We start from the raw sequence: 41,085 nt of genomic DNA, 5'->3' as shown, positions 1-41,085 counted from the left end.
GACCAGGACACCCGCGAGTGCAAACGTTTCCTGGTCGGCCCGCACGGGTGCGAGATCACCGGCATTGCGTACACGCCGGACCTGACCACGTTCTTTATCAACATCCAGCATCCCACCGACAAATGGCCGGACGCCGGCAAGCCTGCCAGGTCTTCGACCATCGTGGTCCGTCACAAGGACGGCAAGCCGATCGGCGCGTAGGCACGGCCGCGCAGATCCGTGCCGGCCTTGCCGGCACGCCGGGCCGCAGCCTCAAGGCTGCGGCTCTTTCGCTTCGCGATGCGAACTCGTCTTGCGATCTCAATTCCGTTCAATCACCACCTCAAGATACTCGCTGGGCAGCACCAGCGTCCCATCCCCCGAACGGTTCCGGCTGCCTATCAACGCCAGCAGATCCTGCTCAAAGGCAGCCTGTTTTTCAGCGTCGAGCGCGCCGAAGGCCTTGTTCATCGGCCCGTAGTAGGTACGGAAGATCTCAAGAAAGTGCGCTGGCGAGTGGTAGCGGAAGGTGAACGTGCGGGTAGCCGTGTGGATCGCGCGCGCGGTGTCGCCGAAGAGGGTATCGAGCGCTGCAGTCGTGCCCCACAACGCGGGCGATTTGACGCCCGGCGCGGGCGGAATGTACTTGCCGATCGTCTTGAACACCTGCCCGATGAAGCTCTCTGGCGTCCAGTTGGCCAGTCCGATCTTGCCGCGGGGTTTGCAGACGCGAGCAAGCTCGCTCGCGGCCTGTTCCTGGTTGGGGGTGAACATCACGCCAAAGGTGGACATCACCACGTCGAACGATGCGTCGGGAAACGGGAGATTTTCGGCGTCCGCTTCCTGGAATTTGATCGTATGGCCCTCGGCCTGTGCGCGCACGCGGCCGGCTTCCAGCAGCGCGGGCACATAGTCGGTGGAGGTGACTTCGCACCAGCGGCGCGCGGCCGCCAGCGTGGCATTGCCGTTGCCGGCGGCGACGTCGAGCACACGCGCGCCGGAGCGCAGGTCGAGCGCCTCGCACAGGTTCTCGCCGACGATCTGCAGCGTGGTGCCCACGACCGCGTAGTTGCCAGCGGACCAGGCGGCTTGCTGGCGGGTCTTGACCGCGGCGAGATCGATGACGGGGGCGGGATTGGAAAGGACTGCGGACATGGCAGTTCTCCTTAYGGTCTTGCGATTGGGATTCAGGGAGCCGGGGCTTGCCGTGCCGGGCGCGTTACTCCGCCATGCCGACGCCGGAGCCGCCCATTTCCTTGGGGGTGTCCTTCATTTTCGGCAAGCCGTCCTGGATGCGCAGGTGCGTTTCCTGATAGTGCACATGAATGCCGGGACGGAAGGGAAAGCCGGGAATGACGGCTGTGTGCACGTCGGTGAGTCTCATGCCGGGATGCCATAGCGTGAACGCATTGACGGGGCCTGCGGACCAGCGCCGGCAGGACTCGCAATGGCAATCGCCCATGCCGGCGGGCTCGCCGCCGACCGGAACCGCACCGCACCGCAAAAGCAGGCGCCCTCATGGGTTTTCTCGTCGCTCATATCGCGTCTCCTGGATGGATTGCACTCGTCCTGCCGGTGCGGGGTTGCCCGGCGGTATCCATGCGAATGCCCTCCAGACAGGTGTTGTCGCGGATGGGCGTGGGTGTAGTATCTCCACGTTGCCTGTCTCGATGAATGCTCTGGCGTCCAGCGTTCTTGCGCGGGACGCCGGAATTGACGGACCCAATTGACGGACCCTGTTCATGGATGCCGTTTCCGACGTACTTCGCGTTGTCCGCCTGAGCGGTGCGGTCTATCTCAACGGAGAATTCACCGCGCCGTGGTGCGTGCTTGGCGAAGCGGATGCGGCGCTGTGCGAAGCCTTCCTGCCGCGCACCGAGCGTGTCGTGTCGTTCCACCTGGTCACTGAAGGGAGCTGCTGGGCACGCCTCGCGGACGATCCCATGTCGGCCATTCATCTCACTGCCGGCGAACTGCTGGTGGTGCCGCAAGGCGAGTCGCACATCATGGCCAGCGTGCTCGACCTGTCCCCGGTGCAGGTGGGGCCTTTGCTGGCCATGCAACTGGAGACGGCGCCGCGCCAGGTGATGAGGCTGTCATACGGCGGCGGCGGAACCGGCACGCGTCTCGTGTGCGGATTCCTGGCTTGCAACGACCTCTTGAGCAATCCGCTGATTTCCGCGCTGCCACGCATCTTCAAGGTCGATATGCGCAACGATCCACGCTCCGCCTGGCTGGACTCTTCGCTGCAGTTCGCGACGGCCGAGGCGGCGGACTGGCGGGCCGGCAGCGAGATCGTCCTTGCCAGGTTGTCGGAACTGCTCTTTGTCGAAGCGGTGCGCCGCTGTATCGACGGATTGCCGGCGGACAAGAAGGGATGGCTTGCCGGCGTGCGCGACCGTTTCGTCGGACGGGCGTTATCGATGATGCACGCGCAGCCCGCCCATGACTGGACCGTGGATGAGCTCGCGCGCAGCGCGGGGCTGTCACGCTCGGCGCTGGCGCAGCGTTTCACCGACCTGCTGGGACAACCGCCGATGCAGTATCTGGCGCACTGGCGCCTGCAGATCGCGGCGCAGGAACTCCTCACCGGAGGCAAGTCGGTTGCCGCGGTGGCGGAGCACGTCGGCTATGAGTCGGAAGCGGCTTTCAATAGGGCGTTCAAGCGCGAATTCGGCCAGCCGCCAGCGGGCTGGCGACGGTGCCGCGGAAAGGGCGCGGCGCCAGTCCCCGCGGCCGAGCGCTCGGGACTGGCATAGCCGCAACGGCCCGGCGGTACCCTCAGCCGCCYATTTCCTTCGGAAAATACGCTTCCTGGAACTGCTCCAGCACGCTGGTCATCTCCTGTACCGCCGCCTCCGCATCGCCCCGTTCGAAATGCGCCATGAAGCGGCGGCGCGAAGGAAAGATGTAGCTGGTGTCGTGCGGCCCGATCCGGATCACGAATTCCACCAGGACCTCGATCAAGCCGTTGATGAAGGCAATCATGATCGGGTTGTCGGTCATGCGCGCCAGGATGCGATGGAACTCGTGGTTAAGCGCGACCTTGGTCTCGAACTCCCCTGACTCGGCCGCAGCGACCGCGGCGTCGATGTTGGCATTCAGGGCCGCGATGTCACTGGCCGTGGCGCGCTGGCAGGCTTCCCGGATCACAATGGCTTCCACCCAGATGCGCGCCTGCGTGAGGTGCCGCGGCGCGATGCCGCCCAGGCGGTAGAGGTCGAGCAGGCCGCTCACGATGGCGACCGACGCGCCATTGTTGCCTGTGATGAAGATGCCGCCGTGAGCCCCCTTCTTGAGTTGCACCAGGCCGGCCTGTTCCAGCGAGCGCACCGCTTCGCGCAAGGTGTTGCGCGAAACGCCCAGCTCCGCCGCCAGGGCGCGCTCCGCAGGCAGTTTCGCCCCGGGCAGCAGGCGGCCGGAAGTGATCTCCTGGCGGATCTGGCGCGCAATGTCGTCGGCCGCGCGCAGTACCTGGACAGGCTTGAACTGCGGGCCCGGTGCTTCGGCCAGGGTCGCGGGGCTTTGCGCGTCAATCTCGTTGGTCATATTCGATGGCGTCGGGAGGAAGTCCGCATTGTAGAAGGCCGGCGGTGCGAAACCCTTGCCGATCCCRCTCCGGGTTTTCCAGTATGTTCAATGCTATGGCGATTTGTAGAATGGTTCAACCAATAAATCAGAGCGAAGCAGCGTCAAGCTGACGCGTGAGACGAAGGAGGAGACATGCGTATTGCCAAAGCACTGGCCACCCTGTGCGCCGCCGTGCTGCCGTGGTCCGGTACGGCCCACGCCGATGCCAAGGCAGCGGCTTATCCCGAACGGCCGATCAAACTTGTCGTGGTCTATCAATCGGGCGGTGCCAACGACATCGTGGCCCGGATCCTGGCCGAGCGCATGAGCGGGACCCTGGGCCAGCCGGTCATGGTGGTCAACAAACCGGGCGCAAATGGCGCCATCGGCGCGCAATCCGTGGCGAGCAGCCCGGCCGACGGCTACACGGTGCTGATGGGCGGGATGCCCCTGGTGGTGGCCCGGGCCATGTACAAGAACCCGGCCGTGGATTTCGAGCGGGACCTGGCGCCGGTCGGCAAGGCGGTGAACCTGAACCTGGTGCTGGTGGCGCGCAAGGGGTTCGCCGCGGACAAGTTCGAGCAGGTCGTGGCGATGGAGAGCAAGAAGCCTGGCAGCACATCCATGGCGGTGACGGCTTCCACTTATGAGTTCTACTACGCACGGATCAACAAGCTGGCGCGGATCGACACCTTGAAGGTGCCTTATGCCGGCGTGCCGGCCGCGATGAATGACCTGAACGGCAACCGTGTCGACATGCTGATGGACACCCTGGCGGCGCAAAAGCCCTTCCTTGATAGTGGTACCACCAAGCCGCTGGCGGTATTCGGGCGCAAGCGGCTTGCCGCGCTGCCCGAGGTGCCCACGCTCACCGAACTGGGTTTGAAGGGCTTCGAGGACCAGCCCTATGTCGGCATGCTGGTACCCAGGGGTACGCCGAATGCGGTCATCGCCAGATTGAACGGCGCGCTGAGGCAGGCCGTGGAGAATCCGGAGATAAAGGCCAAACTCGAAGCCATGGGGTTCAGTGTGGAGACCGGCACGCCCGAGGCATTCCTCCAGGAGATGAAGTCCGATTCCGGGAAGATGGTGGCCATCGGCGCGCAGGCCGGGATAGAAAAGCAATGACGAGGGGTGAGGGGATGCAGGATATGCAGCAGGGCAGGGAGCCGCTCTACGCGGGATCGACGGTGGCGGAGCTCTACCGCTCGGCGTTCAAATCCTTCGCGCAGCGCGAAGCGATCGTGGGGGACGGGGTACGCCTGAGCTATCAGGCGCTGGAAGCGCAGTGCCATCGCATGGTCCGGTACTTCGAGTCGATCGGGCTGCGCCGCCAGGATGGCATCAGCCTGCTGTCGGGCAACCGGGCGGACGCCGTGGTGGCGATCATCGCGGCGCAATTGATGGGCTTGCGCTACACCGCGCTGCATCCGCTCGCCGCRCAGGACGACCACGTGTTTGCCTTGCGCGACGCGGGCATCAAGGCCCTGATCGTGGACGTGCCGCGCTTCGCCGAGCGCGGCGCCGCGCTGGCGGCGCTGGGCGTGGTCGAGCATGTGCTGACGCTGGGGCCGGCTTCGTTCGGCGCCGATGTCAACGCTGCGCTGCCTGCGTTCGATGGAGCCGATATCCCCTTGCGCGTCCAGCCCGAGGATATTTCCAAGATCTCCTATACGGGCGGCACCACGGGCAAGTCCAAGGGCGTGATCCACCGGCAGCGCACTACTGTGACCATGACACTGCAGCAGCTGGCTTGCTGGGAGTGGCCGGCGGAAACGCGCTTCYTGGCGGCGACGCCGATCTCTCATGCTTCGGGCGCCATCATGCTGCCGGTGTTGCTGCGCGGGGGCACCTTGTTCTTCATGAGCAAGTTCAGCCCGGAGGATTTCCTGCAAACCGTGGTGGCGGAGCGCATCAGTTCGACCTTCCTGGTGCCCACCCAGATCTACGGTCTGCTCGATTGCGTGACCCTGGACCAATACGATCTCTCGCCACTGCAGATGGTGCTCTACGGCGCGGCGCCCATCGCCGAGGCACGGCTCGCGCAGGCAGTGCAGCGCCTGGGTCCGGTGTTCTGCCAGATCTACGGGCAAGCCGAGGCGCCGATGACGATCAGCTATCTGCGGCGGCATGAGCACGACCCGCGGCGGCCCCAGCTGTTGCGCTCCTGCGGAAGGCCGCTGCCCGGCAACCAGGTCAAGCTGCTCGATGCCAACCTTCGGGAAGTCGGCCCTGGCGAGGTTGGCGAGCTATGCGTGCGCGGGCCGCTGATCATGCATGAATACCTGAACCGGCCGGAGGAAACCGAAAAAGCCCTTGCCGGCGACTGGCTGCATACCGGCGACATGGCGAGGCAAGATGCCGACGGCTACCTGTATATCGTCGATCGCGCCAAGGACATGATTATCTCGGGCGGTTTCAACGTCTATTCCAGCGAGGTCGAGAACTGCCTGGCGCAGCACCCCGCGGTATCGCTGTCGGCAGTGATCGGCCTGCCCCATCCCAAGTGGGGCGAAGCCGTCACGGCGGTGGTGGTGCTGAAACCGGGATGCAGCGCCAACGCGCAGGAGCTGATTGCCTTTGTGGCGGAGCGCAAGGGCGTGGTCAATGCGCCGAAGACCGTGGTGTTCGAAGCCAATCTGCCGCTGACCGCCGTCAGCAAGCTCGACAAGAAGGCCATCCGGGCGATGTACGCGCACGGCAATGCCAATACCACGGATGGCACGGACAGCACGGACAACATGGTCAGTTCGCCGCAGCACATCGTCTGAACGCCTGTTTGCGCAGCCGGCCGGTGCTGCTGCGCGAACAGCCGGACCTCGGTAGAATCGCTCACGACGTCGAATGCGAGAAGCACGGCCCTTATTTGCCCCATGCAGGTGCAACAACGCTCGGCACGCCCCGCATGTCCGCACGGAACCAAGGAATCAGACCCCATGAGCGATGCGAGTTTAACCCCCTCGGCCGAGAGCAAGCCTGTGCTCGAATACCCATGCGGAGACGCGCCGGCGCCGGGCAGCGTGCGGGAAATCGTACCGGGCGTGCTGTGGATCCGCATGCCGATGCCATTCGCGCTGAGCCATATCAACCTCTGGGCGGTGCGCGACGGCGCGGGCTGGGCGGGGGTGGACGCGGGATTGCAAACCAGCGAGACCGCCGCTGCCTGGCGCGATCTCTTCGCGCAGGGCGGGGCGCTGGCGGACGGGCTGACCCGGCTGTTCGTCACGCACATGCATCCGGACCATATCGGCATGGCCGGCTGGCTGACCCGCAAGCACGGTTGCCGCCTGTGGATGACCCGGCTGGAATACCTGAACTGCCGCGTTCTCGCCGCGGACACGGGGCGCGAGGCGCCGGAGGACGGCGTGCGCTTCTATCGCCGCGCGGGCTGGGACGACAACGCCATCGAGGCATACCGTGTGCGCTTCGGCGGCTTCGGCAAGTACGTCCATGCCTTGCCCGACAGCTACCGGCGCCTGCGCGACGGTGAGAGCCTGGCGATTGGCGATCACCAGTGGCGGGTTGTCGTCGGCAACGGCCACTCGCCCGAACACGCCTGCCTCTATAGCGAGACGCTGAAGATCCTGATCAGCGGCGACCAGATCCTGCCGCGCATCTCCTCCAACGTGTCGGTATTCCCCACCGAGCCCGACGCGGACCCGATGGGCGACTGGCTTGCCTCACTTGCCAGGCTGCGCCGGGAAGTCCCGGACGATGTGCTGGTGCTGCCGGCGCACAACGAGCCTTTCCGCGGCCTGCATGCGCGCATCGATTACCTGGAGCGCAGCCAGCGCCAGGCGCTCGACCGGCTGCGCCAGGCGCTGTCCGAGCCAAAGCGCGCGGTGGATGTCTTCGCCGAACTGTTCTCCCGCCCCATTGGCGGGGAGCCCGGATTGCTGGGCATGGCGACTGGCGAGAGCATTGCCCACCTGAACTACCTCGTGCATCGGGGGGAGGCCGTGATGGAAGTGGGCCCGGACGGCATCGCGCGGTATCGCAAGGCCTGAGTCCGGCGGCGGTCAGATCCAGGCGTCGTTGACCGCCGTCCGCTCACCGCCCTCGCCGCCGGTATTCACCACGCCCCGGGGTTCGATCAGCAGCAGCTTCACCTCCGTTTCGGCAAAGGGCTTGTGCTCGACGCCCCTGGGCACCACGAACATCTCGCCTGCCGATAGCCGTACCTGTCCATCGCGGAAATCGATGCGCAGTTGCCCTTCCAGCACGATGAACGTCTCATCGGTATCGGCATGGCTGTGCCAGATGAARTCGCCCTCGATCCTGACCAGCTTGAACTGGTAGTCGTTCATCTCGGCGATCACCTTCGGCGTCCACTGCTCGTGGATCAGGCCGAGTTTCTGCGCGAAATTCAGGCTTTGGTACTTACCGGTGGCGGTTGCCAGATCGTTGTCCATGGCGTTGCTCTCCTTGCCTTGTCATGGGGGCTCACCTTAGCAAGGCGTACGGGGGGAATCTTGTACGATCGTGCAAGCCTCAGCGAGCCGCGGGCGCGGCCACGCCCTGCATGTTCATCCAGCGCGCAGGCGACAGGCCGTAGGCCTTGCGGAAGTGGCGCGTCATATGGCTCTGGTCCGTGAATCCCGCGGCCAGGGCGGCATCGGCCAGCGACTGGCCCCGTACCAGCAGCGACCGGACCTGGTCGAGCCGGCGCATGGTCAGGTAGCGGTACGGGCTGGTGCCGTACAGCAAGCGGAAATCGCGCGACAGGCTCCAGCGGTCTCGTCCGCTGTGCGCTTCCAGTTCGCCCAGCGTGACCGTGCGGTGCAGCGCGCCGTGGATATACTCGCGCGCCCGCTCGGCGGCCTGGTAGTCGTAGCCCTGGCGGCGGGCAGGCGCACCGGATACCGCTTCCAGCGCATGCGCAAGATCGAACAAGGCGTCGTCTTCCTCCAGCGGATCGATTGGGCTGTCCATGCCCTGGAGCAGGATACCGGTTGCCGCGCGCAGCCGCGGGTCCCTGGATATGCCATCCTTGATGAACGGGAGCGGCTTGCCGCCTAGCACCTGCTGGATCAGCGCCGGTTCGATATACATGATCCGGTACTTGAAGCCAGCGTCCGAACCGGCCTCGCCGTCATGGGGCTCATCGGGATGCAGCACGACGGTCCCGCCGGGCAGGCTGTTGCGCTGCCCGCCCCGATACTGGAAGCGCTGCACGCCGGAGAGCGTGCGCCCGATGGCGTAGGTATCGTGGCGATGCATATCGTAGCCGTGCCCCGAGAAGAACGCTTCGATGCGCTCCAGCCGGCCTTGCTGCGGCGCGCGAAGTACCCAGTCCCTGGGTGTGTCTTTCATGCGCATGTCGGTTCATCCCTCGCGGTTGCCCTGGCGCTGGCATCCCGGCGGGATCACCAGACCGGCACCTTGGGCAGATGCCAATCTTGCCACACAGCCAGCAGCCGCAGGGCGAAGCTGCCGGCACCGCCCGCCAGCGCCGCCAAGGTCGGCGGGAGGCCGATAACCCGGGCCGCTCTGCGGCGTTCGCGGTCTTGTGCAGGCCGGTGATGCGCGTTTGCCGCTCAGGTACCCAGGTTCAAGCCGAAGTTCACCTTGAACAGGATCAGGATCCCGAACACGGCGAACAGCGCCGCGGCGACGAAGCGCATCTTGCTCAGCGGGATAATGCGGGTCAGGCGATCGCCCAGCAGGACCGCGGGCACATTGGCCGCCATCATGCCCAGCGTGGTGCCGACCACGACCATGCCCAGGTTCGCGTACTGCGCACCCAGCGCAATGGTGGCGAACTGGGTCTTGTCGCCCATTTCGGCGAGGAAGAAGGCCACCACGGTGGTGGCGAAGGCGCCGGCCTGCTTGCCGTTTTTCCCTTCGTCGTCGAGCTTGTCGGGGATCAGGGCCCAGGCGGCGAATCCGAGGAAAGCGATGCCCAGCACCCAGCGCGTCACATCCGGGCTGACGTGCGAGGCAGCCCAGTCGCCCAGCGCGGCGGCAAAGAGGTGGTTGAAGATGGTTGCGACGAAAATGCCCGCAATGATGCTCCACTGCTTGCCGGGAAACCGGGACGCCAGGAGAAAGGACAGGAGCTGAGTCTTGTCGCCCATTTCCGCCAGGGCGACCATGCCGAATGAAGCAATGAGTGCTTCCATGAGATATCCAAAGGGGCTGGCAACACACGAACCAATGACTTCGCTGCCCAGTGCCAGCCCCAGCTGGTGGACAGAAAAGTCAAAGGTCTCGCAGAGCCAATCAGGCTGCCGGCGCCATGGTTTTTTGTACCAAGTATGTTGACGTCGGCTCCTCCAGGGGGACTGGAGGCTAGCTACTCCCCTAAGACGGCGCAGATGATAGCACAAGCCTGTGCTGGCGGGGATCCGGTGCGCCGGGCGATCAAAGGTTTGTCACGGCTGGCATCGGCGCCTGGTGCCCTGCCTGGTGCCCTTTGACGCACAGCCTTGCCGCGAACAATACTATAGGGCTTTGGGGTCACCCAGGCTCCAGCCATGCCAGACCATACCGACGCTACCGACGCTACCGATTCGCGATGACCCAGCCCGATATCCACGACCACGCCTCCCTGATCAGTGCCTTCCGGCGCGGCCACCGCCCCGCCTACCTGTTTTTCTGGGGCCACAGCGCCAGGCCGGGGGCCGCGGTGGGCAAGGAGTGCCTGTCGCAGTGGTGGCCCGCCCGGTTCAGCGTGGATGGCCAGGTGTTCGCCAGCGCGGAGCATTTCATGATGGCTGGCAAGGCGCGCCTGTTCGGCGACGAGCCTGCCCTGGCGCGGATACTGGCGGCGCCTTCGCCCGCCGCGGCCAAGCGGCTTGGCCGCGAGGTGCGCGGCTTTGACGAAGGGCGCTGGAATGCCGCGTGCCAGGCGCTGGTGACGCAGGGCAATATCGAGAAATTCCGCCAGAATCCGGACCTCGCCGGCTACCTRCTCGGCACCGGGCGGCGCGTGCTGGTGGAGGCCAGCCCGGTCGATCGCATCTGGGGCATCGGCCTGGCTGCCGACGATCCGCGCGCGGCCAATCCCGATCAGTGGCGCGGGCCCAACCTGCTCGGATTCGCGCTGATGGCTGCGCGCGAGGCGCTAGGAGATGGCGCGGCGCGTTAGAGCGGGACGAAGGGTCAGAGCCATCCGCCCGTTTGCTCCGGTCCGGGTCAGTCCTCGGCGACGAAGCCGGTAGCCTCCACGATCGGCTTCCAGGCAGCACGCTCCAGCTGGATGCGGTGCCGCGCTTCTTGTCCCGGCCCGGCGGCCACTTCCAGCCCCAGGGCCTCCAGCTTGGCCGCGGTCGCGGCATTGGCCGAGGCGGCAATGAACATCTTCTCCACCCTGGCGACCACATCCGCTTGCGTGCCGGCCGGCAGGAAGGCGCCGTACCAGCTGGTCGCGTATTCGAACTGGCTGAAGCCCTGTTCCTTCAGCGTGGGCACTTCCGGCAAGGCCTTGGCGCGCCGCGTGCCGCTCACCCCCAGGAATTGCAGCTTGCCGCCCTTGTACAACGGCATCATGCTGGCGACGGCATCCCAGCCGATCGACACCGTACCGCTGATCACGTCCACCAGCATCGGAGACGCGCCACGGTAGGCAGCGGGCGTAACGGAAATGCCGAGCTTCTTGCCCAGTGCCACCGTGCCGAGGTGGCCGGCGCTGCCGATGGTCGCCAGGCCCAGGCTGGCGCTGCCGGGATTGCGCCTGGCCCACTCGACGTATTCCTTCATGTTCTTGTACGGCTGCTGGACACCGGCGGCAATCACGGTGGGCACGTCGGTCAGCACGGCGGCCGGTACCAGGTCTTTGTCCGCGTCATATCCCAGCTTCTTGTAGGTCAGCGGGAAGATGGTGAACAGCGGCGAGGGGCCGATGAAGATGGTCTTGCCATCGGGCCTGGAGCGCTTGACGTAGTCGAGCGCCAGGCGCGCCGACGCGCCGGGTTTGTTCTCGACGATGATGGTGCCGTGCCCATCCTGGCGCAGTTGTTCGGCGTAGATCCGGGCCAGGCTGTCGGCCGCGCCGCCGGGCGCGTAGCCGACGATGATATGCATCGGGGCCGCCGCATCCTCTGCCGCGAAGGCCGGCCGGGGCAGGGCGAGGACAGCAACGGCACATGCCGGAAGCGCCAGGGCGTTGATCACAAAATTGCGGCGGAAAGCGTGGGTCATGGCGGGTGCGGTTTGAATCGATGAATAAACGGGGTGCGGCGCGTTATAGCTGCGGCCACTGGCCCAGCAGCCCGTGCGCGGCTTCGAACAGCGCGGACACGCGGAGCAGCTCGGCGTCGCCGCGGAACTGTCCCACCAGCTGGAAGCCGATCGGCAGCCCGTCGCTGCCGAAGCCGCAGGGCAGGCTGATGGCGGGATGGCCGGTCATGTTGAACGGCATCGTCCACGGGAACCAGTGCGCGCGGACGTTTTCGAATGCCTGGCCGTCGATGTCGATGGTGCCGAACAGGTCTTGTTCGATGGGTAGCGCCGTGCGTGTGAGCGTCGGCATGGCGAGGAAGTCGCCGCGCTGCAGCAGCGCCTGCACGCGCAGGAACAGTTTCGAGCGATCGAACATCGCCTGCTGGTACTCCACGCCGCTGACCTGCGCGGCGGAGGCCACCTGCTTCAGGAACGTGGCGCTGAGCTGGTCGCCGTGCTCCGCCGCGATGGCGGCAAAGCGCGCGCGCCAGACCGTATGGTTGATCGCGCGCCAGATGGGTTCCACGTCAAAGCCATCACCGGAGAAGGCTTCCAGTTCCGCGCCTAGCCCGGCCAGCTTCGACAGGCTCGCCTCGAATGCCCGCGCAACCTCCGCCGATACCGGACGCCCCGGCGGCGCCAGGCAGTAAAGAATCCGGCGGCCGCGCAAATCCCCTTGCGGGCGGGCGGCGCCGGCGTAGTCCGGCTTCGGCACGCCGATCGACCACGGATCGCAGGCATCTTCGCCGGCCATGACCTGCATCATCAGCCCGGTGTCCGCGACCGTGCGCGTGGTGGGCGTGACATAGGTCTGGTTGCCGAAGAGGTCCTGCGCCTGGCTGTGCGGGATCACGCCGTTGCTCTGCTTGATGCCGACCACGCCGTTGCACGCCGCCGGAATCCGCGTGGAGCCGCCGCCGTCGGTGGCGACCGCAAGCGGCGCGATGCCGCTGGCCACGGCAACCGCCGCGCCGCCGCTGGATCCGCCGCTGGTGCGCTCGCCGCTCCATGCATTGCGCGTGCGGCCGAACAGGGGCGAATCGGTCAGGCATTTGGAGCCGAACTCGGGCGTGGTGGTCTTGCCAATCAGGATGGCGCCCTGCTCGCGCAGGCGCGCGATGGCTACCGCATCCTGGTCGGGCACGTTGTCCCGGTATGGCGCCACGCCAAACGTGGTGCGCACGCCCTTGGTGTTGACGAGGTCCTTCGCGGTGAACGGGATGCCGTGCAGCAGCCCCAGTGGCTTGCCCGCGATGACCGCCTGCTCCGCCTCGCGGGCCGCGGTCATGGCTTCATCGGCGCATAGCGTGATGAAGCAGTTCAGTTCGGGCTGCAGCCGGGCAGCGCGGTCGAGCACGGCCTGCGTGAGTTCGACCGGCGATATTTCCTTGCGGGCGATGCGGCCCTGGAGTTCGGTGGCGGACAAAAAGCAAAGCGCATCGCTCATCGGCGGGGGTCTCCAGAAACGTCTCGGGTGGCCTGGACGCCACGCCATGCTATGCAGGGCTTTGGTTTTTGGATCCAGAATCCAGTGTTTGAGGCTATAGTAGACCCGTGGGCAGCCCTTGTAAACTGCGCCAACCTGTCTGGATCACCCGGTGCGGAGATGCGCCGGAATATGCGGAAATGCGCTGCGCCAAGAGGGGGCAAATGTCGGAAATGTCGGAAACATTCGAGTGGCAAGGCCGGGTGCGGCTGGTCGAGGAAGTCGCGCAGGTGCTGCGCCAGCGCATCTACCGGGGCGTCTACCCGCCGGGCAAGCCGCTGCGGCAGGTCGAGATTTCGGAGGACCTGAAGATCAGCCGCACGCCGCTGCGGGAAGCCCTGCGCATTCTCGAACGGGAAGGCCTGGTCAGCGCCGAGACTGCGCGCGGCGTCACCGTGGTCAGCGCGGATTTCCGTCAGTTGATGGATGCCTATGAACTGCGCGAGGTAATCGACGGCCTCGCCGCTCGCCTGGCGGCGTCACGCGCGAGCGAACTGGCCGGAGCGCCTTTGCGCGCCATCATCGAAACCCAGCAGGGGAGCCTCGAGCCCTGGCTGCCTGAGGTTTATACAGCGGCCAATGTCGAGTTCCATACTGCCATCATCGGCCTGGCAGCGAACGAGTACCTGGCGAGGCAGGTACCCATCGTGCATATGACGTCGCAGGTGTTCGCGCCACGGATCCTGTTTGCGCGGGACCGCGCGCAGGCCGCCATCGGGGAGCACGAGCAGATCGTCGCGGCGATCGAGCGCGGGGATGCCGGCCAGGCGGAAGACCTGGCCCGCTTGCATATCCGGAATTCCATGGCGCGGCTAAGGGCCCTCGCGCAGATGGCTGCGGATGATGCGCCGGCCATCGCCGAACCCTGAAATGCGCAGCGGTGCGGCAACCGGCCCGGATTATTGCTGCGGGCTCTTGGCGGTTTGCGGCGTGTCCTGCCGCAGCGCGGGATGATGCCGGCTCACGCTTCTTGCACCGAACAACAGCGCCCCGATAAAAACCACGATATACGCCCCGAAAGTGAGTGCTCCTTCCATGGCTGACCCCTCTGCTTTTGTGTGGTTATTCTTCTTGGTTAGGCAATCAGTATGCGCAAGATAAAGACCAGTCCGCTACCACTCGGCGGAGGGGGGGTGAGGAGGAAATCGGGGGGAAATCTACCTCGTTTGGGGTACAACCGCGGGGCATTGCGGCAATAGACAAGGCATAAGACAAAAGGGGGGCGATCGCTCCCCCGCGCTATCGCCCGGCATCCTGGTTGCCCTATGCCGCCGCAGCCTTCACGGCACCGCTGGCGAAGAAGCTCCGCAGGTTGTCGAAGACCAGGTCCGCCATCGCATTGCGCGTTTCGTGCGTGGCACTCGCGATATGCGGCAGCAGCACGACGTTGTCCAGCGCGAACAGGGCTTCAGGGACGTGCGGCTCGTTCTCGAACACATCCAGGCCGGCGCCGGCGATGCGCCGGTGCACCAGCGCATCCACCAGCGCCACCTCGTCAACCACGGTGCCGCGCGCGATATTGATCAGGAAGCCTTCGGGGCCGAGCGCTTCGAGCACGGCGGCGGAAACCAGGTGCCGGGTCTCCGGCCCGCCCGCGGTGGCAATGACCAGGAAATCCGCCCACCTGGCCATCTCGATCAGCGAGGGCTCGTGACGGTAGGGCGCATCCGCCGCGGGGCGCCGGCTGTTGTAGCGTACCTCCATGTCGAAGCCGGAGCCGCGCCGGGCGATCACGCGGCCGATGCGGCCCATGCCGATGATGCCCAGGCGCTTGCCGCTGACGCGCGTGCTGAGCGGGAACTGCGCCTTGGGCCATTCGCCGCGCCTGACAAAGCGATCTGCCGCGCTGAAGCCGCGCGCCACGTCCATCAGCAGGCCAAAGGCCGTGTCGGCCACGCAATCGTTGAGCACGTCGGGGGTATAGCCAACTGCGATGCCGCGCGCGCGCGCGGCTTCGAGGTCGATCTTGTCGAGGCCCACGCCAAAGCTGGAGATGACCTTCAGCGCCGGCATGGCCGCGATTATGGCCGCGTCGACGCCGATCGCGGCGCGTGTGGTCAGCGCGGCAAACTCGGCGCCGTGGCTGGCGAGGAAGGCGGCGGGATCGGTTTCGGCCCACAGGGGGTGGACGTCATAGTGTTCGGCCAGGCTGGCTTCGAGTGCGGCCGGCAAGCGTCCATGCTGGAGCAGGCGTTGTTTCATGAGAAGAGATCCGGTTGGTGAGCGCGATGATTGCGCGAGGCTGGCGATGTCAGTCCGCGCTGAGTTTGTTGTCCAGGATGATCCTGGCGTAGCGCTTGCGATCGGTGGCGATCAGGTCCGCGAACTGGGCCGGCGTGCCGCCGACGGGAATGGCGCCCTGTGCAATCAGCTGTTCGCGCACGGCGGGCATCGCCACCACTTCCTTGACGCCGGCGGCGATCTTGTCGACGATTTCCCTGGGCGTGCCCGCCGGAGCCAGCAGGCCGACCCACGATCCCGATTCGGCGCCGGCAATACCGGCTTCCGCCAGGGTCGGCACGTCCGGCAGCGCGGGGGAGCGGACCTTGCTGGTCACGGCCAGCGCGCGCAGCTTGCCCGATTTCACATGGCCGGCGGTTTCCAGGATGGAGGCGAACAGCATGTCGACATTGCCCGCCATCAGGTCGCTCATGGCGGCGCCGCCGCCCTTGTAGGGCACGTGCAGCAGATCGATGCCGGTGGCAGCCTTGAAGATCTCCGCCGACAAATGCGGCGAGCCGCCGCTGCCCGAGCTGGCGTAGGTCAGCTTGCCGGGCTGCGCCTTGGCCAGCGCCACCAGTTCTTTCGGCGTCCTGGCCGGCAGCTTGGGCGTGACGACCAGCGCGAACGGCAGCTCCGCCATCAGGCTCACCGGCACGAAGGCGGCCGGGTTGTAGCTGAGCTTCTTGTAGAGCGTGGGATTGATGGATTGCGTGCCGACATTGCCCGCGACCAGCGTGTAGCCATCCGGCCTGGCGCGGGACACGATGTCCAGCCCGACGTTGCCGGCCGCGCCGGGCCGGTTGTCCACCAGCACCGGCTGGCCCCACAGTTGCGACAGCCGCAGCGCTACCAGGCGGGTGCCCACATCGGTGCCGCCGCCAGGGGCGAACGGCAGGATGATGGTCACGGGCTTGGCCGGCCAGGCCACGCCGGGCTGGGCGTGCGCGGCGGGCAGCCACGCGCCGATAGCCAGGGCGATGAGTGCCGCGCGACGGCGCGGTTTCAGGGGGGTGAGCAAGCGCATGTTCTGTCTCCAGGAGTACTGCTTGAGTGCCGGGTGCGATGGCCCGGCGGCATGTGTGGGGTAGCGGCTGCCGGCGCGCCGCTCATTCGGGCTGGATGCCGGCGTCCTTGGCAACCTTGGCCCACTTGCCCATTTCCACCTCAAGGAAACTGGCGAATTGCGCGGGGGTGCCGCCCGCGGGTTCGATGCCGGCGTTCTGCAGGCGCTCGCGCACATCGGGCGATGCGAGCGCTTTGTTGATCTCCGCGTTGAGCTTGTCCACCACCGCCCTGGGCGTACCGGCCGGCGCGAGCACGCCGCCCCAGGTGCTGGTTTCATAGCCGGGCAGGCCGGCTTCCGCCATGGTCGGGACCTGCGGCGCGGTCGACGAGCGCCTGGCCGTGGTCACGGCGAGCGGGCGCACCTTGCCCCCCTTGACCTGCGGGCCGATCGCGGCAACCGTGTCGAACATCAGCGACACGCGGCCGCTGGTCAGGTCCGGATGCGCCAGCGTGCTGCCCTTGTAGGGAATGTGGACCATGTCGATGCCGGCCATGCTCTTGAACAGCTCGCCCGAGAAGTGCGGCGCGCCGCCCGAGCCGCTGGACGCGAACGACAGCTTGCCCGGGTTGGCCTTGCCATAGGCGATCAGTTCCTTGACGGATTTCACCGGCAGGGAAGGGGACACCACCAGCATCAGCGGCACCACGTGGGTCAGCACCACCGGCTCGAAACTCTTGATGGTGTCGAAGGGCAGCTTCTTCACCATGCTCGGATTGATCGCGTGGCTGCTGGCCACCAGCGCCAGCATGTAGCCATCCGGCGGGCTCTTGGCGACCAGGTCGGTGCCGATGATGCCGGTGGCGCCGGGGCGGTTGTCCACCACCACCGGCTGGCCCCAGGCCTCGGTCATCTTCTGGCCCACCAGCCTTGCCACAAGGTCGATGGCGCCGCCGGGTGAGGCGGGCACGACGATGGTGATGCTCTTGGCGGGGTAGGCTGCGTCGGCGGCGTGGGCGCCAGGCGTGGCGAGGGCCAGGGCGGCGGCGATGCCGGCCAGCGCCTGGACGATGGGTTTGGTGTTGATGTGCATGTCGTCTCCTGCGCGATTCAGTTCGCGCTTATTGGTTTTGTTCAGTGAGTAGTTCCCGGCGCTAACGTGATCAACTACGCAATCGATTACGCAATCGATTACGCGATCAATTCGCCGTTGCGCCCGACTTCTTCACCAGCTCCGCCCAGCGCGGAATCTCCTTGCCCATGAAGGCCGCCAGTTCGGCAGGGCTGCTGCCCACCACTTCCATGCCAAGCTGCTGCGTCATCCGTTGCTGCACGGCGGGCTGCTTCAGCGCGCGCACCACTTCGGCGTTCAGCCGCTGCACCACGTCCTTCGGCGTGCCGCGCGGCGCGTAGAGAGCCTGCCACGACACCATTTCAAAGCCCGGCACGCCGGCCTCCGCCATGGTCGGCACATCGGGGGCCAGCGCCGAGCGCTTGGGCGAGGTCACGGCCAGCGCGCGCAGCTTGCCGGCCTTGATCATCGCGTCGCCCGCCGTCAGCTGATCGAAGAGAAAGGGGACGAGGCCGGCAGCCACGTCCTGTATCGCCTGCGGGCTGCCTTTGTAGGGCACGTGGGTCATCGGCACCTTGATCATGTCGGCGAACAGCTCGCCGGCCAGGTGGGTCGAGGTACCCGCGCCGGAAGATGCGAAGCTCAGGCCCGGATGCTGCTTCGCATAGGCGATCAGTTCCTTCACGTTATGGATCGGCAGCTTGGCATCGACCATCAGCACATTTGGCACGTAGGCGATCAGGCAGACCGGCTCGAAATCCTTCACCGGGTCGTAGGTGAGGTTCTTGTACAGGCTGGCATTGATGGCATGCGTGCTGATGGTGCCGCCGAACAGCGTGTAGCCATCCGCCTTCGCGCGCGCAACGTAGCCCGCGCCCACCGCGCCGGCCGCGCCGGGGCGGTTCTCGACCACGACCGGCTGGCCCAGCGACTTCGAGATTTCCTGCCCGATGGTGCGGGCGACGATGTCGGTCGAGCCTCCCGCCGCGAACGGCACTACCCAGGTGACCGGGCGCGACGGCCATTTGTCCTGGGCGTGGGCGCCCGCGCCGAAGAGCCCGATGGCGCCGGCGGTAGCCAGCATGCCGAGGGCGGCAACGTGGCGCAGCGCGCCTCGCTTACTGTGATTCATCTTGTCTCCATCCGTGGCGGCCTCGCCCCGCGGTTCGGGGCCGGCTGTCTCATGTGCTGGTTTGCGCTGCGCGCAAGGTGAGTGCTCAGCGGCCCGTGGCCTGCCGCCATGCGGCGAAGTCCAGCCGGCTTTGCTCCTGGGTCGGCGGATACAAGCCGATGATCGAGCGGCCCTTCATCACTTCCTCCGTGACGAAGTCCTCGAAGGCGGTCATCTCCACGGCTTCCGCCGCGATGTCTTCGGCCAGGTGCCGCGGGATGACGATCACGCCTTCCGCATCGCCAACCACCACGTCGCCGGGGAACACCGCGACGTCGCCGCAGCCGATCGGCCCGTTGATCTCGATCGCCTGGTGCAGCGTCAGGTTGGTGGGGGCGGAAGGGCGGTGGTGATAGGCCGGCATGGCGAGCCGGGCAATCTCCGGCGAATCGCGAAAGCCGCCGTCGGTGACGATGCCGGCCGCGCCGCGCTGCATCAGGCGGGTGATCAGGATCGAGCCGGCGGAGGCGGCGCGCGCGTCCTTGCGGCTGTCGATCACCAGCACCGCGCCCGGCGGGCATTGTTCTACCGCTTGCCGCTGCGGGTGGTTCGGGTCCTGGAACACCGTGATCGGGTTCAGGTCTTCCCGCGCCGGGATATAGCGCAGCGTAAAGGCCTCGCCGACCATATTGCCGCGCTCGGGATTGAGCGGATGCACGTCCTGGATGAACTGGTTGCGCAGGCCGCGCTTGAACAGCGCGGTGCACAGGGTGGCCGTGCTGACGGTCTTGAGCTGGTCGATGATTGGCTGGCTGAGCTTGCTGGCTTGGGTCATGGCGGGTCCGGAGTCGGTGAGCGGATTCGGTGATCAGTAGATGCTGGGCTCGCCCGTGGGCGCGCCGAAGTCGGTTTGCAGGAAGTCGAAGTCGCAGCCGTCGTTGGCCTGCCGGATGTGCTGGGAGAACATCCAGCCATAGCCACGCCCGAAGCGCGGTGGCGGCGGCGTCCATGCGGCCTTGCGGCGAGCCAGTTCCTCGTCGGACACTTCCAGGTGGATGCTGCGGCGGTCGATGTCGACCGAGATCATGTCGCCGGTGCGCACCAGCGCGAACGGGCCGCCGATATAGGACTCGGGCGAGACATGCAGGATGCAGGCGCCGTAGCTGGTGCCGCTCATGCGCGCATCCGACATGCGCAGCATGTCCCGCACGCCTTGTTTCACCAGTTTCTTGGGGATGGGCAGCATGCCCCATTCCGGCATGCCGGGGCCGCCTTGCGGGCCGGCGTTGCGCAGGATCAGGATGTGGTCGGCGGTGACGTCGAGGTCGTCGCGCTCCACCGCTTCCTTCATCGACGGATAGTCGTCGAACACCAGCGCAGGGCCAGTGTGTTTGAAGAAGCGTTTCTCGCAGGCGCTGGGCTTGATCACGCAGCCGTCCGGCGCGATATTGCCCTTGAGCACGGCCAGCGCGCCTTCCTGGTAGAGCGCGTTTTCCGGGGTGCGGATCACGTCGTCGTTGTAGACCTCCGCGCCCGCGATGTTCTCGCCCAGGGTGCGGCCGGTGACGGTCATGGCATCCAGGTGGAGTTTGTCGCCGATGCGGTTCATCAGCGCCGGCAGGCCGCCCGCGTAGAAGAAATCCTCCATCAGATACTTGTCGCCGCTGGGCCGGATATTGGCGATCACCGGCACGCGCCGGCTGGCCGCGTCGAARTCTCCCAGCCCGATGTCGTGCCCGGCGCGGCGCGCCATCGCGATCACGTGGATGATGGCGTTGGTGGAGCAGCCCATCGCCATGGCCACCGCAATCGCGTTCTCAAAAGAGGCGCGTGTCTGGATCCGTTGCGGGGTGAGGTCCTCCCACACCATGTCCACGATGCGCCGTCCGGCTTCGGAGCACATGCGGATGTGATTGGCGTCGGCGGCCGGGATGGACGAGGCGCCCGGCAGCGTCATGCCAATGGCCTCGGCAATCGCCGTCATGGTGCTGGCGGTGCCCATCGTCATGCAAGTGCCGTGGCTGCGGGCGATGCCGCCCTCGATGCCGATCCACTCGGTCTTGCTGATATTGCCGGCGCGGCGCTCGTCCCAGAATTTCCAGGCGTCCGAACCGGAGCCCAGCACGTTGCCCTTCCAGTTGCCGCGCAGCATCGGGCCGGCCGGCACATAGATGGCCGGCACGCCCGCGCTCGACGCCCCCATCAGCAAGCCGGGCGTGGTCTTGTCGCAGCCGCCCATCAGGACCGCGCCGTCGATGGGATGGGAGCGGATCAGCTCCTCCGCCTCCATCGCCAGCATGTTCCGGTACAGCATGGTGGTCGGCTTGACCGCGCTCTCCGACAGGGAGATGGCGGGCAACTCGATGGGGAAGCCGCCGGCCTGCAGGATGCCGCGCTTGACGTCGTCGACGCGCTGCTTGAAATGGGAGTGGCAGGGGTTGATGTCGGACCACGTGTTGATGATCGCGATGATCGGGCGGTCCAGCCATTCGTCGGGCGAGTAGCCCATCTGCATGATGCGCGAGCGGTGCCCGGAGGAGCGCAGGTCGTCGGGAGCAAACCAGCGCGCGCTGCGCAGCGTTTCGGGCGTCTTCTTTCGGGACGTCATTGTCTCTTCCATGGGTGTTGTCATCGGGATCGCCCTCCCTTGGAGGTACGACAACTGATCTCATGTGAGCCATTAAAGCACTAATATATTAGTGTGTCAAACGGGAAAACTTTCTATTAGAATGCCTGCAGGGGACGCGAAGCAGCGTCCTTATGCGCGATAAGGCGCATCAATGTCCTGAAACCAGACCACCAGATGGAAGCCACCCTGTCCCCTCCCCAGATGCATTTCCAGTTCGACCGCACCCGGCACGCCGCGCCGCAGGTGTTCGAGCATATGCGGGACATGATCATCTCGATGACGCTGACCCCCGGCACGGTGCTGTCGCGTACCGAGCTGGCCGCGCAATACGGCATCAGCCAGACGCCGGTGCGCGATGCACTGATGCGGCTGAGCGAGGAAGGGCTGGTCGATATCTTCCCGCAGCACGCCACCGTGGTCAGCCCCATCAGTGTTGCCCTGGCGCAGCAAGCGCATTTCCTGCGGCGTTCGGTGGAAGTGGAAATCGTGCGCACCCTGGCGCAAGAACCCGACCCGGCGCTGGTCGAGCGGCTGCGCCTGAGCGTGGCACGGCAGCAGGCGATGCTCGCGGCGCAGGATTTCGCCGAGTTCTCCCTGTTCGACCAGGCTTTCCACCGCCAGATGTACGAAGCCGCGCGGGTGCCGGACCTGTGGATGCTGGTGCGCCGCCAGAGCGGCCACCTGGATCGGCTGCGCCGCTTGCACCTGCCGATCGCCGGCAAGGCGAACGCCGTGGTGGCGGATCACACCGCCATTGTCGATGCGATCGCCAGGGGCGACGCCGACGAGGCACAGGCCAGCCTGCGCCGGCACCTGTCCGGCACGCTCGCCAATCTTGACGAGATCCGTGCACGCTTCGGCAGCTATCTCGAGTAGATCGGTTTGCCGGATCGCCATGCCGGAACGCATGGCTCGCGCATCCGCATAACCCGCCGGAGGCCACGCTATGCGCCTAGCTGGCCAAAGCCCGACGTGCGGGCCAGCACGATCGCCTGCGCGCGATTTTCCACTTCAAGCTTGGAGAACACACTGGTGATGTGGTTGCGCACCGTCTTCTCGCTCAGGCCAAGATGCGCCGCGATCTGCGCATTGTCGCGGCCTTGCGCGATCAGCTCCACGATGTCCCGCTCGCGCCGGGTCAGCACGGTGAAGACAAGGTCCGCGCTGGGCGGGGTAGCGGGCAGGAACGCATGCACCTCGTCGAGCCAGCGTTGCCATGCCGGCTCGGTTTCCAGCAGCAGGTGGTTATCGCTTTCGAGCGGGACGAAGTGCGCGCCGGGAATCAGGCTGGCAATCAGCCGGCCCTCGTCGAAGGGCACGCGCGCATCGCGCACGGCGTGCAGCACCAGGGTGGGGCAGGATACCTGGCTTAGTTGGGACACCACATCGATTTCATTGAAGATGCGCATAAAGCGCGCCGCGTTGGCGGGCGAGGTCGACACGCGCTCCAGTTCGTTGAACCAGCGATGCTGCTCGGCGCTGCCGCCGGGGATGAACTGCGTCGTGAAGAACTGGCGGAAGGCGGGGTTCTCCTGGCCCCAGCCGATCTCGGCGAGCCGGTTCATCAGCTCGGCCTCTTCCCGCAGGCGAAGGTCGAGCGCCCGCTTGAGCCTGCCGCGCGCATAGCCGCCATGCAGGATCAGGTGGCTGACCCGCCCGGGATGCGCCACCGCGTAGGCGACCGCGATCGATGCGCCTTGCGAGATGCCCAGCAGCGGGAAGTGATCGACGCCGGTGGCTTCGACAATGGTCTCCAGGTCCTGCAGCCAAGCGTCGAAAGACAACTCGACATCGCGGTCGGACAAGCCGCAGCCGCGCTCGTCATAGCGCACCAGCGTGTGGCAATGCGATAGTTCGTTGAGAAGGTGGCTCCACACAGGGCTCTCGACATCGAACTCCAGGTGGCTCATCCAGTTCGCCGCCTTGACCAGCGGCGGTCCCTGGCCGCTGATGGCGTAAGCGAGGCGCACGCCATCCGGGCTGGTGCAAAGGCGAATCTGTTGCTTGCGCGTGGGCATGGGCGTTCACGCGGGCGGGAGTAGCCGGCGCGACAGGCCAAAGCACGGCTGCCGCGTACGGTGCACCGCGTGCTTCACCTAGCTTAGCAAAGGAAATCCTGCGTGAAGGTACCGTGGGTACCGTGTTTGCCGGCAGGTGCCGGGCACGCCTTTTCCACCGGTGGTGTCATGCGCAGCTTGATGCCTTGGGGCTTTGGGGGCCACGCATGACGTCCACTCCTTGTTGCGAGCCGGCCTTGTCGCCAGCGCTTATCTCGGGCTATGGCGATGGTGCGCCGTCATGCCGTGCCCATGGGTTGCAGGGCGGACAGGCATTCCGTGCCGCTAGCATACGGATCGGCCTGGCCGGTGCGCGCACCGTCGCTGAATGCGTCGCGCGGACCGCTGCGCCCGCCATCGGAGTAGGGGTCGCGAGGCCCGCTGCGCATGCCGTCCTGGTAGGGATCGAAGGGGCGGGACGCGCACRCTGAAAATCCCTGGCGGCCGAGCGTTGCCAGGGGAGTGCCCCCGGCTTGTCCGGAGCGTGCCCCGTCGGTGAAGGCGTCTCGCTGGCCCATGCGCGCCCCGTCGGTGAAGGCGTCTCGCTGGCCCATGCGTGCCCCGTCGGTGAAGGCGTCTCGCTGGCCCATGCGCGCCCCGTCGGTAAAGGCGTCTCGCTGGCTGGTGTGCGCGGGTGCGGTGCCCGGAGCCAGGTCACGCACGCCCGCGTTGGCCTGGGCTGTGGTGAGAAGGCCGGCAGCCAACGCGGCACCGGTGAGCAGGGTCTTGGCAAGATACATATGCATATCGGTCTCCATCAGGCGTGCCGGTCCTGGCGTTGCCATATCCGGCAAGTCCTTCCTATGGGCAATCTCCTCGGTGGCACCTGGCTGCACGTGACCGCCCTGACCGTGCAACGGCGATATGCGCGAGGTGAACCGGCAGCCATCCCATCCCTGGCTCGGCGCGCTGCGCATGACAGATTCCCATGTTCCTTTCCGCTTTCCTTTTGCCTCCTCGCTTGTCCCGGGCAGCCTCAGTGCAGRCAGGCCAGGAGCAGGACAAGCCGCTGCGCGTACCCCGTGCCGATGCCGGGCAACGCATCCGCGCGTGCCTTGACGTCGTGCCACAGGGCCTGCGCGGCCAGGGGCCACGGCGCCGGCTCCACCGCTGCCTGCCCGCGCAGGGAACGCGCCAGCGACAGCGCCCGGCCCAGGTCCCGAACCGGCATGTCATGGTCGCGGACCACCCGGCTCGCCGCCGCGAGCAGCGTGTCCCACGTGCCGGCCTCGCAGTACAGCGCATAGAACACCAGGACAGTTCCGCCAAGCACGAGCGATGCGGCGGCCGCGCCATCTGCCGTCAGGCCGCCCGGCAGGCGCACAGACAGCCGGGCGTGCGCCGTGCAGTGGGTGTATGGCCGGTGGGCGTCCCGAAACCGCAAGTGATCCATGACTCCGACTCCTCCTTCAACGGCATCGCACGGTGCGGCGGTGCAAGCGTAAGGCGAGCAGGTATTGTCGGCCGCGGATCGTGCGCAAACCATGAGGCGAGAGTCCCGGTCAGGGTCCAAAGGGGCCGGGCGCGGTCCCGGAGGCCGGGGCAGGAGTCCCGGGCGCGCGCGCGAGGGAGAGCGGAAGCGAAAAAGAAGGGAAGAAAAGCGGAAAAAAGGAAGCGTGAATGTTCTACCGTCGAACACCGCAAGGGTGGGTGCCGGCGTCGCAGCCACGAATATGCCACAAATTCTTCAAGTTGCTGAAACATTAGGCAGTCCGAACGGATTGGCGGCAGCATGCCGGTTAGCGGGAAGCGAACCCCCTGTTATCCACAGTATTTGTGGATAACACGACCCAAAAAAAGGCGGGTTCCAGCACAGGGCTGATTGTGTTGTCAAGCATCTAGAGGCTTTCCTCGGTTGGCTGCCCTGGGTGCCTTTGCGTCAATGATCGGGCGGCATTGCATGGCATCCATCGGGCCGCCGTTGCGGTCGCCGTCATGGTCGGCGCACCCACTTCGTCCTTGTCCGGTCCATTGTCTTACCCTATAGTTCTATTAATAGAACTAATACGGCAGCTTGGAGGAGACGATGGCAATGACGGCAGGCGCCCTGTCCGGGGTCAAGGTGGTGGACATCACGGCGGTTTTCATGGGCCCCTCGGCCACCCAGATGCTGGGCGACCTGGGCGCCGATGTGATCAAGGTGGAGCCGCCCGAGGGCGATGTCACGCGCGGCATCGGGCCTTGCGGCGACGAGAAGATGGGGCCGCTCTACCTGGGCCTGAACCGCAACAAGCGCGGCATCGTGCTGGACCTGAAATCGGCGGACGGGCGTGAAGCCTTGCTGCGGTTGGTGAAGGACGCCGATGTGCTGGCCTATAACGTCCGGCCGCAGGCCATGCAGCGGCTGGGGCTGGACTATGAAACCCTGTCGGCGCTGAATCCGCGCCTGGTCTATGTCGGCATGTTCGGCTTTTCGCAACGCGGGCGCTACGCGCCGCAGGCCGCCTTCGACGACCTGATCCAGGCCGCCAGCGGCTTGCCGCAGGCGGTGGCGATGGGCAGCGGCGACATCCCGCGCTATCTCCCGATCACCATCGCCGACCGCTCGGTGGGCCTCTACGCCTTCGGGGTGATCTGCGCCGCGCTCTATGCGCAGGCTCGCACGGGCAAGGGCCAGCGCGTGGATGTACCGATGTTCGAGACCATGGTGCCCTATGTGCTGGGCGACCACCTGTACGGCGAGACTTTCGTGCCGGCCAGGGGCGGCTTCGGCTATCCGCGCCTGTTGTCGCCGGAGCGGCGGCCGTACCGGACGCGCGACGGCCATGTGTGCTGCCTGATCTACCACGACCATCACTGGCGCACCTTCCTCAAGGCGATCGGCAAGGCGGAGTTGTTCGAAGCCGATCCCCGTTTCGCCAGTATCACCACGCGCACGGCGCACATCACCGAGCTCTACGCGATGGTCAGCGACGAGATGGTGAAACGGACTACGGAGGAGTGGCGCGCGTTGCTAAAGGAAGCCGATATCCCGGTGTTCCCCATGCACACGTTCGAGACGCTGCTCGACGATCCGCATCTGCGCGATATCGGCTTCTTCCGCGAGACGGACCACCCCGGCGTCGGCCGCATCCGGGAGATGGCGGTGCCGAGCGAGTGGTCGGGCACGCCGCCTGTCAACCAGCGCCACGCGCCGGGGCTGGGGGAGCATAGCCGCGAGGTGTTGCGCGAGGCCGGCTATGACGATGCGGAGATCGACAGGATGATGGCTGCGGGTGCGACGCGCGGACCGGTGAAGGCATAGGTGGAGACAGAGAGCATGCGTGCAAACGTGAACGTAAAAGACGACAGCAGCGCCAGGACGGTCCGCATCGGCGGCGCCTCCGGCTTCTGGGGCGACAGCAGCGTGGGCGCACCGCAACTGGTGCGCCAGGGCGGGATCGATTACCTGGTGTTCGACTATCTCGCCGAACTCACCATGTCGGTTCTCGCGGCAGCGCGCCTGCGCAAGCCGGAACTCGGCTACGCCACCGATTTCGTGACGGTGACGATGAAAAGCCTGCTCGGGGAAATCGTCGACCGCAATATCCGCGTGGTCAGCAACGCCGGCGGCATCAACCCGCAAGGCTGCGCGCAGGCGCTGGCCGCCATCGCCGCCGAGCAAGGCATCGCCGTGCGCATAGCGGTGGTGGAGGGGGACGATGTCATGCCGCTGCTGCCAGCTTTGCGCGAAGCCGGCGTGCAGGACATGGATGCGCAAAATGGCAGGCCCCTGCCGGAGAAACTGCTGAGCGCCAACGCCTATCTCGGCGCGCTGCCGATCCGGCAGGCGCTGGACCAGGGCGCGCAGATCGTCATTACCGGCCGCTGCGTCGACAGCGCGGTCACGCTCGGCGTGTTGATGCACGAGTTCGGCTGGCGGGCGGACGACTACGGCCATCTCGCGCAGGGCAGCCTGGCCGGCCATATCATCGAGTGCGGCTGCCAGGCCACCGGCGGGCTGCATACCGATTGGGAGAGCGTGCCGGACTGGCCCAACATCGGCTATCCGGTCGTGGAATGCCGCGCCGACGGCAGCTTCCTCGTTGGCAAGCCGCCCGGCACCGGCGGGCTGGTCAGCACCGCCACGGTCGGTGAGCAGATCCTCTATGAAATCGGCGACCCCGCCGCTTACCTGTTGCCCGACGTGACCTGCGATTTCACGCAGGTCACGCTGGCGCAGGCCGGTCCCGGCCTGGTGGAAGTGCGCGGCGCGCGTGGCCGCGCCCCCACCGGTACCTACAAAGTGTCGGCAACCTATGCCGACGGGTTTCGCTGCAATGCGCAGCTCACCATCGTCGGGTTCGACGCGGTGGCCAAGGCCGAGCGTACCGCGCAGGCCATCCTCGCGCGCACGCGCCGGCTGTTTGCCGAACACGGCTGGGCCGACTACACCCGCACGCATATCGACGTGCTGGGCGCGGAGTCCTGTTTCGGCCCGCACGCGCAGACGCGCCACACCCGCGAGGCGATCATGCGGCTGGCGGTCATGCATCCCGAGAAGGCCGCCCTGGAACTGTTCGCCCGCGAGATATCGGCTGCGGGAACGAGCTGGTCTCCGGGCACCACCGGGTCCGGCAGTGGCCGGCCCAGCCCGTCGCCGTCGATCCGGCAGTACGCCTTCCTGCTCGACAAGGACGCGCTGGCGCCCACGGTGCTGATGGACGGGGAGCGCACGCCAGTGGCGATGCCGCCGGCGCGAGCGCGCGCGGCAGGGGACGCCGCGCTGCCACCGCGCTCCACGGCGTCCGAATCCGCGCCCGGCCATCCCGGCGGCGACCTCGTCGAAGTCCCGCTGATCCGCCTTGCCTATGGCCGCAGCGGCGACAAGGGCGATATCTCCAACATCGGCCTGATCGCCCGCCGGCCGGAGTACCTGCCGCTGCTGCGCGCCGAGGTGACCACGGCGCGCGTGGCGCAGTGGCTCGGCCACCTGGTGAAGGGCCCGGTCACGCGCTACGACCTGCCGGGCATCGACGCGATCAACCTGGTCTGCGAAGCGGCGCTCGACGGCGGTGGCATGGCTTCGCTGCGCAACGACCCGCTGGGCAAGGGTATGGCGCAGATCCTGCTGGCAATGCCCGTGCGGGTGCCAAGAGGCCTGCTGCCATGAGCGAGGCGAAGCGTACCGCTGCCACCTCACTCACGGATGCCGGGCCGCAAGCGCTGCCCGAAGACGGCACCGGCGGGGTGGCGCGCTATCGGCAACTGGCCAGCGTGCTGCGCCACCGGATCGCGTCCGGCGAATGGCCGGTCGGGCACCAGTTGCCAACGGTCGAGCGGCTGGCGCAGACCTACGGCATCGCCCGCGTCACGGTCAGGCAAGCCTTTGCAGTGCTGGCCGAGGAAGGCCTGGTCAGCAGCCAGCGGGGGCGCGGCACGCATGTGACCGCCTTGCCGCCGGGCCCGAGCGAAGGCATGCGGTCGGTGATCAACGACGAACTCGTCGGCGGCAGCGAACTGGAAATCCGCATCCTGGACAAGCGCAAGGATGTCAGCCTGCCGCCCGGATTGCCCACGCGCGGCGAACCGCTGGACCGCTATGTTCGCCTGCGCAAGCTTCACCTGCACGATGGCGAGCCGTTCTGCCTGATCGAGCTATACGTGGCGGCATCCGTCTTCAGCCAGTTCCCGCGCGGCAGCGAGAAGCATCGCAAGATCGCCAGCCTGCTGCGCGAGGCGGTGGGAGAGCGGCTGGGCATGATGCACCAGACCATGACGGTGGAGCCCGCCGACTACGCGCTGGCGCGCGACCTTGCGTATGGATTCGCCGCGCCCATCGCCAAGATTGTCCGCACCACGCTCGATGTCGACGGCAAGGTGCTGACGGCGGGATGCTTCTGGTATCGCGGCGATCGCTTCATCCTCGACGTGGAATTGCCGGCCCACCTGACCGCGCGCTACCCGGCGCTGGYGGTGCCGGATAGCCGTAGCTGAGGCGCTTTTCATTTCGGGCCAGCCACCCGTGATTCTTACCATCCGACAGATGCCGAAGGCACATGAGGAGACAACATGACTCACCCATTCAAACGGCGGGCGATCGCCCGGTTGCTGCCAATGCTGGTGCTGGCCGCGGGTCCTGCAACCCCGGCGCGTGCGGCGGACGCCGGCGATTATCCCGCCAAGCCAGTGCGCGTGGTCGTCCCGTTCCCGGCCGGAAGCGGCACCGACAGCAGCGCACGCTTCGTGGCCGAAGCCGTTACGGGCCAGACCAGCAAATCCGTCGTGGTGGATAACCGGCCCGGCGCCAACGGCTTTATCGCGGCCCAGGCCGTCGCCACGGCGCCCGCCGATGGCTACACCATGCTCGTGACCACCAACACCACGCACGCGGCAAACGCTTCCCTGTTCAAGAAGCTGCCCTACGATCCGATCAAGGATTTCGCGCCGGTCTCGCTGATCGCCCGCAGCGGACTGGTGCTGGTGGTGCCGCCCGACAGCCCTGTGCACACGGTGGCGGACCTGACCGCGCTGGCCAGGGCAAAGCCGGGCAAGCTCACCTTCGCCAGCGGCAGTTCCTCCACCCGCATCGCCAGCGAGCTATACAAGATGATGGCCGGCGTACAGGCGCTGCACGTGCCGTACAAGGGCGTACCCGTGGCGCTGACGGACTTGATGGGGCATCAGGTCGATTTCATGATCTCCGACATATCGCCCGCGATGACGTTGATCCAGAGCGGAAAGCTGCGTGCCGTCGCCGTGACCACAACGCAGCGCCATCCCGTGCTGAAGGACGTGCCGACCATGGCGGAGAGCGGCCTACCCGGATATGAAATGGTGGCGTGGTCGGCGGCATTCTTTCCTGCCGCGACCCCGAAGCCGGTGGTGGAACGCATGAATCAGATGGTGCGCAAGGGGCTTACCGATTCCAGGGCCGCCGAGTATTTCAGCCGCACAGGTGGCGAGCCTGCACCCACCACGCCGGATGAACTTGCAGCCTTCGTCCGCAGCGAGACGCAGAAATGGGCGAAGGTGATCAAGGCGGCGGGCATTGAGCCGGAGTGACGCGGCGCACGCCAATTATTCATCAATAAAATTGAACAACTTATCCTGCCAATTCAGCACATCGACCCTCTTCGCTCACTTAAAGTTCAACCCATGGACGGCGCAACACCGCAAAGCGCGACGTTCTAAATAATTCAACCATGTGGACTAGAAAGGGAAGAGATCATGACCAACGCCAAGCTCGAAGTGCTGACCCCGCAGAACAGCCAACTGATCTTCATCGACCACCAGCCGCAGATGGCCTTCGGCGTGCAGTCGATGGACCGCCAGGCGATGAAGAACAATGCCGTTGGGCTGGCCAAGGCCGCCAGGATCTTCAACATCCCCACCACCATCACCACCGTGGAGAGCGARTCGTTCTCGGGCTTCACCTACCCCGAGCTGCTGGAYGTRTTCCCCAACCAGAAGACGCTGGARCGCACCTCGATGAACTCGTGGGACGACCAGAAGGTGCGCGACGCGCTGGCCGCCAACGGCCGCAAGAARRTCRTCGTCGCSGGCCTGTGGACCGARGTCTGCAACACCACYTTCGCGCTGTGCGCGATGCTCGAAGGCGACTATGAGATCTACATGGTGGCCGACGCCTCSGGCGGCACCAGCAAGGAAGCGCACGACTACGCCATGCAGCGCATGGTGCAGGCCGGCGTGGTGCCGGTGACCTGGCAGCAGGTGCTGCTCGAATGGCAGCGCGACTGGGCCCACCGCGACACCTACGAYGCCGTGATGAAGCTGGTCAAGGAACACTCSGGCGCCTACGGCATGGGYGTGGACTAYGCCTACACCATGGTGCACAAGGCCGAGCAGCGCACCGCCACGCCGCACGAATCCATCGCCCCGGTGCCGGCCCGCTGAACGCGGCCAAGGCCACGGACCAACCACCCATACACCTCGGTCAGACATCGCATGAGCGCGCAATCCAATACGCAGGACACGGCCCGGAGCCCGTCGCGGCGCAAACTGCTGGTATCCGGCGCGGGTACGGTCGGCGCGGCCGCCGTCGCGGCGCTGGGCAGCACCGCCGCGGTCGCCACCGGCAAGCCGCAGGCCCACGCCGCGTCCCACCACACGCCAGGAGCACACAGCATGGACACCATCACCACCAAGGACGGCACCCAGATCTATTACAAAGACTGGGGCGCGGGCCGCCCGGTCGTGTTCTCGCACGGGTGGCCGCTCAATGCGGACGCCTGGGACGCGCAAATGCTGTTCCTGGTGCAGCACGGCTTCCGCGTGATTGCCCACGACCGCCGTGGCCATGGCCGCTCCGGCCAGCCCGCCAAGGGCAACGACATGAATACCTACGCCGACGACCTGGCCGCGCTGATCGAAGCGCTGGACCTCAAGGGCGCGGCGCTGGTCGGCCACTCCACCGGCGGTGGCGAGGTGGCCCACTACATCGGCCGCCACGGCACCAAACGCGTGTCCAAAGCGGTGCTGATCGGCGCGGTGCCCCCCGTCATGGTGAAGTCCGCGTCCAACCCCGGCGGCCTGCCGATGGACGTGTTCGACGGCATCCGCAAGGGCGTGACGGAGAACCGCTCGCAGTTCTACAAGGACCTGGCGATGCCGTTCTTCGGCTTCAACCGTCCCGGCGCCAAGGTCTCGCAAGGCACCATCGACGCGTTCTGGGCACAGGGCATGACCGGCGGCATCCTCGGCCAGTACCTGTGCATCAAGGAGTTCTCGGAAGTCGACTACACCGAGGACCTGAAGAAGTTCGACGTGCCGACCCTGATCCTGCATGGCGACGGCGACCAGATCGTGCCGATCGACGACTCGGCCAAGCTGAGCGCCAAGCTCGTCAAGAACGCCACGCTGAAGATCTATCCGGGCGCGTCGCACGGCATGTGCGTGATCAACGCCGACCAGGTCAACGCCGACCTGCTGGCCTTCCTGTCCGCCTGACCGGATGCCGTCCCGCGCCCCGATGCCGGGCCGGGACGGCCTGGCTTGCCCTTACCCCTGTCACTGACCCGCCGCCAGCCGGAGTTTCGCCATGACCGCATCCAGCACGCCCGACCTTATCCTCGTCAACGGCAAGTTCGCCACGCTCGACCGCGCCAATCCGCAGGCCGAAGCCGTCGCCATCAGCGACGGCAAGTTCGTCGCCGTCGGCACCCGCGCTGAGATCATGCAACTGGCCGGCAACACCACGCAGGTGGTCGATCTGCAAGGACGCCGCGCCATTCCCGGGCTGATCGACAGCCATATGCACATCATCCGCGGCGGCCTGAACTACAACATGGAACTGCGCTGGGACGGCGTGCGCTCGCTGTCCGACGCCATGCGCATGCTCAAGGACCAGGTGGCGCGCACGCCYGCGCCGCAATGGGTGCGCGTGGTCGGCGGTTTCACCGAGCACCAGTTCGCCGAGAAGCGCCTGCCGACCATCGAGGAGCTGAACGCGGCCGCGCCCGACACGCCCGTATTCATCCTGCACCTTTACGACCGCGCCATCCTCAACGGCGCGGCGCTGCGCGCCGTGGGCTATACCAGGGACACGCCGAATCCGCCGGGCGGGGAGATCGTGCACGACAAGGCCGGCAACCCCACCGGCCTGCTGCTGGCCAAGCCCAACGCCACCATCCTGTACGCCACGCTGGCCAAGGGCCCCAAGCTGCCGCCCGAGTATCAGAAGAACTCCACCCGCCATTTCATGCGCGAGGTCAACCGCCTGGGCGTGACCGGGGTGATCGACGCCGGCGGCGGCTACCAGAACTACCCCGAGGACTACAACATCATCGAGGCGTTGCACAAGGAAGGGCAGCTTACGGTGCGCCTGGCCTACAACCTGTTCACGCAGAAGCCCAAGGACGAGCTGAGCGACTTCAGCGGCTGGTCCAGGCAGATCAAGCCGGGCCAGGGCGACGACCTGTACCGCCACAACGGTGCCGGCGAGATGCTGGTCTACAGTGCTGCCGACTTCGAGGACTTCCGCGTCGAGCGGCCCGACATGCCGCCGTCCATGGAAGGCGACCTCGAACCGGTGATCCGCCTGCTGGCCGAGAACCGCTGGCCCTGGCGCCTGCATGCGACCTACAACGAGACCATCTCGCGCGCGCTGGACGTCTACGAGAAGGTGGCCAGGGATGTGCCCTTCGACGGCCTGCACTGGTTCTTCGACCACGCCGAGACGATCACCGACCGCAACATCGACCGCATCGCCGCGCTGGGCGGCGGCATCGCCGTGCAGCACCGCATGGCCTACCAGGGCGAGTATTTCGTCGAGCGCTATGGCGCGCGCGCGGCCGAGGCCACGCCGCCGATCAAGCGCATGCTGGAGCGCGGCGTCAAGGTCGGCGCCGGCACCGATGCCACGCGCGTGGCCTCGTACAACCCGTGGGTCTCGCTGTACTGGCTGACCACCGGCAAGACGGTGGGCGGGCTGTCGATGTATCCGCAGGCCAACCTGCTGGACCGCGATACCGCGCTGCGGCTGTGGACCGAGGCCAATACGTGGTTCTCCTCCGAGGAGGGCAAGAAGGGCCAGATCAAGGCCGGGCAGCTCGCCGACCTCGCTGTGCTGTCCGCCGACTACTTCGGCGTGCCCGGGGACGAGATCCAGGACATCACCTCGGTGATGACCGTGCTGGGCGGCAAGGTGGTGTACGGCGACGGCGACTTCGACAAGCTCGCGCCGGCGCTGCCGCCCGCGATGCCGGACTGGTCGCCGGTGCGCCGTGGGGGTGGCTACCAGCCGCGCCCGCAGGCGAAGGCGCTCGCGCTGAACACCGCGTGCGGCTGCGCCAGCGCCTGCGGCGTGCACGGCCACGGCCATGCCAGCGCCTGGACCGCGAGCGTGCCGGCCGCGGATGAGAGCACCTTCTGGGGTGCGCTCGGCTGCTCGTGCTGGGCCTTCTGAAGCAGGGAGACCCGACATGAACCGCCCCGCTTCCGCATTGACCCCGGCGGCCAGCGCCACGCGGCTGCCGTCCTGGCTGCGCTGGCTCGCGCTGCTGGCGCTGTGCGCCGCCTACCTGCAGGGTGGCCTGGTCAAAGCCATGGACTTCGCCGGCGCCATCGGCGAGATGCAGCACTTCGGCCTCGCGCCGGCGGTGCCGCTGGCTGCCGCGGTGATCGTGCTGGAGCTGGGGGCGTCGCTGATGATCCTGTCGGGCTTCTACCGCTGGCTCGGCGCGCTGGCGCTGGCCGTTTTCACGCTGATGGCCACCTTCCTCGCCAACCGTTTCTGGGCGGCGCCGCCGGCCGAGCAGTTCATGCTGGCCAACGCCTTCTTCGAGCATATCGGACTGGTCGGCGGCTTCGTGCTGGTGGCGTGGGAGGACCTGAACCGGCGCGCCGCCGCGCGCACGGCATGAAGCGCGACGGCCGCCTCCACTTGCCTGTGCTGCCTGACATGGCCGGGCCGGCGACCCACACTGAACACTGAACACTGAATACTGGAAACGCGGTGAAGCTCTATCTCATTTCGCTAGGCGCCGGCATCCTGGTCGGCATCATCTACGCCATGCTGCAGGTCCGCTCGCCGGGGCCGCCCGTGGTCGCGCTGATCGGGCTACTGGGCATGCTGATCGGCGAGCAGGTGGTGCCGCCGATCAAGCGCATGCTGGCGGGCGCGCCCGTTACCGCCGCCTGGTTCCACTCCGAATGCGTACCCAAGATCACCGGTGTGCCTGCGCCGACGACATTGACCGCAGCCCGCGAGGACGCGCGGCCAGCGCCGAACAATGCCTCGGAGTCGCACTAAGGCGCTTGCTACTGCTACTGCTACTGCTACTGCTACTGCTACTGCTACTGCTACTGCTACTGCTACTGCTACTGCTATTGCTATTGCTACGGCTGCGGCACCGGCACTGCGGCCCGCCCCGGAGACTCGGCCCGGATGCAGCCGCCATGCGCCTCCCAGGCGCCGTCGGCGATGACATCGGCCGCCTGGTTGAACTAGTCGACCGCATCGAACAGGGTGCTGCTGGCATCGCGCGCGCGAGCTATCGCACTGGCAGCCCCGTCAGCCAGCCCCCGTCTGCTGCCCCTGCGTGCGCGCGGCCACGATGGCATCGTAGCGCCGCGAAACGCCAAGCTTGGCGAATATCTGCCTGAGATTCCACTTGACCGTCAACTCGCTGATATTCAACGCCAGCGCGATTCTCTTGTTCGACATCGACTGCTCGAGCAGCCCCAATATCTCCCGCTCCCGCCTGGTCAGGCCCGACAACGCCGTCAGGCCATCCTGCGGCGCCGCCGCGACAGTGCGATCGGGCCCGGCGGCGGGCATGGCAAGCGGCATCCCCCGCAGGCCGGCAAGGTAGTCCTCCTGCGCACTGTCCCTGCGCCGCGGCAGGCAGCCCAGCAGGACGCGAACGCCCTTGCCTTCGTCCAGCAGCGTGCGCACCAGGCCAAGCCGGTAAGCCGTGGCCACTGCCGGCTCCATGCATGCCATCACTTCGTCGCGCCGCCCGAGCGCATCCAGCGCCAGCGCCTGCAGCAGATCGGTGGTGACCATCAGCCCCTCCCTGCCCAGTGCCGTGGCCGTGGCGCGGACGTCGTCCAGCGCCAGCAGCGCACCTTGCGCTTCGCCCATGTCCAGGAGGAGCCTGGCACGCGACAGCGCTGCGATCGCCACGATCTCGGCCGCGCGCGGTTCCGCGCCCGTCTGGTCATGCGCCAGGCCGTCGAGCGTGGCCTGCAGCGACTGCGCGTGCCGCCAGTCCCCGCCGGCAAGCACGATCCGCTGCCGTTCCGCCACCATATGCGCCATCCCGCGCCAGATGCCACGGCTGCGGAAATGCGCTTCCATATCGGTCAGGAATGCCATGGCCTCGTGCGGCAGCCCGCCAAGCATTTGCAGGCGCGCATGGCACAGCGCGGCGCGCAGCGCCACATCGGGCGACGATAGCTTGAACATGTCGAGGCGATCCGCCAGCACCTGCCGTGCTTCCTCGGTCTTGTCGCGTTCGTACAGGACCACGGCCACCGTTGCCGCGCAGCAGCAGGCACTGACCGAGCGGCGGCCATGGTGGCGTTCCGCCTCTGCGAGCGCGTCCTTGCCCATGCGCTCGGCTTGCAGCGCATTGCCCTCCAGCAGGATTGCGCTGGCGGCGCTTGCCCTGGCCATCAGCGCCAGCTCGCCCGTGCCGGTGCGCATCGCGCTTGCGGCGGCGGAGCCCAGGATATCCCGCGCCTGCGCGTGGCGGCCGCGCGCGGTCAGACTGCGCACGGTCAGGCCAAGCCTGATGTGCTCCAGCGCCGGATGGCCCAGCGCGACGTTTTCCAGCGTTGCCAGGGTGCCGTCCAGCAGCGCCACTTCGTCGCGCTGCATGGCGATCACGGCGCGCAGCAGCCTGCCATGCCGCGACCCGCCGGCGCCAGCCCTGACGGCTTCCAGGGCGCTCAGCCATTGCTCGGCTTCGACGGGCCGCGCCGTCACCGCGCTCGCCCAGGCGGCGAGCAGCAGCAGGCGCGGATGCGCCGCCAGCCGGGCGGGAGGCACCATTTCGGCCCACTGCCGGAAGGCCCGCAACTGGCTCACGCTGGGCAAGGCCGGCATCGAACACTCGATCAGGCGGACAACGGCATCGAAATCCTCGCTCAGCAAGGCATGCGGAATCGCCTCGGCAAAGCGCCCTTGCTGCACGAACCATCCGGTGGCGCGCCGGTGCAGGCCAGCCACGTCCTGCTGGCCGCATGCCAGGCGCTGGCTCAGGAATGCCGCGAACATGGGATGAAAGCGGTACCAGCGGGCCTGGTCGTCCTCCTGCGCGGGCAACAGGAACAGGCCGCGCGCGTCGACAGCGGCGAGCAGCGCGTCCGCATGCTCCGAGCCCGTGACATGGGCGGCCAGCGCCGCATTGAAGCGCGGCAGCACCGACAAGCCTTGCATGAAGTTGAGCAACTCCGCTGGCAACCCGGCCACGACGTCTTCCGACAAGTAGGCGTGCAGGCTATCCGCATCGGGCGCCAGCGCGCGCAGGCGCACCGGATTGCGCTGCCCCGCCTTCAACGAGGCCGCCATCAGTTGCAACCCGATCGGCCAGCCGGCACAAAGCGCATGGAGCCGCGTGGCGGCGTCCAGGCCCACGCGCGCATCGAGATGCGCCTGCAGGAAGGCAAGCGTTTCCCGGAAGGAAAATGCCAGGTCCGCGCCGCCGACTTCACCTAGCTCCCCCACTGCGCGCAGACGGCCCAGCAATAGGGCTGGTGCCTCGCGCGATGCCATGACGACGTGGAGGTTGGGCAACCGTGCCTCAAGGATGGCCTGTAGCAAGGCACGGCTGGCGGGATGGCTGGTCCGGTCGGACTCGTCGATCATCAGGTACAGCTCTTCGCGCGCGCCGGCCAGCGCCTGGATATAGCCGGCAGCCAGCGATTCCGGGGCCGCCAGCGCATCGTCCTGCCATGGCGGCGCGAGCCGCGCATGCTGCAAGGCGGCACGCAGGCTGGCGCGGAACACCTCCGGCGCTTCATCTTCGGCGTCCAGCGAAAGCCACGCTACGCTGGCGCCCTCCCCGATCAGCTTCTGGCGCCACTGCGCCATCAGGATGGTCTTGCCGAAACCCGCGCCGGCAGTGATCAGCACCAGCTTGCGCTGGCGCGCGTCGTGCAGGCCGGCAAGCAGGTCTTCGCGCGGGATCGAGCGGCTGCCAAGGCGAGGCGGCGCCAGCTTGGTAGTGGGAGCAGGTTGATACCGTTCCATCGAAATTCGGCTCTCGGCAATGCGGGCCAGGCGGTGCGAAAAAAGGACCGCCGGCCTGTCYCGGTGGATATCGGGTGTCCGGACGTGGCGCGTGGGCGGGAGAACGCGCGCTTCGGGGATTGCGCGAAATATATACTAGCCATGCATGGCGCAAGCCCTGGTTTGGGGCCGCCCACCTGATCCGGGTGGCTGGGCGACTGCCCGAGCGAGGCAAGAGCGGGATGCATGCGGAGCACACGCCGCTCCGGCGCGCCGGCCGAATTGCGCCGGGCCGCCTGTACAATGCATCACCATTTCGATTGACATCGACGCTGGCCGGCATGGCCAGTGCTCGGAGACAAGAAGGCACCGGTCACCTATGCCGCAAAGCCCCTCCTCCCCCGGCGCTCGCCCGCCTGCCAGCGCGGCGCCGGAATCCACCAGCAATACAAAGCACCAGCCGCCACGCGACACGGTCAGGGTTCTGGCGCGCGAACGCGTGCTTGCGCAACTGACCGAGGCACGGCGCCGCCGCGCGATCGTGCTGCAAGGCCCGGCCGGCTGCGGGAAGACCGCCACGCTGCTGGCGTGGCGCCAGGCGCTGCTCGCACTAGGCTTCGATGTTGCCTGGCTGACCCTGTCAGCCGACGACAACGAACTGGCGCGCTGGCTCGATGCCCTGCTGGGCAGCCTGGCCCAGGTCGATACCGCGATGACACGCGAGGCGGCGTTGCTGGGCGGCCGCGGGATGGATGCGGAAGTCGTCGAGCGCACCGTGCTGGCGCTGGTGCAAGGCATCGCCAGCCATCCGCGCGACCTGGTGCTGGTGCTCGACGAACTGCACCATCTTGCCGACGCCCGCGTGCACGAGTCGCTGCAATGGCTGCTCGACTACGCGCCGCCTAACCTCCATATCGTGCTGGCGTCGCGCGGCAACGTACCGCTATCGCTCGGCCGCCTGCGGGACCAGGGGCTGGTGTTGGAACTGGACCAGCGCGACCTGCGCTTCACGCTGGCGGAATCCGGGCAATTCCTGAAGGCGCAACTCGGCGATATCAGCGCGCGCGACGCGCGCCAGCTGCACGAACTGACCGATGGCTGGGTAGCCGGGCTGCAGCTGTTTGCCACGCACTGGAAGCGGCGCCGGCAACACAGCGGCGCGCAGTCCGGCGCCGACAGTTTCGTGCGCGCCAATGTGCAGAATGCCGGCGCCTTCGCCGGCTATTTCGAACGTGAAGTGCTGGCGCGCCTGGCGCCCGCCGAGACGGAGTTGCTGGTGCGCGCGGCGGCATGCCAGCGCTTCAGCGCCTCGCTTTGCGTGGCGCTGAACGAGCAGGCGCAAAGCTCCGCCRATGTGGTCGCCCTGCTCGCCCGCCTCGACAACGACAACCTGTTCATCGCGCCCGTCGACGGGCCCGACCGGGAAACCTGGTATCGGCTGCATCCGCTGCTGCGCGAAACCCTGCTCCAGCGCTTCGGCGCGCGCAGCGAGGCACAGCAGCGCGCCGTGCATGCGGCCGCCTGGCACTGGTTCCGCGCGCACCGTTTGCTGGAAGAAGCCGTGCGCCATGCCGTGCTGGCGGGAGAAGCCGACGCGGCCGCGGATCTCGTGCAGCAATATGCCGGCACGCTCACCGCCCGGGGGGAGTTGCGCAAGCTGATCGGGCTGATGCGCCTGCTGCCGGCCGAGCAGATCGAGGCGCGCATCAAGCTGCGCCTGATGACCCTGCAGATGCAGATCTTCGCGCGCGACCTCGACGCCTGCGCGGTGAGCATCGAGCGCCTGCTCGCCGACATTCCCGAAACCGACCTGGTGGCCAGTTACCGGCTCACCATCCTGCGCTTCGGGCTGGCCGTGCAATGCGACGATACCGATGGCGCGCTGGCGCTGGTGCCCCGGCTAATGCAGGCGCCCGCCGACGCCGAACCGGTCACCCTCGGCGCGCGCAACAACCTGCTTTCGTGGCTGTACATGCACCTTGGCGAGTACGAGCGCGCGCGCCGCATCCAGGCCGAGGCGCCGCCGCTGCTGGCGGAAGGCGCGCCGCTGCTGGGCACCAGCGGCGGCAGCCTGAACGGACGCTGCATGGTCGGTTTCAGCTTCGCCCTGGAGGGCAAGATGATCCAGGTCGAGCGCATCTGCCGGGACATCCTGTTCGAGGCGGACAAGGCCGGCAGCGCCGCGGCCGAACCCGGCTACTTTGCCGCCGCGCTGCTTGGCGAAGTGCTCTACGAACAGAACGACATCGCGGGCGCGCGCCGGCTGCTGGAAGACCGCGTGGACGTGCTGGAACGCGTGTCGATTCCCGACTCGGTGCTGCGGGTGCTCCGAACGCTGTCGGCATCGCACTGGGCGGCCGGGCATCAGCTCGATGCGTTTGCCTACCTGGAGCGGCTGGAAGAGTACGCGGCGCAACGTGGCCTGGATCGCTTGCTGGCCCATAGCCTGGGGGACCAGGTCCAGCGCCATCTGTCTTGCGGCGATCCGGACGCCGCGCAGGCCGCGCTGGCGCGCCTGGAGGTCATCGATGCGCGTCACCCGCACGCACAGCCGAGCGCGCTCGATGAGATCCGGGTGGTGGCCGAACGCGCACGCATCCAGATGTGCCTTGCGCATGACGACCTTGCCGGGGCGGCGCAGCGCCTGGCGCCGCTGATCGCCCTGTGCGATGCGCGGGGCTGGCAGCGCCAGGTGGCGCAGTTGCAGTGGCAAAGCGCGGTGGTCGACTTCCGGCGCGGGCTGCCGGATGCCGCGCGCGACCAGATGCTGGCGGCCTTGCGCCGGGGGCACAGGCTTGGGCTGGTGCGCAGCCTGCTCGATGCGGATCCGGCGGGGCTTGACCTGGTCGGTGAGATCACACTGGGGCAGGCGGCGGACCCGTTGCTGGCTTTTTATGTCGAACGCCTGCGCTCCGCGCGGGAGGCGCTGGGGGGTGCCGTTCCGGACACGTCTCCTCTCTCCTCCGATGGGCAGCCGGCAAATGCCGCCGGCATGGAAGGGTTGAGCGAGCGTGAGGCCGATGTGGTGCGGTTGCTTGGGCAGGCGCTGCCCAACAAGAAAATCGCGCGGACGCTTGGGCTGTCGCCGGAGACTGTGAAGTGGCACTTGCGGAATGTTTTTCGCAAGCTTGGGGTTAGTAGTCGTGATGAGGCTGTGGCTCGGGTTCGGGATATG

At 66.9% G+C, this 41,085-nt stretch carries 37 protein-coding genes and 1 riboswitch; of the genes, 18 read left to right on the top strand and 19 right to left on the bottom strand.

The window, feature by feature from the left end; genetic code table 11:
* A partial coding sequence (locus tag AC1DKD_RS10200) for an alkaline phosphatase PhoX (protein WP_477143239.1) occupies positions 1-201 on the top strand: 201 nt, incomplete at its 5' end.
* Positions 202-300: 99 nt separating this feature from the next.
* On the opposite strand, the gene AC1DKD_RS10195 is transcribed toward AC1DKD_RS10200, so the two are convergent.
* Together AC1DKD_RS10195 and AC1DKD_RS10190 are read right to left on the bottom strand one after the other, a co-directional pair.
* Complete coding sequence (locus AC1DKD_RS10195) at positions 301-1,134, bottom strand: class I SAM-dependent methyltransferase (RefSeq protein WP_441625839.1); 834 nt, start codon at positions 1,132-1,134, stop codon at positions 301-303.
* 64 nt (positions 1,135-1,198) lie between these two features.
* Complete coding sequence (locus AC1DKD_RS10190; RefSeq protein ID WP_441625837.1) at positions 1,199-1,363, bottom strand: hypothetical protein; 165 nt, start codon at positions 1,361-1,363, stop codon at positions 1,199-1,201.
* Positions 1,364-1,721: 358 nt separating this feature from the next.
* Between AC1DKD_RS10190 and AC1DKD_RS10185 the strand changes: the two genes are divergently transcribed.
* On the top strand, positions 1,722-2,738 hold the full coding sequence (locus AC1DKD_RS10185) for an AraC family transcriptional regulator (RefSeq protein ID WP_441625835.1): 1,017 nt from the start codon (positions 1,722-1,724) through the stop codon (positions 2,736-2,738).
* Between the two features lie 22 nt (positions 2,739-2,760).
* Here AC1DKD_RS10185 and AC1DKD_RS10180 read toward each other — a convergent pair whose 3' ends face one another.
* Positions 2,761-3,528, bottom strand: a complete 768-nt coding sequence (locus AC1DKD_RS10180) for a FadR/GntR family transcriptional regulator (RefSeq protein WP_477143238.1) — start codon at positions 3,526-3,528, stop codon at positions 2,761-2,763.
* 174 nt (positions 3,529-3,702) lie between these two features.
* On the opposite strand from AC1DKD_RS10180, the gene AC1DKD_RS10175 reads away from it, so the two are divergent.
* The 3 genes from AC1DKD_RS10175 (at position 3,703) to AC1DKD_RS10165 (ending at position 7,556) form a co-directional block, all read left to right on the top strand.
* Positions 3,703-4,677, top strand: a complete 975-nt coding sequence (locus tag AC1DKD_RS10175; protein ID WP_441625832.1) for a Bug family tripartite tricarboxylate transporter substrate binding protein — start codon at positions 3,703-3,705, stop codon at positions 4,675-4,677.
* Positions 4,674-6,320, top strand: a complete 1,647-nt coding sequence (locus AC1DKD_RS10170; RefSeq protein WP_441625830.1) for an AMP-binding protein — start codon at positions 4,674-4,676, stop codon at positions 6,318-6,320. Before AC1DKD_RS10175 ends, AC1DKD_RS10170 begins: the two co-directional genes overlap by 4 nt.
* Before the next feature lie 165 nt (positions 6,321-6,485).
* Positions 6,486-7,556 carry an MBL fold metallo-hydrolase gene (locus AC1DKD_RS10165; RefSeq protein WP_441625828.1) on the top strand — a complete coding sequence of 357 codons (1,071 nt, stop codon included), beginning with the start codon at positions 6,486-6,488 and terminating at the stop codon, positions 7,554-7,556.
* Positions 7,557-7,568: 12 nt separating this feature from the next.
* Here AC1DKD_RS10165 and AC1DKD_RS10160 read toward each other — a convergent pair whose 3' ends face one another.
* From AC1DKD_RS10160 to AC1DKD_RS10150, 3 genes are all read right to left on the bottom strand, one after another.
* Positions 7,569-7,961 carry a cupin domain-containing protein gene (locus AC1DKD_RS10160; protein WP_441625826.1) on the bottom strand — a complete coding sequence of 131 codons (393 nt, stop codon included), beginning with the start codon at positions 7,959-7,961 and terminating at the stop codon, positions 7,569-7,571.
* A 79-nt stretch (positions 7,962-8,040) separates the two neighbouring features.
* Positions 8,041-8,868 (bottom strand): AraC family transcriptional regulator, encoded by an 828-nt coding sequence (locus AC1DKD_RS10155; RefSeq protein WP_441625824.1) that lies wholly within the window; start codon positions 8,866-8,868, stop codon positions 8,041-8,043.
* 218 nt (positions 8,869-9,086) lie between these two features.
* On the bottom strand, positions 9,087-9,671 hold the full coding sequence (locus AC1DKD_RS10150) for a TMEM165/GDT1 family protein (RefSeq protein ID WP_441625822.1): 585 nt from the start codon (positions 9,669-9,671) through the stop codon (positions 9,087-9,089).
* Between the two features lie 5 nt (positions 9,672-9,676).
* Positions 9,677-9,867: riboswitch (yybP-ykoY riboswitch) on the bottom strand.
* 199 nt (positions 9,868-10,066) lie between these two features.
* Between AC1DKD_RS10150 and AC1DKD_RS10145 the strand changes: the two genes are divergently transcribed.
* Entirely contained in the window at positions 10,067-10,639 is a 573-nt protein-coding gene (locus AC1DKD_RS10145; protein ID WP_428179557.1) for an NADAR family protein, read from the top strand.
* 47 nt (positions 10,640-10,686) lie between these two features.
* Here AC1DKD_RS10145 and AC1DKD_RS10140 read toward each other — a convergent pair whose 3' ends face one another.
* Both AC1DKD_RS10140 and AC1DKD_RS10135 read right to left on the bottom strand, forming a co-directional pair.
* Positions 10,687-11,691 (bottom strand): tripartite tricarboxylate transporter substrate-binding protein, encoded by a 1,005-nt coding sequence (locus AC1DKD_RS10140; protein ID WP_477111136.1) that lies wholly within the window; start codon positions 11,689-11,691, stop codon positions 10,687-10,689.
* Positions 11,692-11,734: 43 nt separating this feature from the next.
* Positions 11,735-13,159 carry an amidase gene (locus AC1DKD_RS10135; RefSeq protein ID WP_441625817.1) on the bottom strand — a complete coding sequence of 475 codons (1,425 nt, stop codon included), beginning with the start codon at positions 13,157-13,159 and terminating at the stop codon, positions 11,735-11,737.
* Positions 13,160-13,371: 212 nt separating this feature from the next.
* Between AC1DKD_RS10135 and AC1DKD_RS10130 the strand changes: the two genes are divergently transcribed.
* A complete protein-coding gene (locus tag AC1DKD_RS10130; protein WP_441625815.1) occupies positions 13,372-14,067 on the top strand; it encodes a GntR family transcriptional regulator in 696 nt (231 codons plus the stop codon).
* Between the two features lie 30 nt (positions 14,068-14,097).
* Here the strand turns inward: AC1DKD_RS10130 and AC1DKD_RS10125 are convergent, their stop codons facing one another.
* The 7 genes from AC1DKD_RS10125 to araD all read right to left on the bottom strand — a co-directional run bounded on the left by AC1DKD_RS10125 (position 14,098) and on the right by araD (position 21,215).
* Positions 14,098-14,235: a hypothetical protein gene (locus tag AC1DKD_RS10125; protein ID WP_441625813.1), complete on the bottom strand. Its 138-nt coding sequence runs from the start codon at positions 14,233-14,235 to the stop codon at positions 14,098-14,100.
* Positions 14,236-14,461: 226 nt separating this feature from the next.
* The gene (locus tag AC1DKD_RS10120) at positions 14,462-15,400 is read right to left on the bottom strand and encodes a 2-hydroxyacid dehydrogenase (protein ID WP_441625812.1); all 939 of its coding nucleotides are present in this window, start codon (positions 15,398-15,400) and stop codon (positions 14,462-14,464) included.
* 49 nt (positions 15,401-15,449) lie between these two features.
* Positions 15,450-16,445 (bottom strand): Bug family tripartite tricarboxylate transporter substrate binding protein, encoded by a 996-nt coding sequence (locus AC1DKD_RS10115; RefSeq protein ID WP_441625811.1) that lies wholly within the window; start codon positions 16,443-16,445, stop codon positions 15,450-15,452.
* A gap of 82 nt (positions 16,446-16,527) precedes the next feature.
* Complete coding sequence (locus AC1DKD_RS10110; protein WP_477111137.1) at positions 16,528-17,517, bottom strand: tripartite tricarboxylate transporter substrate binding protein; 990 nt, start codon at positions 17,515-17,517, stop codon at positions 16,528-16,530.
* Between the two features lie 106 nt (positions 17,518-17,623).
* Positions 17,624-18,628 (bottom strand): Bug family tripartite tricarboxylate transporter substrate binding protein, encoded by a 1,005-nt coding sequence (locus tag AC1DKD_RS10105; RefSeq protein WP_441625808.1) that lies wholly within the window; start codon positions 18,626-18,628, stop codon positions 17,624-17,626.
* Between the two features lie 85 nt (positions 18,629-18,713).
* Positions 18,714-19,442 (bottom strand): ribonuclease activity regulator RraA, encoded by a 729-nt coding sequence (locus AC1DKD_RS10100; protein WP_441625806.1) that lies wholly within the window; start codon positions 19,440-19,442, stop codon positions 18,714-18,716.
* A gap of 33 nt (positions 19,443-19,475) precedes the next feature.
* Entirely contained in the window at positions 19,476-21,215 is a 1,740-nt protein-coding gene (araD, locus tag AC1DKD_RS10095; protein WP_441625804.1) for an L-arabinonate dehydratase, read from the bottom strand.
* Positions 21,216-21,410: 195 nt separating this feature from the next.
* Here araD and AC1DKD_RS10090 point away from each other — a divergent pair, with 195 nt between their 5' ends.
* On the top strand, positions 21,411-22,112 hold the full coding sequence (locus AC1DKD_RS10090; RefSeq protein WP_441625802.1) for a GntR family transcriptional regulator: 702 nt from the start codon (positions 21,411-21,413) through the stop codon (positions 22,110-22,112).
* 68 nt (positions 22,113-22,180) lie between these two features.
* Here AC1DKD_RS10090 and AC1DKD_RS10085 read toward each other — a convergent pair whose 3' ends face one another.
* The 3 genes from AC1DKD_RS10085 to AC1DKD_RS10075 all read right to left on the bottom strand — a co-directional run bounded on the left by AC1DKD_RS10085 (position 22,181) and on the right by AC1DKD_RS10075 (position 24,686).
* On the bottom strand, positions 22,181-23,254 hold the full coding sequence (locus AC1DKD_RS10085; protein ID WP_441625800.1) for an alpha/beta fold hydrolase: 1,074 nt from the start codon (positions 23,252-23,254) through the stop codon (positions 22,181-22,183).
* A 278-nt stretch (positions 23,255-23,532) separates the two neighbouring features.
* Positions 23,533-24,078: a copper resistance protein CopQ gene (locus AC1DKD_RS10080; protein ID WP_477143237.1), complete on the bottom strand. Its 546-nt coding sequence runs from the start codon at positions 24,076-24,078 to the stop codon at positions 23,533-23,535.
* Between the two features lie 191 nt (positions 24,079-24,269).
* A complete protein-coding gene (locus AC1DKD_RS10075) occupies positions 24,270-24,686 on the bottom strand; it encodes a hypothetical protein (RefSeq protein WP_441625796.1) in 417 nt (138 codons plus the stop codon).
* A 633-nt stretch (positions 24,687-25,319) separates the two neighbouring features.
* On the opposite strand from AC1DKD_RS10075, the gene AC1DKD_RS10070 reads away from it, so the two are divergent.
* The 9 genes from AC1DKD_RS10070 (at position 25,320) to AC1DKD_RS10030 (ending at position 34,985) form a co-directional block, all read left to right on the top strand.
* Entirely contained in the window at positions 25,320-26,537 is a 1,218-nt protein-coding gene (locus AC1DKD_RS10070) for a CaiB/BaiF CoA transferase family protein (protein ID WP_441625794.1), read from the top strand.
* A 15-nt stretch (positions 26,538-26,552) separates the two neighbouring features.
* A complete protein-coding gene (locus AC1DKD_RS10065) occupies positions 26,553-28,385 on the top strand; it encodes an acyclic terpene utilization AtuA family protein (RefSeq protein ID WP_441625792.1) in 1,833 nt (610 codons plus the stop codon).
* Positions 28,382-29,209: a GntR family transcriptional regulator gene (locus AC1DKD_RS10060; protein ID WP_477143236.1), complete on the top strand. Its 828-nt coding sequence runs from the start codon at positions 28,382-28,384 to the stop codon at positions 29,207-29,209. Before AC1DKD_RS10065 ends, AC1DKD_RS10060 begins: the two co-directional genes overlap by 4 nt.
* A gap of 75 nt (positions 29,210-29,284) precedes the next feature.
* Positions 29,285-30,277 (top strand): Bug family tripartite tricarboxylate transporter substrate binding protein, encoded by a 993-nt coding sequence (locus AC1DKD_RS10055; RefSeq protein WP_441625788.1) that lies wholly within the window; start codon positions 29,285-29,287, stop codon positions 30,275-30,277.
* Between the two features lie 165 nt (positions 30,278-30,442).
* A complete protein-coding gene (locus tag AC1DKD_RS10050; protein WP_477143235.1) occupies positions 30,443-31,129 on the top strand; it encodes a hydrolase in 687 nt (228 codons plus the stop codon).
* Between the two features lie 231 nt (positions 31,130-31,360).
* Positions 31,361-32,182, top strand: a complete 822-nt coding sequence (locus tag AC1DKD_RS10045) for an alpha/beta fold hydrolase (protein ID WP_441630469.1) — start codon at positions 31,361-31,363, stop codon at positions 32,180-32,182.
* A gap of 91 nt (positions 32,183-32,273) precedes the next feature.
* Positions 32,274-34,139 carry an amidohydrolase gene (locus AC1DKD_RS10040; protein WP_477103640.1) on the top strand — a complete coding sequence of 622 codons (1,866 nt, stop codon included), beginning with the start codon at positions 32,274-32,276 and terminating at the stop codon, positions 34,137-34,139.
* 16 nt (positions 34,140-34,155) lie between these two features.
* A complete protein-coding gene (locus AC1DKD_RS10035; RefSeq protein WP_441630385.1) occupies positions 34,156-34,596 on the top strand; it encodes a DoxX family protein in 441 nt (146 codons plus the stop codon).
* Between the two features lie 92 nt (positions 34,597-34,688).
* Complete coding sequence (locus tag AC1DKD_RS10030) at positions 34,689-34,985, top strand: XapX domain-containing protein (RefSeq protein WP_477111557.1); 297 nt, start codon at positions 34,689-34,691, stop codon at positions 34,983-34,985.
* A 261-nt stretch (positions 34,986-35,246) separates the two neighbouring features.
* On the opposite strand, the gene AC1DKD_RS10025 is transcribed toward AC1DKD_RS10030, so the two are convergent.
* A complete protein-coding gene (locus AC1DKD_RS10025; RefSeq protein ID WP_477111558.1) occupies positions 35,247-37,931 on the bottom strand; it encodes a winged helix-turn-helix domain-containing protein in 2,685 nt (894 codons plus the stop codon).
* A gap of 358 nt (positions 37,932-38,289) precedes the next feature.
* Here AC1DKD_RS10025 and AC1DKD_RS10020 point away from each other — a divergent pair.
* Positions 38,290-41,085, top strand: a 2,796-nt coding sequence (locus tag AC1DKD_RS10020) for a winged helix-turn-helix domain-containing protein (RefSeq protein WP_477143234.1), incomplete at its 3' end; no start/stop codon positions are given.

The organism is Cupriavidus sp. 05T313 (assembly GCF_056396665.1).
This window is presented reverse-complemented; position numbering and strand designations above follow the sequence as displayed.

Excerpts from the sequence above, each read along its gene's own strand:
- AC1DKD_RS10195 (WP_441625839.1), bottom strand. The coding sequence starts at position 1,134 with ATGTCCGCAGTCCTTTCCAATCCCGCCCCCGTCATCGATCTCGCCGCG.
- AC1DKD_RS10190 (WP_441625837.1), bottom strand. The coding sequence starts at position 1,363 with ATGAGACTCACCGACGTGCACACAGCCGTCATTCCCGGCTTTCCCTTC.
- AC1DKD_RS10185 (WP_441625835.1), top strand. The coding sequence starts at position 1,722 with ATGGATGCCGTTTCCGACGTACTTCGCGTTGTCCGCCTGAGCGGTGCG.
- AC1DKD_RS10175 (WP_441625832.1), top strand. The coding sequence starts at position 3,703 with ATGCGTATTGCCAAAGCACTGGCCACCCTGTGCGCCGCCGTGCTGCCG.
- AC1DKD_RS10165 (WP_441625828.1), top strand. The coding sequence starts at position 6,486 with ATGAGCGATGCGAGTTTAACCCCCTCGGCCGAGAGCAAGCCTGTGCTC.
- AC1DKD_RS10155 (WP_441625824.1), bottom strand. The coding sequence starts at position 8,868 with ATGCGCATGAAAGACACACCCAGGGACTGGGTACTTCGCGCGCCGCAG.
- AC1DKD_RS10150 (WP_441625822.1), bottom strand. The coding sequence starts at position 9,671 with ATGGAAGCACTCATTGCTTCATTCGGCATGGTCGCCCTGGCGGAAATG.
- AC1DKD_RS10140 (WP_477111136.1), bottom strand. The coding sequence starts at position 11,691 with ATGACCCACGCTTTCCGCCGCAATTTTGTGATCAACGCCCTGGCGCTT.
- AC1DKD_RS10135 (WP_441625817.1), bottom strand. The coding sequence starts at position 13,159 with ATGAGCGATGCGCTTTGCTTTTTGTCCGCCACCGAACTCCAGGGCCGC.
- AC1DKD_RS10130 (WP_441625815.1), top strand. The coding sequence starts at position 13,372 with ATGTCGGAAACATTCGAGTGGCAAGGCCGGGTGCGGCTGGTCGAGGAA.
- AC1DKD_RS10125 (WP_441625813.1), bottom strand. The coding sequence starts at position 14,235 with ATGGAAGGAGCACTCACTTTCGGGGCGTATATCGTGGTTTTTATCGGG.
- AC1DKD_RS10120 (WP_441625812.1), bottom strand. The coding sequence starts at position 15,400 with ATGAAACAACGCCTGCTCCAGCATGGACGCTTGCCGGCCGCACTCGAA.
- AC1DKD_RS10115 (WP_441625811.1), bottom strand. The coding sequence starts at position 16,445 with ATGCGCTTGCTCACCCCCCTGAAACCGCGCCGTCGCGCGGCACTCATC.
- AC1DKD_RS10110 (WP_477111137.1), bottom strand. The coding sequence starts at position 17,517 with ATGCACATCAACACCAAACCCATCGTCCAGGCGCTGGCCGGCATCGCC.
- AC1DKD_RS10105 (WP_441625808.1), bottom strand. The coding sequence starts at position 18,628 with ATGAATCACAGTAAGCGAGGCGCGCTGCGCCACGTTGCCGCCCTCGGC.
- AC1DKD_RS10100 (WP_441625806.1), bottom strand. The coding sequence starts at position 19,442 with ATGACCCAAGCCAGCAAGCTCAGCCAGCCAATCATCGACCAGCTCAAG.
- AC1DKD_RS10090 (WP_441625802.1), top strand. The coding sequence starts at position 21,411 with ATGGAAGCCACCCTGTCCCCTCCCCAGATGCATTTCCAGTTCGACCGC.
- AC1DKD_RS10085 (WP_441625800.1), bottom strand. The coding sequence starts at position 23,254 with ATGCCCACGCGCAAGCAACAGATTCGCCTTTGCACCAGCCCGGATGGC.
- AC1DKD_RS10070 (WP_441625794.1), top strand. The coding sequence starts at position 25,320 with ATGGCAATGACGGCAGGCGCCCTGTCCGGGGTCAAGGTGGTGGACATC.
- AC1DKD_RS10065 (WP_441625792.1), top strand. The coding sequence starts at position 26,553 with ATGCGTGCAAACGTGAACGTAAAAGACGACAGCAGCGCCAGGACGGTC.
- AC1DKD_RS10055 (WP_441625788.1), top strand. The coding sequence starts at position 29,285 with ATGACTCACCCATTCAAACGGCGGGCGATCGCCCGGTTGCTGCCAATG.
- AC1DKD_RS10045 (WP_441630469.1), top strand. The coding sequence starts at position 31,361 with ATGGACACCATCACCACCAAGGACGGCACCCAGATCTATTACAAAGAC.
- AC1DKD_RS10035 (WP_441630385.1), top strand. The coding sequence starts at position 34,156 with ATGAACCGCCCCGCTTCCGCATTGACCCCGGCGGCCAGCGCCACGCGG.
- AC1DKD_RS10025 (WP_477111558.1), bottom strand. The coding sequence starts at position 37,931 with ATGGAACGGTATCAACCTGCTCCCACTACCAAGCTGGCGCCGCCTCGC.